The organism is Nocardiopsis sp. L17-MgMaSL7 (assembly GCF_003182025.1).
Taxonomy (GTDB): domain Bacteria; phylum Actinomycetota; class Actinomycetes; order Streptosporangiales; family Streptosporangiaceae; genus Nocardiopsis; species Nocardiopsis prasina.
This window is the reverse complement of record NZ_QGTF01000026.1, coordinates 1-49844: the sequence shown is the minus strand read 5'-3', so window position 1 is coordinate 49844 and position 49844 is coordinate 1. Positions and strand designations below refer to the sequence as shown.

44 protein-coding genes and 1 pseudogene are annotated in these 49844 nt (G+C 71.3%); 23 read left to right on the top strand and 22 right to left on the bottom strand.

Features of this window, described 5'->3' with window-relative positions; genetic code table 11:
* Positions 1-91 precede the first annotated feature (91 nt).
* The 6 genes and pseudogenes from BDW27_RS26665 to BDW27_RS26635 all read right to left on the bottom strand — a co-directional run.
* Positions 92-1222 (bottom strand): DNA alkylation repair protein, encoded by a 1131-nt coding sequence (locus tag BDW27_RS26665; protein ID WP_110052450.1) that lies wholly within the window; start codon positions 1220-1222, stop codon positions 92-94.
* Positions 1223-1670: 448 nt separating this feature from the next.
* Positions 1671-2459 (bottom strand): succinate dehydrogenase/fumarate reductase iron-sulfur subunit, encoded by a 789-nt coding sequence (locus BDW27_RS26660; protein WP_110052449.1) that lies wholly within the window; start codon positions 2457-2459, stop codon positions 1671-1673.
* Complete coding sequence (locus BDW27_RS27955; protein ID WP_255421523.1) at positions 2456-4816, bottom strand: fumarate reductase/succinate dehydrogenase flavoprotein subunit; 2361 nt, start codon at positions 4814-4816, stop codon at positions 2456-2458. Before BDW27_RS27955 ends, BDW27_RS26660 begins: the two co-directional genes overlap by 4 nt.
* A 298-nt stretch (positions 4817-5114) precedes the next feature.
* Positions 5115-5927 carry a hypothetical protein gene (locus tag BDW27_RS26645; protein WP_040692653.1) on the bottom strand — a complete coding sequence of 271 codons (813 nt, stop codon included), beginning with the start codon at positions 5925-5927 and terminating at the stop codon, positions 5115-5117.
* Positions 5928-6605: 678 nt separating this feature from the next.
* Positions 6606-8498 carry a glycosyltransferase family 1 protein gene (locus BDW27_RS26640; RefSeq protein ID WP_110052447.1) on the bottom strand — a complete coding sequence of 631 codons (1893 nt, stop codon included), beginning with the start codon at positions 8496-8498 and terminating at the stop codon, positions 6606-6608.
* Positions 8499-8923: 425 nt separating this feature from the next.
* A pseudogene (locus BDW27_RS26635) lies at positions 8924-9871 on the bottom strand (LysR family transcriptional regulator); the annotation flags it as partial.
* 131 nt (positions 9872-10002) lie between these two features.
* Here BDW27_RS26635 and BDW27_RS26630 point away from each other — a divergent pair.
* The 3 genes from BDW27_RS26630 to BDW27_RS26620 are packed head-to-tail and all read left to right on the top strand — an operon-like array spanning position 10003 to position 13343.
* On the top strand, positions 10003-10653 hold the full coding sequence (locus BDW27_RS26630) for a succinate dehydrogenase cytochrome b subunit (RefSeq protein ID WP_083927415.1): 651 nt from the start codon (positions 10003-10005) through the stop codon (positions 10651-10653).
* Positions 10654-12600 (top strand): fumarate reductase/succinate dehydrogenase flavoprotein subunit, encoded by a 1947-nt coding sequence (locus BDW27_RS26625; protein ID WP_049579567.1) that lies wholly within the window; start codon positions 10654-10656, stop codon positions 12598-12600. It abuts the gene before it with no gap.
* Positions 12597-13343 (top strand): succinate dehydrogenase/fumarate reductase iron-sulfur subunit, encoded by a 747-nt coding sequence (locus BDW27_RS26620; protein ID WP_017542195.1) that lies wholly within the window; start codon positions 12597-12599, stop codon positions 13341-13343. Before BDW27_RS26625 ends, BDW27_RS26620 begins: the two co-directional genes overlap by 4 nt.
* 218 nt (positions 13344-13561) lie before the next feature.
* Here the strand turns inward: BDW27_RS26620 and BDW27_RS26615 are convergent, their stop codons facing one another.
* From BDW27_RS26615 to BDW27_RS26595, 5 genes are all read right to left on the bottom strand, one after another.
* On the bottom strand, positions 13562-14203 hold the full coding sequence (locus tag BDW27_RS26615) for an N-acetyltransferase (protein WP_110052444.1): 642 nt from the start codon (positions 14201-14203) through the stop codon (positions 13562-13564).
* 106 nt (positions 14204-14309) lie between these two features.
* Positions 14310-14945 carry an N-acetyltransferase gene (locus tag BDW27_RS26610; protein WP_017542193.1) on the bottom strand — a complete coding sequence of 212 codons (636 nt, stop codon included), beginning with the start codon at positions 14943-14945 and terminating at the stop codon, positions 14310-14312.
* 52 nt (positions 14946-14997) lie between these two features.
* Complete coding sequence (locus BDW27_RS26605; RefSeq protein ID WP_017542192.1) at positions 14998-15705, bottom strand: TrmH family RNA methyltransferase; 708 nt, start codon at positions 15703-15705, stop codon at positions 14998-15000.
* Between the two features lie 61 nt (positions 15706-15766).
* Positions 15767-16165 carry a hypothetical protein gene (locus tag BDW27_RS26600; RefSeq protein WP_110052442.1) on the bottom strand — a complete coding sequence of 133 codons (399 nt, stop codon included), beginning with the start codon at positions 16163-16165 and terminating at the stop codon, positions 15767-15769.
* Between the two features lie 52 nt (positions 16166-16217).
* Positions 16218-16595 (bottom strand): DUF3054 domain-containing protein, encoded by a 378-nt coding sequence (locus BDW27_RS26595; protein WP_110052441.1) that lies wholly within the window; start codon positions 16593-16595, stop codon positions 16218-16220.
* 464 nt (positions 16596-17059) lie between these two features.
* Here BDW27_RS26595 and BDW27_RS26590 point away from each other — a divergent pair, with 464 nt between their 5' ends.
* Positions 17060-19201: a serine/threonine-protein kinase gene (locus BDW27_RS26590; RefSeq protein ID WP_110052439.1), complete on the top strand. Its 2142-nt coding sequence runs from the start codon at positions 17060-17062 to the stop codon at positions 19199-19201.
* Positions 19202-19266: 65 nt separating this feature from the next.
* Here BDW27_RS26590 and BDW27_RS26585 read toward each other — a convergent pair whose 3' ends face one another.
* The gene (locus tag BDW27_RS26585) at positions 19267-21456 is read right to left on the bottom strand and encodes a S9 family peptidase (RefSeq protein ID WP_017542187.1); all 2190 of its coding nucleotides are present in this window, start codon (positions 21454-21456) and stop codon (positions 19267-19269) included.
* 130 nt (positions 21457-21586) lie between these two features.
* Here BDW27_RS26585 and mshB point away from each other — a divergent pair, with 130 nt between their 5' ends.
* A complete protein-coding gene (gene mshB, locus BDW27_RS26580; RefSeq protein WP_193374195.1) occupies positions 21587-22453 on the top strand; it encodes an N-acetyl-1-D-myo-inositol-2-amino-2-deoxy-alpha-D-glucopyranoside deacetylase in 867 nt (288 codons plus the stop codon).
* Between the two features lie 61 nt (positions 22454-22514).
* A complete protein-coding gene (locus BDW27_RS26575) occupies positions 22515-22997 on the top strand; it encodes a hypothetical protein (RefSeq protein ID WP_233515949.1) in 483 nt (160 codons plus the stop codon).
* A gap of 14 nt (positions 22998-23011) precedes the next feature.
* Here BDW27_RS26575 and BDW27_RS26570 read toward each other — a convergent pair whose 3' ends face one another.
* The 4 genes from BDW27_RS26570 to BDW27_RS26555 all read right to left on the bottom strand — a co-directional run bounded on the left by BDW27_RS26570 (position 23012) and on the right by BDW27_RS26555 (position 26797).
* Complete coding sequence (locus tag BDW27_RS26570) at positions 23012-24094, bottom strand: site-2 protease family protein (protein WP_110052436.1); 1083 nt, start codon at positions 24092-24094, stop codon at positions 23012-23014.
* A gap of 104 nt (positions 24095-24198) precedes the next feature.
* Positions 24199-24936, bottom strand: a complete 738-nt coding sequence (locus BDW27_RS26565; RefSeq protein ID WP_110052434.1) for an SDR family NAD(P)-dependent oxidoreductase — start codon at positions 24934-24936, stop codon at positions 24199-24201.
* Positions 24937-25027: 91 nt separating this feature from the next.
* Positions 25028-26389 (bottom strand): hypothetical protein, encoded by a 1362-nt coding sequence (locus tag BDW27_RS26560; protein ID WP_026128838.1) that lies wholly within the window; start codon positions 26387-26389, stop codon positions 25028-25030.
* Between the two features lie 123 nt (positions 26390-26512).
* Entirely contained in the window at positions 26513-26797 is a 285-nt protein-coding gene (locus BDW27_RS26555; RefSeq protein ID WP_040692621.1) for a hypothetical protein, read from the bottom strand.
* A 183-nt stretch (positions 26798-26980) separates the two neighbouring features.
* Between BDW27_RS26555 and fdxA the strand changes: the two genes are divergently transcribed.
* Both fdxA and dapC read left to right on the top strand, forming a co-directional pair.
* Positions 26981-27301 (top strand): ferredoxin, encoded by a 321-nt coding sequence (gene fdxA, locus BDW27_RS26550; protein WP_014908468.1) that lies wholly within the window; start codon positions 26981-26983, stop codon positions 27299-27301.
* Between the two features lie 141 nt (positions 27302-27442).
* The gene (gene dapC, locus BDW27_RS26545; protein ID WP_110052433.1) at positions 27443-28549 is read left to right on the top strand and encodes a succinyldiaminopimelate transaminase; all 1107 of its coding nucleotides are present in this window, start codon (positions 27443-27445) and stop codon (positions 28547-28549) included.
* A gap of 258 nt (positions 28550-28807) precedes the next feature.
* Here the strand turns inward: dapC and BDW27_RS26540 are convergent, their stop codons facing one another.
* Entirely contained in the window at positions 28808-29695 is an 888-nt protein-coding gene (locus tag BDW27_RS26540; protein ID WP_017542179.1) for a hypothetical protein, read from the bottom strand.
* A gap of 320 nt (positions 29696-30015) precedes the next feature.
* Here BDW27_RS26540 and BDW27_RS26535 point away from each other — a divergent pair, with 320 nt between their 5' ends.
* From BDW27_RS26535 to BDW27_RS26525, 3 genes are all read left to right on the top strand, one after another.
* Positions 30016-30852 (top strand): 2,3,4,5-tetrahydropyridine-2,6-dicarboxylate N-succinyltransferase, encoded by an 837-nt coding sequence (locus tag BDW27_RS26535; protein ID WP_017542178.1) that lies wholly within the window; start codon positions 30016-30018, stop codon positions 30850-30852.
* A 142-nt stretch (positions 30853-30994) separates the two neighbouring features.
* Positions 30995-32059 carry a succinyl-diaminopimelate desuccinylase gene (dapE, locus tag BDW27_RS26530; RefSeq protein WP_026128837.1) on the top strand — a complete coding sequence of 355 codons (1065 nt, stop codon included), beginning with the start codon at positions 30995-30997 and terminating at the stop codon, positions 32057-32059.
* A 145-nt stretch (positions 32060-32204) separates the two neighbouring features.
* Positions 32205-32981 (top strand): TIGR00730 family Rossman fold protein, encoded by a 777-nt coding sequence (locus BDW27_RS26525; RefSeq protein WP_193374193.1) that lies wholly within the window; start codon positions 32205-32207, stop codon positions 32979-32981.
* A gap of 55 nt (positions 32982-33036) precedes the next feature.
* Here BDW27_RS26525 and BDW27_RS26520 read toward each other — a convergent pair whose 3' ends face one another.
* A complete protein-coding gene (locus BDW27_RS26520) occupies positions 33037-33480 on the bottom strand; it encodes a hypothetical protein (RefSeq protein ID WP_110052431.1) in 444 nt (147 codons plus the stop codon).
* Between the two features lie 62 nt (positions 33481-33542).
* On the opposite strand from BDW27_RS26520, the gene BDW27_RS26515 reads away from it, so the two are divergent.
* The 4 genes from BDW27_RS26515 (at position 33543) to BDW27_RS26500 (ending at position 37028) form a co-directional block, all read left to right on the top strand.
* Entirely contained in the window at positions 33543-34145 is a 603-nt protein-coding gene (locus tag BDW27_RS26515) for a hypothetical protein (RefSeq protein ID WP_199560777.1), read from the top strand.
* A gap of 175 nt (positions 34146-34320) precedes the next feature.
* A complete protein-coding gene (locus BDW27_RS26510) occupies positions 34321-34905 on the top strand; it encodes a hypothetical protein (protein WP_110052428.1) in 585 nt (194 codons plus the stop codon).
* Positions 34906-35259: 354 nt separating this feature from the next.
* On the top strand, positions 35260-35427 hold the full coding sequence (locus BDW27_RS26505) for a DUF3117 domain-containing protein (RefSeq protein WP_017542172.1): 168 nt from the start codon (positions 35260-35262) through the stop codon (positions 35425-35427).
* A 110-nt stretch (positions 35428-35537) separates the two neighbouring features.
* Complete coding sequence (locus BDW27_RS26500) at positions 35538-37028, top strand: leucyl aminopeptidase (RefSeq protein WP_110052426.1); 1491 nt, start codon at positions 35538-35540, stop codon at positions 37026-37028.
* A gap of 121 nt (positions 37029-37149) precedes the next feature.
* Here BDW27_RS26500 and BDW27_RS26495 read toward each other — a convergent pair whose 3' ends face one another.
* The gene (locus tag BDW27_RS26495) at positions 37150-37740 is read right to left on the bottom strand and encodes an O-methyltransferase (protein WP_017542170.1); all 591 of its coding nucleotides are present in this window, start codon (positions 37738-37740) and stop codon (positions 37150-37152) included.
* A 318-nt stretch (positions 37741-38058) separates the two neighbouring features.
* On the opposite strand from BDW27_RS26495, the gene sigE reads away from it, so the two are divergent.
* The 4 genes from sigE (at position 38059) to BDW27_RS26475 (ending at position 42223) form a co-directional block, all read left to right on the top strand.
* A complete protein-coding gene (gene sigE, locus BDW27_RS26490; protein WP_049578218.1) occupies positions 38059-38697 on the top strand; it encodes an RNA polymerase sigma factor SigE in 639 nt (212 codons plus the stop codon).
* Positions 38694-39497: an anti-sigma factor gene (locus BDW27_RS26485; protein WP_233515948.1), complete on the top strand. Its 804-nt coding sequence runs from the start codon at positions 38694-38696 to the stop codon at positions 39495-39497. Before sigE ends, BDW27_RS26485 begins: the two co-directional genes overlap by 4 nt.
* Complete coding sequence (locus tag BDW27_RS26480; RefSeq protein WP_026128835.1) at positions 39494-40567, top strand: sigma-E factor regulatory protein RseB domain-containing protein; 1074 nt, start codon at positions 39494-39496, stop codon at positions 40565-40567. The genes BDW27_RS26485 and BDW27_RS26480 overlap by 4 nt, the downstream gene beginning before the upstream one ends.
* Before the next feature lie 297 nt (positions 40568-40864).
* Entirely contained in the window at positions 40865-42223 is a 1359-nt protein-coding gene (locus tag BDW27_RS26475) for a S1C family serine protease (protein ID WP_233515947.1), read from the top strand.
* Between the two features lie 108 nt (positions 42224-42331).
* On the opposite strand, the gene BDW27_RS26470 is transcribed toward BDW27_RS26475, so the two are convergent.
* Complete coding sequence (locus BDW27_RS26470) at positions 42332-43471, bottom strand: Mrp/NBP35 family ATP-binding protein (protein WP_017542166.1); 1140 nt, start codon at positions 43469-43471, stop codon at positions 42332-42334.
* Positions 43472-43876: 405 nt separating this feature from the next.
* On the opposite strand from BDW27_RS26470, the gene BDW27_RS26465 reads away from it, so the two are divergent.
* Positions 43877-44878 carry a CPBP family intramembrane glutamic endopeptidase gene (locus tag BDW27_RS26465; RefSeq protein WP_110052425.1) on the top strand — a complete coding sequence of 334 codons (1002 nt, stop codon included), beginning with the start codon at positions 43877-43879 and terminating at the stop codon, positions 44876-44878.
* Here BDW27_RS26465 and BDW27_RS26460 read toward each other — a convergent pair.
* The gene (locus BDW27_RS26460) at positions 44869-45345 is read right to left on the bottom strand and encodes a GtrA family protein (RefSeq protein WP_017542165.1); all 477 of its coding nucleotides are present in this window, start codon (positions 45343-45345) and stop codon (positions 44869-44871) included. The two genes, BDW27_RS26465 and BDW27_RS26460, sit on opposite strands and share 10 nt — an antisense overlap.
* Positions 45346-45538: 193 nt before the next feature.
* Between BDW27_RS26460 and BDW27_RS26455 the strand changes: the two genes are divergently transcribed.
* Together BDW27_RS26455 and purE are read left to right on the top strand one after the other, a co-directional pair.
* Complete coding sequence (locus BDW27_RS26455; RefSeq protein ID WP_110052423.1) at positions 45539-46696, top strand: 5-(carboxyamino)imidazole ribonucleotide synthase; 1158 nt, start codon at positions 45539-45541, stop codon at positions 46694-46696.
* The gene (purE, locus tag BDW27_RS26450; protein WP_017542163.1) at positions 46693-47226 is read left to right on the top strand and encodes a 5-(carboxyamino)imidazole ribonucleotide mutase; all 534 of its coding nucleotides are present in this window, start codon (positions 46693-46695) and stop codon (positions 47224-47226) included. Before BDW27_RS26455 ends, purE begins: the two co-directional genes overlap by 4 nt.
* 33 nt (positions 47227-47259) lie before the next feature.
* On the opposite strand, the gene BDW27_RS26445 is transcribed toward purE, so the two are convergent.
* Positions 47260-47829, bottom strand: coding sequence for a TetR/AcrR family transcriptional regulator (locus BDW27_RS26445; protein WP_110052421.1), 570 nt, complete (start codon positions 47827-47829; stop codon positions 47260-47262).
* Between the two features lie 69 nt (positions 47830-47898).
* Here BDW27_RS26445 and BDW27_RS26440 point away from each other — a divergent pair, with 69 nt between their 5' ends.
* A complete protein-coding gene (locus BDW27_RS26440; RefSeq protein ID WP_110052420.1) occupies positions 47899-49419 on the top strand; it encodes an MFS transporter in 1521 nt (506 codons plus the stop codon).
* Positions 49420-49844: the final 425 nt, after the last annotated feature.

Genomic DNA, 49844 nt, shown 5'->3' with positions numbered 1-49844 from the left:
ACCCACCCCCCCCCCCACCCCCCCCCCACCCCCCCACCCCCCCCCCCCCCCCCCCCCCCCCCCCTCAAGCCCCTCAAGCCCCTCAAGCCCCTCACCCCACACCCCTCAACTCGAACCCGACCTCCGCCTTCACCAACCCGTTCACCTGAACCTCCACCAGGTGTTTCCCCGGGTAGTAAGTCCTCGTCGTGATGGGGCGCACCGGATGCTTCTTCTCCAGACGCTTCCGCTCCCCGGCACCCAGCTCCAACGTCGTCCACTTGAACACTTTGGGACTGCGCCCTCCGTTGGCCCGAACATGGTGCACCACGTAATCCACAATCACCGTGTGGGGCCGGTCGTCCCTGTTCACGAGATCCACCCGCACCAGCAGCACCCCACCCAGTTCCAGCACCTCAGGGCTCAGGCCCAACCCCTCCACCCCCACCAGCTCACCGCCCGTGGCTCCGAGCAGCGCCAGAGCCCTCTGCTCCCCCTTCTTCACCAGGGTGCGCAGCGCGTGCCGGACGATCCATGCCGTCTCAGGGGTCGGGCTCTCCCGGGTCCACCGCTCGGCCACGTCCAGGACCAGCTCAGGGTGTTCCCTCGACATGTCGTTCAGGTTGTTGGCGACGGAGGTGCGCACGAACTTCGACGGGTCCGACCTCAACGCCTCCAGGACCTCCAGCACCGGCCCCGGGTCCTCGACGAACCTCGTCAACCTGCGGGCCCACGGCAACCGGGGACGGATCCCCTCACTGGCGAACCGGCGCACGTTGGAGTCAGGGTCGAGCGCGCAGGCCCGCATCAACTCCATGGTGGTCTCGTAGTGCCGCAGCACGAACGGCCGCACGGCGAACTCACTCGTGTGGCGCTTGGTGATCTCGACCAGGGCAGGCAGGGAGACCTCCGGGTGCTCCAGCCCGTACTCCTCCACGAACCGGGCCACCGCCATCAGGTGGAAGCCCTCGTTGAACATGCCCTCACCCTCACCCAGGGCTTCCGCCTCCAGAGAGGAGACCAGCACGCCGACGGCGCCCGGGTAGTCCTCGGGCAGACGGTCGCGCAGGCCCTTCGCCATCACCAGGACCCGTTCCTTGAGCTCCAGCGGCCCGACAAGCCCCGCGACCTCCACCGCGTACCCGTCGACGTCGAACCCCGGGTACACCCTGCGAATCGACTCGCCCAAGGCCCGTGCGCTCGCCCCGTCGAAATGGTTCTTGAGGCTGTACTCCCCGGCCATGGCACGTCTCCCGCCCGCACCCCGATCCGGTCGTCGTCCGTCCAACCGGGGCTCGGGGAGAGGCGACACCGGTGTCGGAACGGTCAAGCTATACCCGTGGTGCGACCGAAGTCGAGAATTCTGCATTCCAGTCCAAACACCCCAGACCTCTCAGGGCGACGGGTCACATTCCCCGCCGCCCTGGCGGCTTCAGCCTTTCAACTGCTTCAGGACTAGGAGCGAGTCTCACCCCTCCACCCTCGCTCCTAGTCCCTCCACCCCCGCCTCTTCACCCCGCCCCTGCACCTTTGTCCCGCGCCCGGGCACCCTCGTCCTTCGCCTCTCCACCTCCGCCCTTGCACCCTTGTTCCTCGCCCGGGCACCCTCGCCCCCTCACCCTCATCCCTGCGCTCTCCACCACTGGCCTCGGCCCTCAACCTTCCCCATCTCCTCCTACTCCTCTACTCCTCTACTCCTCCTTCGGGTGCCGGATGTTCGGAGCGATCGGGGTGTCCTTCGGCCGTCTGCCGATCTTCGACCCCAACCACACCAGCGGGTCGTACTTCCGGTCCACCACGCGCTCCTTCAGCGGGATCAGAGCGTTGTCCGTGATGTGAATCCCCTCGGGGCACACCTCCGTGCAGCACTTGGTGATGTTGCAGTAGCCGAGCCCGAACTCCTCCTGGGCCGTCTGGCGCCGATCCGCCGTGTCCTCGGGGTGCATCTCCAGCTCAGCGACCCGCATGAGGAACCTCGGCCCAGAGAAGTGCCCCTTGTTCTCTTCGTGGTCGCGGATCACGTGGCACACGTTGTTGCACAGGAAGCACTCAATGCACTTGCGGAACTCCTGCGAACGCTCCACGTCCGTCTGCCGCATTCGAAAGTCGCCCGGTTCCGTGTCCGCCGCCGGGGTGAACGACGGGATCTCCCGGGCCTTCGCGTAGTTGAAGGAGACGTCGCAGACCAGGTCCCGCACCACGGGGAAGGTGCGCATGGGGGTCACGGTGACGACCTCGTCGTCCTCGAACACACTCATCCTGGTCATGCAGGACAGGCGTGGTCGTCCGTTGATCTCCACCGAGCAGGAACCACACTTGCCCGCCTTGCAGTTCCACCGCACCGCCATGTCCGGTGTCTGGGTTGCCTGGAGCCGGTGCAGCACGTCCAGGACGACCTCGCCCTCGTTCACCTCCACCTGGTACTCCGTGAGCTCTCCCTCCGGTCCGCCGCGCCACACCCGGAACGTCCGTTCGCTCATGACGTGCCCTCCTCGCTCGTCCGTGCCCCTGGGTCACCGTCCGCACTGCCTGGGTCGTTCGCCCCGTCTGGGCCACCCGCACCCTCCGAGCTGCCCGCGCCGCCCCCGCCGCCCGAGCCACCCGCACCCTCCGAGCTGCCCGCGCCACCCGAGCCACTCGCACCTCCCGAGCCCTCCGCGCCCTCGGACTTGCTCGTCCCACCACCCGCACCGGCCGGATCGTCGTCGGGTAGCTCCTCCTTGGTCAGGTACTTGGCCAGCTCATCCCGATCGAAGAGTTCGAGAAGCTCACCGGGGATGTCCGCGATCGGAACCCGTTCCAGCTCCACACGCTGGTCAACCGCCCGGACCGACAGGTTCACCCGTCGCCACTCGGCCGACATCTCCGGATGGTCGTCTCGTGTGTGCCCGCCCCGGGACTCGGTGCGCTCCAGCGCCGCCCGGGCCACGGCCTCCGACACCAGGAGCATGTTGGGCAGGGCCAGCGCCAGGTGCCAGCCGGGGTTGTACACCCGATCTCCGGGTGCGCTGAGCATGTCCACCCGCTCGGCCAACCGCGCCAGCCGCTCCAGGGCCTCTTCCACCTCAGGGCCCTTGCGGATGATCCCGACCAGGTCGTTCATGGTGTCCTGGAGTTCGGAGTGGATCGCGTACGGGTTCTCCCCGGCACCCTGCTTGAGCGGGGCCAGCGACGAGGTGACCGCCTCAGCGGTCGCCCCAGCCAACACACTGCTCCCGAACCCCGCGCTGCTCGCGGACCCGCCATCGCTCCCGGACCCCGCGCTGCTCGCGGACCCGGCACTGCTCCCGAACCCCGCGCTTCTCCCGGATCCGACACCGCTCCCGAACCCCGCGCTGCTCGCGGACGCCGCGCTGCTCGCGGACCCGCCATCGCTCCCGGCCCTCACACTGCCCTGAGACCCCTCACCACCACCCTCCTCCTCCCCTTCCTCCCTCTTCTCTCTCTCCTCCCTCTCGTCCCTCTCGTCCCTCTCCAACTCCTCCTCCAACTCGTCCACATACGCGGCCGCACCCAGCCCCGCCCGGCGCCCGAACACCAACAAGTCGGACAGCGAGTTCCCGCCCAGCCGGTTGGAGCCGTGCATCCCGCCCGCCACCTCCCCGGCGGCGAACAGCCCGGGTACGTCAGAAGCGGCGGTGTCGGCGTCCACCCGCACCCCACCCATCACGTAGTGGCAGGTGGGGCCCACCTCCATGGGTTCAGCGGTGATATCCACGTCCGCCAGCTCCTTGAACTGGTGGTGCATCGAAGGCAACCGCCCTCGGATCTCCTCGGCGGGCAGCCGCGAGGACACGTCCAGGAACACGCCCCCGTGCGGGGAGCCTCGACCCGCCTTCACCTCGCTGTTGATGGCACGGGCCACCTCGTCCCGGGGCAGCAGCTCCGGCGGCCTGCGGTGCCTGGTCGGGTCGTCGTACCAGCCGTCCGCCTCCTCCTCGGTCTCCGCGTACTGCGACCGGAAGACGTCGGGCACGTAGTCGAACATGAACCGCTCGCCCCGGGAGTTGCGCAGTACGCCACCGTCGCCCCGCACGGACTCGGTGACGAGGATGCCCTTGACCGACGGGGGCCAGACCATCCCGGTGGGGTGGAACTGGACGAACTCCATGTTGATCAGCGAGGCCCCGGCGCGCAGCGCCAGGGCGTGCCCGTCCCCCGTGTACTCCCAGGAGTTGGACGTGGTGCGGAAGGCCTTGCCGATGCCGCCGGTGGCGAGGATGACGGTGGGGGCCTCGAACAGCACGAACCCGCCATCCACCCTCCGGTAGCCGAAGGCTCCGACGATCCGGCCGTCTTCGCCGCCCTCCCTGATCAGACTGGTCACGGCGGTCTCGGCGAACACCGTCAGGCGCTCATCCGGATTCCCGAACTCCGCTGCGTCGGCCTGCTGGAGTGCCACGATCCGTTGCTGGAGGGTGCGGATGAGTTCCAGCCCGGTGCGGTCGCCCACGTGAGCGAGCCGAGGGTACTCGTGCCCGCCGAAGTTGCGCTGGCTGATCCGTCCGTCCTCCGTGCGGTCGAACAGCGCACCCCAGTACTCCAGTTCCAGGATTCGTTCGGGGGCCTCTCTGGCGTGGAGTTCGGCCATACGCGGGTCGTTGAGGAACTTGCCGCCGCGCAGGGTGTCGCGGAAGTGCACCTTCCAGTTGTCGGCGGCGTTGGTGTTGCCGAGGGCCGCCGCGGCCCCGCCCTCCGCCATCACCGTGTGGGCCTTCCCGAAGAGCGACTTCGAGACGATCGCGGTGCGTTTGCCCTGTTCCCGGGCGGCGATGGCGGCGCGGAGCCCGGCACCGCCCGCCCCGATCACGACGACGTCGTATCGGTGCCTGGTGATCCCGTTCTCCTCCCCGTGCTTCGACCGGGGAGAGGGAGAGACGGAAGAAGTGGAGGAGGAAGAGGCGGACCGCGCGGAGGGGGTGTGTTCCGACGGCGCGGTGGCGAACGAAGCCCGTCCGGGACGCGTTGCGGGCTCGGAGCCGGAGCCGGAGCCGGAGCCGGAGTGCATCGCGGCCTTGGGGGGATCGGAGGCTTTGGGGGGTGTGGAGGCCGTAGGGGGTGTGGAGGCCTTGGGGGGCTCGATGGGCATGGGGACGTGTACTCCTTCACCACTCAGATGAGGATGTGTTCACCGCTCAGTTGAGGATGCGCAGGTCCGTGATGGTGCCGCTGGCGACCAGCGCGATGTAGGCGTCGGTGGCCATCAGCGACGCGATGCTCAACCAGCCGAACAACATGTGCCGGTTGTTCAGCGCGGAGGCCCGGGACCAGAGCCAGTAGCGGACCGGGCGCCCGCCGAAGCTGCGCAGTCGGCCGCCCATGATGTGCCGACACGAGTGGCACCCGAACGTGTAGCCCCACAGCAGCACCACGTTGGTGAGCATGATGAGGTTGCCGACCCCGATCCCGAACCCGCCCTCCGTGCCATGGAAGAACGGGACGAGCATGTCCCAGGTGTTGACCAGGACGACGGCCCCGGCGAAGTAGAAGAAGTACCGGTGCCCGTTCTGGGGGAGCATCAGCGGACGGGTCTCGCCCGTGTAGGTCCGGTGCGGCTCGCGCACCGCGCACGCGGTGGGTGCCTGCCAGACCGAGCGGTAGTAGGCCTTGCGGTAGTAGTAGCAGGTCACCCGGAACAGCAGCAGGATCGGCAGGCTGAGCAGGGCGTAGGGGAGGAACGGGGGGAACTCCCACGGCACGCGGCCGAACAGTGAGGCGTCGGGGACGCACTGTTGGGCGAGGCAGGGGGAGTAGAAGGGAGTCAGGTAGTGGTGTTCCTGGACCCAGTAGTGGTCCTGTTGGAACACCCGGGCCGCCCCGTAGACGAGAAAGGTGGCCAGGCCCAACGTCGTCAGTGTCGGGCTCAGCCACCATCGGTCGGTGCGCAGTGTTCGTTGGCTCAGGCGTGCCCGGCCGCCGCCGGGGCGCGCGTCGTGAGTGGGGGTCACCGTGGTCTCCACCTCCTGTGGAGAGCGGTCGGACCCGAAGACGGGGCGCGGACCCGTGCCTCCGGTGGCCGTGACCGCTCCCGGATGCTGGATCGCTGTGGGCGAGCAGTGCTGCGGGGGAAGCAGTAGCGAACCGGTCTGTTACGCAACGCTAGGCCGTTGTGATCACGGTCACGTTCCAGGTTAAGGAAAAGCGCCCAGATTTCATGTGATGTGCACCACTATTGAATTGTCATTTGTGCCTGTTCATGGTCGTAAATCCTTTATGTCGTCAAACTTCCTTTCGATAAACAGGATTCCTGTGTTATTGGAGTGGGCGCAGTTTTCCGAGTGCGACACCGCGCGGCTGCGCCCACCGGGGCTGCGCCCACCGGGGCTGCGCCCACCGGGGCTGCGCCCACCGGGGCCGTGCCCCAACTCCCATCACTCACCGGCTCACCGGCTCATTGCCCCATCGACCCACTCAGGCCGTCCCACGGCCCAGCGCCCTTGGGGGAAGTGCGATGGATGCCCTCACCGGGCACTCCGGCTGAGCCGATTCCACCAGGGCCCGCATCGCCCCCCCCGGGGGGTACACGGACCGACTCCACCGGTGTCCACCCGACCGCCCGCCACCCCCGTCACCCCTCTGTGCCCGAGCCTGGCCCCCGAGTCAGGGCCCCGAGCCTGGGCCCCTGGTCAGGGGACCAGCAGCGGGCTCGGCGCCTCCAGGAACTCCGCCGGAACCCGTACCCCCAGCTCGAACAGCCTGCGCAGGTGCGCCTGGTGACTGAACCGCTCACGCAGCACCTCGTGACCGATCCGCACCTGCCGGGCGTACCGTTCCTCGTCGCCCATCAGCGCCTCGATCTCCGCCCGGACACCCTCCGGCTCCGTGTAGAGCGCGGCGTCCCCGAACACCGGGGCGAAGGAGGGCGGGAGCAGCGTCGGCAGACCGACCGCGATCGCCTCCAACGGCGCCCGACCGAACGGCTCCAGGTGCCCCTGACCGGTGAAGTACACGTACGCGTCCAGCTCGTGCAGGAACTCGCGCGCGTCCACCGAGTCGAACGGGTGCGCGGTCCAGTGCGGGGGCAGTCCGCCCAGTGTCTGTTCGGCGAACCTCGTGCCGCCCAGCACGTGTGTCTCCCAACCGGGCAGCGCCGGGTAGGCGGCGGCCAGCGCCGCAGGGTCCCCCGGCCACTTGTCCCGGTCATCCCGCGAGTGGCGGCCGAGCAGCACCCGACCGTCCGGGTTCCGGCGCCCTCCCCGCCGCCACGCGTCGACGTCGATGACGTTGGTCCAGTCCTCGTCCGCCAGCGGAACCCCCGCCATCTCCGAGGAGTGGTGCAGGACCATCGCTTCGCGCACCCGCGGGCTGATCGGGTGCCAGCTGTGCTCGCCGAGCATGCTCGTGAAGCCCTTCACACAGCGGGCGACGTTCCACGCCTCGTTCGGGGCCTCCGCCTCGTGCGCGCCTTCCTCCATCCCGTACCGACGGTTCGGGGTCTGGTTGAGGACCACGATCCGTCGCGCCGCGTCCACCGTCGGCAGGACGTCCATCGGGCGCTGGCCGATCAGCGGGAAACGCACCACCAACAGGTCGCAGGTGACGCGTTCGTCCGGGGCGACGAAGCGCACCCGGTCGTTGTCGACGGCGGCCAGGATCTTGGGGTTGACCCCACGGGACTGGTCGGCGCGCAGCACCGGGTGGTGGACCAGACCGGTGGTCAGCCCCGCGTCACGCTGCGCGGTGATCTCCTGGAGGTTGCTGCCGGTGCTGCCGCCGGGCAGGCGGAAGTCCGACATCAGCACCACGTCGAAGTGCCGGGCCGCACGCGGCGCCCGGATACGGGCGGTCAGCAGCGAGGGAACGCCGGACGATCCCCGGGCCGCACGCGGGGCGGAGAGATCGGCCAGGTGAGCGTGGTCGCGGGCGCTCTCGGGCTGGCCCGTCGCACGGTGCCAGTTGGAGAGCGTCTTGTGGGCTTCGGCGCGTACGGCCGGGCTGGCCTCGGAGTCCGCGCCCAGCCCGCGCAGCCGTGCCAGCCCCAGGGAGCTGTAGCCGTTCCAGAGCAGGTCCTGTGCGGTGGCCAGGTTCCGTTCAGCCGGGGTCCGCGCCTCCTCCCGCTCCGTTCCCTCACTCGAACGCCCACCTGAGTGTCCACCCGAGTCTCCGGCCGAGTGCGCGCCGGAACGCCCCCCCGAATCCTCACCCGAGCGTCCCTCCGGGCTTCCACCCGACCCCACGGCCTGGTCCAGGGGCGCGGACACCCTGGCCTGCTGACGTTCGTGCCGGGCCCAGCCCTCCACGGTCCGGTCCGCGCAGGCGTCGGCGGCCTCCTGGATGGTCTGGCGCACCCGCACGTCCCGATCGCGGGCGAGGCTGACCTCGTCGTGGCGGTCGCGCGCCATCTCGTCGAGTTGAACGCGAACCTCCTCCATCTTCTCGGCGAGGGTTCTGCGTTCTCGGTCCACGGCGAAGACCACGCCCAGCGCGAGAACGGCGAGTCCCGCGAAGACCAGAGCCAGAGCCAGCCTGGGTGGGCTGAAGGCGACGGCCGCGGTGACCGCCACGACGGCGACAGACACGACCTGCGTACGGGAAATCGAACTGAGACTCATGACGCGACCACGTTCCGCATAGGGGATTACTGCCTCCCGCGCGGATCCGGTGGGGGACGACCGGCGGCGGGTGCCACCAAGGGTCGCCCAGAGGTGCGTCGTGGCGAAGGAACTCCGGTTCGGAGGAGCGTCGGTGACAGAGCAGCGCGAAGCGTCCGATACCGGATCTGTCCGGGCCGCTGATCACCGACCACAGACCGGGTGGGCCGGGAGACTCAGTTCGAAGGGGAGCCGCCTCCGTCAGCGGACTCCGGCCGCCCGTCAGCCGTGGGTCCACCCCCGCCCCCAGGCCCTTCCCCGCCCCTCTCCGGTCCCTCCCGCCGGTGGTCCTGTCCCAGCCCTTCCCACCGGCGGTCCTGTTCCCGTCCCTCCCACCGGCGTTCCTGCTCGGGGTCGCCCGCGTCGGCGGCGGCGATCAACACCTCCAGGTCCGGCCCCAGGTCCTCCGGCGACATCGCCAACAGGTACTCGTTGAGGTGGCGGCGGAAGGCCTCCGCCGAGTGGGACGGTTCCACGTCCTTGCGCCTGGCCAACGCCACTGTGCGCAGCAGCCTCGGCCGGGCCAGCGGTGTCCCCCTCAACCCCGGGCGGTTGCGCAGCACCATGCTCGGCACCACGGCCAGGCCCAGCCCCGCCTCCACGAACCGCAGCACGGCGTCCATCTCACCGCCCTCCACCGCCAGGTCCGGCTCGAAACCGGACGCGCGGCACGCACGCAACGTCGCCTCGCGGACGTCGTAACCGCGCCGGAACATCACCAGCGGGCGGTGCTCCAGCTCGGTGATGCGGATCGACGCCCGCCCGTTGGGGGACGGGCGGGAGGTCGGGCTGGCCACCACCAGGTTCTCCCTGAGGATCGGGGTGGTCGAGAAGTCCGGGTCGCTGCTCTGTAGTGGCAGGATGATGAGGGCCAGGTCCAGTTCCCCCCTCCCCAGATCCCGGATGAGGTCGCGGGAGCCGCTCTCCTCCACGTGGAGTTCGATCCCGGGGAAGCGCGTGTGGAAGTCCGAGAGCACGTCGGCCAGCAGTCCCGCGCACAGCGACGGGGTCGCTCCCAGGCGCACCCGTCCCCGCCGCACTCCAGCCAGCTCGGCCACCTCCCGGCGGGCCGTCTCAAGGTCGGTGAGGATGCGCTGGGCCAGCGGAAGGAGCGCCTCACCAGCGGGAGTGAGTGTGATGTTTCCCCGAGCACGACTGAATAACGGCGCGCCCAACTCGCGCTCAAGGCTCCGGATCTGTTTGCTCAAACTCGGCTGGGCGACGCGAGAAAGCTCTGCTGCGCGGGTGAAATGGCGCGTGCGGGCGACAGCGACGAAGTAGGCCAGCTGTTGGAACTGCATGGTCCATAGCCTACGGCTATCGACACCAGGGTCCCGATGACTTGGACGTCAGACTTAACTCGAATTTAAAGTGGCAGGCTGTGGCGAACAGTACCTTGACCAAGAAGCGGTCTACGGCCTACGGGTCCACGGTGGCGCTCAAGTCAGCAATGGCGGCCTCCGGTGCGATCCTTGTGCTGTATTTGATCGCGCACATGTACGGCAACCTGAAGGTCTTCGCGGGCCAGGAGGCCTTCGACGGCTACGCGCACGCACTGCGTGAGATCGGGTACCCGCTCCTTCCCGAGAGCGGTTTCCTCTGGATCTTCCGGATCGTGCTCCTCGCGAGCATCCTGATCCACATCTACTCCGCCGCGGTTCTGACGATCCGCGCGCGCAACGCCCGTGAGCAGCGCTACGTGGTGAAGAAGCGGGTCCAGCGGACCTACGCCTCCTACACCATGCGCTGGGGCGGTGTGCTGATCGCGCTCTTCGTGATCTTCCACATCCTCCACCTCACGGTCAACGTCGTCGCACCCGGCGGCAAGTCCGACAGTCCCTTCGAACGACTGGTGAACGGGTTCCAGCCCGAGTTCTGGTTCGTGACCCTGTTCTACGTCCTGGCCGTCATCGCCGTGGGATTCCACCTGCGGCACGGCATCTGGAGTGGCATGGCCACCCTCGGCGTCAACAAGGCCAGCCGCCAGAGCAAGATCAACGCCGTCGCCGTGGCGATCGCGCTGGTCGTGACGGTCGGCTTCCTGCTTCCGCCCCTGGCGGTCACCTTTGGACTGGTGAAGTAAATGCCTGAGAACGACCTCTACATCGAGGGCGCCCCGATCCGCGACGAGAAGGCGCCCGAGGGTCCGATCAACGAGCGCTGGGACCAGCGCCGTTTCTCGGCCAAGCTGGTCAACCCCGCGAACCGGCGCAAGCTCTCCGTCATCATCGTCGGCACCGGTCTGGCCGGTGCGGCCGCCGCGGCCACGATGGGCGAGGCGGGCTACAACGTCATCTCGTTCTGTTACCAGGACAGCCCGCGCCGCGCGCACTCCATCGCCGCGCAGGGTGGCATCAACGCCGCGAAGAACTACCGCAACGACGGCGACAGCATCCACCGCCTGTTCTACGACACGGTCAAGGGCGGCGACTTCCGCTCCCGTGAGTCGAACGTCTACCGCCTGGCCCAGACCAGCGTCGAGATCATCGACCAGTGTGTGGCCCAGGGCGTGCCGTTCGCCCGTGAGTACGGCGGTCTGCTCGACAACCGATCCTTCGGTGGCGTGCAGGTGTCCCGCACGTTCTACGCGCGCGGCCAGACGGGTCAGCAGCTGCTGATCGGCGCCTACCAGGCGCAGGAACGGCAGATCGCGGCGGGCACCGTTCAGATGAACACCCGCCACGAGATGCTCGAGGTCATCGTCGCGGACGGCAAGGCGCGCGGCATCATCGCCCGCGACATGGTCACCGGCGAGATCGAGACGCACTTCGCCGACGCCGTGGTCCTGGCCACCGGCGGCTACGGCAACGTGTTCTTCCTGTCGACCAACGCCATGGGCTCGAACGTCACCGCCGCGTGGCGTGCCCACCGCAAGGGCGCGCACTTCGCGAACCCCTGCTACACGCAGATCCACCCGACCTGCATCCCGGTCAGCGGCGACTACCAGTCCAAGCTGACCCTGATGAGCGAGTCGCTGCGCAACGACGGCCGGATCTGGGTGCCCAAGGAGGGCGGCGACGCCCGGGACCCGCGCCAGATCCCCGAGGACGAGCGCGACTACTACCTGGAGCGCATCTACCCGGCGTTCGGCAACCTGGTGCCGCGTGACATCGCGTCCCGCGCCGCCAAGAACGTCTGCGACGAGGGCCGCGGCGTCGGTCCCGGCGGCCTGGGCGTCTACCTGGACTTCGCCGACGCGATCGCCCGTCTGGGCAGGGACGCCGTCGAGGCCAAGTACGGCAACCTGTTCGACATGTACCAGCGCATCACCGGCGAGAACCCGTACGAGGTTCCGATGCGCATCTACCCGGCGGTGCACTACACCATGGGTGGTCTGTGGGTCGACTACGACCTCCAGAGCAGCATCCCGGGCCTGTTCGTGACCGGTGAGGCCAACTTCTCCGACCACGGTGCCAACCGCCTGGGTGCCAGCGCGCTGATGCAGGGTCTGGCGGACGGCTACTTCGTCCTGCCGAACACCATCAACGACTACCTGGCCGCGGGCCCGTTCGAGAAGCTGGACGAGAGCCACCCCGACGCCGTCAAGGCGAAGGAGGAGGTCACCTCCCGCATCGACAAGCTGCTCTCCATCAACGGTTCCCGCACCGTCGACTCCTTCCACAAGGAGCTCGGCCACATCATGTGGGACTACTGCGGCATGGAGCGCAACGAGGAGGGCCTGCGCAAGGCGATCGAGCTCATCCGTGAGCTGCGCGCCGAGTTCTGGCGCGACGTCAAGGTGCTGGGCACGAACGAGGAGCTCAACCAGGCTCTGGAGAAGGCCAACCGCGTGGCCGACTTCCTGGAGCTGGGCGAGCTCATGTGCATCGACGCCCTGCACCGCCGCGAGTCCTGCGGCGGCCACTTCCGCGCCGAGAGCCAGACCGAGGACGGCGAGGCCCTGCGCCACGACGACGAGTTCGCCTACGTCGCCGCGTGGGAGTTCGGTGGCGTTGACAGCAAGCCCGTGCTCCACAAGGAAGCCCTGGAGTACGAGTACGTCGAGATGAAGCAGCGGAGCTACAAGTGAACATCACCCTGCGCGTTTGGCGCCAGAAGGGCCGTGACGACGAAGGCCGGATGGTCACGTACAAGCTCACGGACGTCTCGCCGGACATGTCCTTCCTGGAGATGCTCGACGTCCTCAACGAGAAGCTCACTCTCGAGAACGAGGACCCGGTCGCCTTCGACCACGACTGCCGTGAGGGCATCTGTGGTGCCTGTGGCGTCGTGATCGACGGCGAGGCCCACGGCCCGGAGGTCACCACCACCTGCCAGCTGCACATGCGCAGCTTCAACGACGGCGACACCATCACGGTGGAGCCGTGGCGGGCCAAGGCCTTCCCGGTCGTGAAGGACCTGGTCGTGGACCGCGGGTCGTTCGACCGCATCATCCAGGCGGGCGGCTTCATCAGCGCCCCCACGGGTACCGCGCCGGACGCCCACGCCAACCCGATCCCGAAGCCGGACGCCGACCGCGCGTTCGACGCCGCGACCTGCATCGGCTGCGGCGCCTGCGTGGCGGCCTGCCCGAACGCCTCCGGCATGCTGTTCACCGCCGCGAAGGTCACCCACCTCGGCATGCTCCCGCAGGGGCAGCCGGAGCGGGCCTCGCGCGTGGTGAAGATGATCAACCAGCACGACCACGAGGACTTCGGCGGCTGCACCAACATCGGTGAGTGCGCGGCGGTCTGCCCCAAGGGCATTCCGCTGGACACGATCTCGCAGCTCAACCGCGACCTGCTGGGTTCGCTCAGCAAGGGCGTCGGCTAGTCCGACCCCTTCTCGCCGCACGGGCCGTACCCCTCGGGGTGCGGCCCGTCCGCGTTGGCCCACCACCGCTGGGACGGCCGGGGAGCCGAGCCGCCATGAGGCCAGGAGGCCACGAGGACTGCGGGAAGCTGCCAGGAGGACGGTGCGCCGGTCACAGAACCCCCGACCGACACCGCGAAGGGCCGGAGTGCTCGGACGGCGGGTCACTCGACCGGGGCTCAGACGGAGGGACGGAGCATGCAGTAGGTGGAGGGGAACGACGGGTCGTTGATCGCGCGGATCACCCGGAAGCCGTACTTCTCGTAGTAGCCGATGTTGGCCGAGTTCATGGTCTCCAGGTAGACCGGGACCCCGTCGGCGTCGGCCTGGGCCAGGCCCGCCCGCAGCAGTCGTGAACCCACACCGGTCCCGCGCGCCACGGGTGCGGTGCCGAGCACCGACAGGTACCAGTGCGCCTCCTCGGGCGCCGAGGCCCTGAGTTCGCCCAGGTACCGGACGATCTCCGGCACGCGGGCCAGACCGACCAGCGCGAGCCAGTGCGGCAGTGAGCGCAGCACCACGGGCAGCCGTTCACCGGACGCCTCCGGCGGGGTCCACAGGGCGGCCCCGCGCACCACCGGGGGGTGGCCCCGGTCCTCCTTGACCTCGTACACCGTGGTGTGGCCGTCCGGGATGCTCCCGAACCCGGCGATCAGCGCGAAGGCCCGGGCGCTCTGGGCCATCCGGCGGTTGTCGTCCGGGAAGAGCCAGCGGAAGAAGGGGTCGTTGTGGAAGGCCCGGCTCAGGACCCGGGCCACCCCGGGGACGTCGTTGATGGTGGCGGTGCGGACCGACTCGACCGTGGCGGCCTTCGGGGTCATCTGCGCAGTCTCCCTCTTCCCGGGGTCGTCACCGCCCATGCTAGATCACGGAAACATCACGGGTGGGCCGTTTTCCGGGAAGGGCCCCACAGACGTCGCCGCACGGTCAGGAAGCGGGCCGGAGCAGGAAGTAGCTGGTGCCGACGCCCTCGTGGGGGACCTCGTGCACGCACCGGAAACCGAAGTGCTCGTAGAAGCCGACGCTCTTGTCGTTGAGGGTCTGGGTGAAGACCGGCAGCCCCTGGGAGTCGGCCTGGTCCAGCCCGGCCGTGAGCAGCCCGCCAGCCAGCCCCGTGCCCGCCGAACTCGGGTCGACGCCCAGCGCGGCCAGGTACAGGTGGGGCTCCTGGGGAGCGGACATCTTCCACTCGGCGAAGATCCGGACGAAGGCGGCGAGCCGGGCGCGGCCGATGAGCGGGCCCCAGTGCGGCCAGGTGCGCACCGACACCATGGGGCCCTCGGGGTTGCTGGTGGGCAGGGCCCACAGCGCGGCGGCGCGGGTGACCGGTGCGGCTCCGGGTTCCTCGGCGATCTCGGTGACCCGGGTGTCGCCCGCCGGGACGTAGCCGAACCCGGTGGTCAGAGCGAAGAACCGACGGACCTTGGCCATCCGCTGCTCGTCGTCGGGGAACAACCAGCGGAAGAGGGGATCGTCGTGCAGCGAGCGGCTGAGTACCCGGGCCACCCCGGGCACGTCGTCGATGGTGGCGGGTCGGGCGGTGGAGGTGACGATCGGACTCATCCTGGCTACTTCCTGGTAGGGGGCGATCCGCACATGCTAGATCACAAGAAAATCACGAACGCGGGGTGGTCGCGCGGTCGGTCACCCGCTGGTCGAACACGTGCGCCCGCACCCAGGCGTGCATGGCCACGGCGGCGGCCGCGCCGGCGTTGATGGAGCGGGTCGACCCGAACTGGGCGATCGACAGCACGGCCGCACACACCTCGCGGACCTCCTCGGACAGACCCGGGCCCTCCTGCCCGAACACCAGCACGGCGTTGCGAGGCAGCGGGTGGGTCTCCAGGGGGACCGCGCCGGGCAGGTTGTCCACCCCGACCAGCACGAGGTCGTGATCTGCCGCCCAGGCCACCAGCGACTCCGTGTCCGGGTGGTGGTGGACGTGCTGGTACCGGTCGGTCACCATCGCCCCCCGGCGGTTCCAGCGCCGCTTGCCGACGATGTGCACGGCCGCGCAGCCGAAGGCGTTGGCGGTGCGCACCACCGAACCGATGTTGAAGTCGTGCGACCAGTTCTCCACCGCCACGTGGAACTCGTGCCGCACCGTGTCGAGGTCGGCCACGATCGCCTCGCGCCGCCAGTAGCGGTACTGGTCCACCACGTTGCGCCGGTCGCCGTTGGCCAGCAGTTCCGGGTCGTAGTGGTCGCCCTCGGGCCAGGGGCCCTCCCACGGGCCCACGCCCACCTCCCGCGCCTCGTCCTCCCCGGAGGACTGCTCGACGGGGATCACGGTGGTGGCCTCGGTGGCGGGGTGCTCGTTCATCGCCTCCAGCTTACGAACCGCCCACGGCCACCCGAGCCGGTCACGGTGGACGCTCACGCCCCTACAGGTGGATGCCCCCGTGGAAGTCGCGGCCCTGGATCACCCTGGCCGACCCGCTCACGTCACCGTGGATCTGGTTGACGACCGAGCCCTCGCCCTCCTGGTTGATCCCGGCGACGTCCGAGCGGAGCTGCGCCAGGAGCCGCCCGATCTCCTGGTCCTCACGCGCGGCCCGCTCCAGGTGCACGGAGACGGTCTCCACGGCCTTGGTGTCGGACTGCTCCAACCGGAGGTCGTCCAGCGCCTCCTGGGCGTCCGGCTCGGAACGGAACCGCTTGGTGACGGCCCGGTAGAAGGACTTGAAGGTCGTGACCACGCCCTCCCCGAGACCCTCGCCGAGTTTGGTGGCTGAGGCTGCGGCGAGGGCGGCGACGATGGTGGCGGTGACGGGATCGGCCATGGAGGGCTCCTGGAGGGTGCGGGAGGCGGGCGTACGCCTCCAGTCTTCCCCCTCAGACCGACGCCTGTCGCTTCCTCCGGGACACCAGGAGGGCCAAGGCGCGCCAGCCGAGCATGGTCGCGGCCAGGAACAGCGAGGTCACCAGCACGAAGGACAGGGGAGCCCCCTCGCCGCTGAGCAGGCGCAACGGCATGGCGCCCACGACGGTCACCGCCCACACCAGGACCCCGGTCGGCCAGATCCGGCCAGCGGAGCGCCAAGCCAGGGTGACGACCCACCCGAGGGCCAGAGCGGCCAGGAACGGCCACGCGGTCGCGGCGACGTCGGCCGGGCCCAGGCCGGTCGCGTGGTCGGTCTTGCCCACCACGACGAACACGAGCACACAGAGCAGGTCGGCCAGCAAAGCCAGCAGCGGGGTGTACGAGCGCATACCCCCAGGCTAGACCCGCATCGGGAACCCCGTCAGCCGGGGCTCACGCGCCTGCCGGAAACCGAGGGTGACGGAACGAGCCACCCCCGCACCGACCGCGTCAGACCTCCCGGACCCATACTGGTCCCGCCCTCCTGGCTCACTTCTCCGAGGCGCGGTACCTGGTCCGGTTCCACCCGGTGGGCCTGCCGGGGGCGGATCCCGAGATTCCTCCACCCCGAACACCCCCAGCTCGCTTCTTCGCCTGATCCACCGCGCCCGCACCTGACCCCGAGGCCGTCCCCTGCGAGCCTTCCCCCGAACACCGGCACCACCGGAACCGGGCCGACTCGTTCCGGCTGCCCCTTCACCCCGTTCCCGTCCCTTCGTGGTCCTTCGACACTGGGGGAGAACCTCCGTGGTGACGTCGGGATCACACGGGGCGATCGCATCGCGTGAACGGCCCGTCATCGTGAAAGGAAACGATGAGCACTTCCCCCACCCCCGCCGAGGGCCCCAACCCTCAGCCCCACCCCACCCCCACCGGAGGGCCGGGCCTTCCGGCTGAGCCGCCCCCCGGTCTCGATCCCCTGACCGAGACCGACCCCCGCCAGATCGGCCCCTGCCGTCTGGTGGGCCGGATCGGGGCCGGGGGGATGGGCGTGGTGTACGCGGGGATGGACCACCTCGGCCGCTGCGTGGCGCTCAAGACCGTCCACGCGAAGTACGCGGACCGGCCCGGACACCGGGAGGCGTTCGCCCGCGAGGTCCAGATGCTGCGGCGCGCCAACGGGATCAGCACCGCCCACGTCCACGGCGCCGATCCGTCGGCGCCGGTCCCGTGGCTGGCCTTCGACTATGTTCCCGGCCGGGACCTGCGCCGTCACGTCCGCGAGTTCGGTCCCCTGACCGGAGACATGCTGCGCACGTTCGCCCTGGGTATGGCCGAAGGCCTGGCCAGCCTCCACTCGGCGGGGATCGCGCACCGCGACATCAAGCCGGGCAACGTGATCCTGGCCCCGGACGGGCCCAGGATCGTGGACTTCGGGATCGCGGTCGACATCGGCACCGACCCGGAGCAGGACGCGTCCGCCTCCTACGGCACCCCCGGCTGGTCCGCGCCCGAACGCTACACCGGAGCCGTGGCCGATCCCGCGGCGGACGTGTTCGCGTGGGGCGGTCTGGTGACCCTGGCCGCCACCGGCCGCAACCCCTTCGGTACCGGGAGTCCGGCGGAGCTGGCTGCCCGCGTCAAGGAGGGCGCCCACGACATCGCGGGGGTCCCCGAGGACCTGCTGCCCCTGGTGGAGCGGGCCCTGTCGGTGGCCGCTCCCGAGCGGCCGACCGCGGTCGACCTCCTGGTCGGGCTGCTGCCGCCCGCCACGGTGGAGGAGAACGACCGGGGGTCGAGCCCGGACCGTGCTCGCACGCAGAGGGTGCTGCGCGGAATGCTGGCCAACTACTGGCGCGGTGTCGACGCGGCGGGTCACGACCCGGCCCGCTGGGCGGCCGTGCTGGGAACCGCCTCGGCGGTGGGCCTGGGCGTGGTCGGCGCGGGGACGCTGGGCTCGGGCGTCGGAGGTGCGGCCGGTGCCGGGACCGCTGGTGCCGGAGCGGGTGCCGCTGGAGGAACGGCCTCCGCGGGAGCCATGGGTACGGCTGGCGGCGCCGCGGGCGCGGCTGGTGGCGCCGCAGGCGGCGGCGGGATCATCGGCGCCCTGTCCGGGGTCAAGGGGGTCGTGGCCGTTCTGGGAACCCTGACGCTGATCGGCGGCGCGGTGGTGACCGGAGCCTGGCTCCTCCAGGACGACACCCCGGCCGAGGAGACGGTGGCCGCCGAGGACACCGAGGAGGAGGACGGTACCCCCGCCATCGAGGAGGACCCCTCCGACGGGGCGGCGGTCCTGGCCGACGCCGTCGCGCTGGCGATGGACGCCGACAGTTTCACCACGTTCGACTTTCCCAACGTCAACGACGTGAGCGCCGAGACGACGGCTCGCTACAGGTACACACGGGAGCCCGAACCCCGGATGACGCACGCCACTCACCTGGGACAGCTCGCAACCGGCATCCTCGCCAGTGGTGCGGGCCTCGACGAGTACGTGTACTTCGCGGACAGCATGGGGCTCACGTTCGACGATCCGACCGAACGCGGGTACTACCAGGAGCCCAGGCCCGACCAGGTCGGCGTCGACCCCAGGGCCGAATGGGAGAGCCTGTTCGACGTCTTCGAGCAGATACGGGAACAGGGTGTGGAGATCGAGTACGCCGGCCGGTCCACCACGGACGACCAGTACGTCCCCGACGAGTTGCTGGACGACGAGCTTCTGGAGCAACTGAACCAGGGAGTCTCCGAGATCGGTCGGGAGGCGCACCTCTACACGGGCACGGTGGTCCACGAGTTCCGCTACTTCGCCGACCCCATGACACTGGAGACGCAGTTCCAGGTCTGGATCTCCGACGAGGGGTACCCGCTCGCCTACTACCTGGAGGCGGGGACGGACGAACCCACGGAGAACCCGGACGAGACGCTGACATTCATGCACACGGTGAGCTTCTACCGTTTCAACGACGCGGTCGAGATCGAGGTCCCGGAACAGCAGGAGATCGCCCCGGGCACGGGCTGATCCTCACGCACACGGGTCCCGGCGCCCTCCTCGGCACCGGGACCCGCGACGAACGCCCCAAGGGCCTACGCGCCCTTCAGGTTCTGCTTCAGGAAGTCCACCTGCAACAGCAGCAGGTTCTCCGCCGTCACCGGGTCCGCCGGGCTGTGGGTCACGCCCGCGAGCGGCAGCACCGTGTGCGGTCGGCCCGCGGCCAGCAGCGCCTCGGACATCCTCTGCGTGTGCGCGAACACCACGTTGTCGTCGATCAGCCCGTGGACCAGCATCAGCGGCCGCTCCAGCTTGGCGGCGTCCGCCATCAGCGACGTCCTCGCGTACACCTCCGCCTGCTCCTGCGGGGTGCCCAGGTACCTCTCGGTGTAGTGCGTGTCGTACAGGGCCCAGTCGATCACCGGGGCGCCCGCCACGGCCGCGTGGAACACGTCCGGGCGGCGCAGCACGGCCAGCGCCGCCAGGTACCCGCCGAACGACCACCCGTGGATGCCCACCCGGGTCGTGTCCAGGCAGTCGAACCGCTCCGCCGCCTCCGCCAGCGCCGTCACCTGGTCCTCCAGGACCGGCTCGGCGAGGTCGTGGTGGACCGCCTGCTCGTAGTCCAGCCCCAACCCGGGGGTGCCGCGACCGTCCGCGATGAGGACGGCGAAGCCCTGCTCCGCGAACCACTGCGAGGCCAGGAACGCGCCGCGGGCGTTGAGCACCCGCTGGGCGTGCGGGCCGCCGTACGGGGCGACCAGCACCGGCAGCGGCTCCTCGCCCTCGCGGTACCAGGACGGCAGGACCAGCGCGGTGGGGATCCCGCGCTCCCCGGCCAGCCAGGTGTGCACGCGCACGTCCGGCAGGTCGGGGGTCTCGGCGAGGCTCTCGATCTCACCGTGGGAGCGGCGCGTCTCGCGGCTGGCGTCGCGCACCACCAGGGTCCGCACCCCGGTGAAGTCCATCGAACGGTGCTGCACCACGAGGGTGTCGCCGCGCAGCCTGCCGGAGCGCACCCCGCCGTGCCCGTCGTCGGAACCGCCCGGCAGCTCCAGCGGTGCGCATGTGCCCAGCCGGGTGTCGGCCAGCCACAGCGACACGTCACCGGGACGCCCGTCGGGGGAACCGGTGAAGAGCACGCGGTCGCCGTCCACGTCCACCACGCCGCGCACGTACACGCCGTCGGCGCTGACCGCGCCCTCGCCCACGTACACCCGGCGCTCGCCCCGGGTGCCGTCGCGGCCGATCCACACCAGCTCACCGGAGGCGGTGAACGCCGGCACACCCGGCATGATCTCCACCCACACGTCGTCGCTCTCGGTGCGGACGGCCGAGACCAGACCGGTGGCGGGGTCGGAGCTGAACAGGGTGAGGGTGCGCTGGTCACGGCTCTGCGCGGTGAACACCAGCACGGGGTTGCCGTCCGGTCCGGTGGTCCACCCCACGGTGGGCAGGTACGGCAGCGCCTCACGGTCCCACTCGATCGGCGTGGGCTCGGGGAGCCCGTCCCGTCGGTACGCGGTCGCGGACGGCACCGCGAGCACCGCCAGCCGCACGTCCGGGTTGGCGGTTCCGGCCGCCGGGTACCGGAGCGGCTGCGGCTCCTGGCCGGGCTGGTTCGGGTCGCCGACGAACCAGCGGTTCACCTCGGCCTCGTCCACCCGGCTGACCGCCAGCGAGTGCCCGTCCGGGGACCACCAGAAGCCGCGCACCCGGCTCATCTCCTCGGCGGAGACGAGGTCGGCCAGACCCCAGGTGACGTGCTCGCCGTCCGGCTCCACGAGGACGCGGTCCCGGTCCGGGTCGCCGTCGTCGGCGATGTCGACCACGCGGACCGCGCCCTGGTGCACGTAGGCCACCCGGTCACCCGCGGGGGCGATCCGGGGGTCGACGGCCGGGCTGGCCACCGGGAGCTCACGCGGGGCGGCGTCGTCCCCGACGAGGTCGACGTAGAACACCCGGCCGGACAGCGTGAACACCGCGCGCGTGAAGGCGTCGTCCACCGTGTACGACACGATGCCGCCGCCGTGCTCGCGCATCCGCTCGCGGCGGGCCCGCTCCTCCGGGGGGAGGTTCTCGTCGTCGGCGCCGAGTTCCCGGGGGTCGGCGAGCAGCGACACGGTCCCGGTCTCCACGGAGTACGACCACAGGCAGGTCGCCCGGTCGGTACCGTCGCGTCCGCGCAGGAAGGTGACGCGTTCCCCGTCCGGGGAGATCTGGAACGCGCGCGGGACCCCGATCGTGAAGCGCTGGGTTCTGGCCTGTTGGCGAGGAAAGCTCATACGCCGATTGTGTCCCATGGCACGGCCCGGTCGTTCCCGCACCCGCACCCGTCGTGCGAGGTCCGCCACCTTCGGCCCCACAGTGGCGTTTGGGAGGAGAAGCACGCATCCGCCCGGTATTGTTCGCTCCGTGATGGACAGGCGACTGATGATGGTGCACGCGCACCCGGACGACGAGAGCATCGTCACCGGTGCCACGCTGGCGAAGTACGCGGCCGAGGGGGCCGGGGTCACCCTGGTGACCTGCACGCTGGGCGAGGAGGGCGAGGTCATCCCCGCCGGTCTGGCCCACCTGACCGCGGACCGCGAGGACACCTTGGGCGAGTACCGGATCGGGGAGCTCGACAAGGCCTGCCTGGCCCTGGGCGTGCGCGACCACCGCTTCCTCGGCGGCCCCGGCCACTACCGGGACTCCGGGATGATGGGCGGCCCCACCAACGACCACCCGAAGGCCTTCTGGGGCGCCGACGTCGAGGAGGCGGCCCGCCGTCTGGCCGAGGTCATCCGCGAGGTCCGCCCGCACGTGCTGGTCAGCTACGACGAACACGGCGGCTACGGTCACCCGGACCACGTCCAGGCCCACCGGGTCACCCGCCGCGCCTGCGCCAAGGCCAACGAGCGGGCCATGCCCGGCACCCCGTGGCAGGTCGGCAAGCTGTACGCGATCGCCCAGCCGGTGTCCCGTATCGAGGCGTCCATCGCGCGGCTCAACGAGGAGGCGGGACCGTTCACCCCGCCCAAGCAGGTGTCGGACATCGCCCGGGGCACCCCCGACGCGATCGTGACCACACGGATCGACGCCTCCGACCACTGGGCGGCCAAGGCGCTGGCCATGCGGGCGCACGCCACCCAGATCACCGTGGACGGGGAACGGTTCGCGCTGTCCAACGACATCGCTCAGGAGATCGACGCCGTCGAGCACTTCACCCTGCTGATGGGGCCGCCCCCCAGGGCCGGTGCGGACGGCTACGAGACGGACCTGTTCGCCGGACTGTGAAGCGGCGGAGTGCCGGGGATCGTGCCACCTTCCCGCCCGGGAGCACCTACCCTCGTCTTCCGTGACCACTCCTGAGACTCCCGAGAACCCCGAGACGCCCCCGGCACCGCGGGGCGGACCGCCCCCGTTCCTGTCGTCGGCGGTGACCGTGCTCTCCTTCGCGGTCCTGCTCGTCGCGGGCCTGGCCGTGGGGGTGCTCTCCGGCTTCGCGATGGGCTGGGTCTCCCATTTCTGGGACCTCGGCCTCTCCCAACAGGTCGGGGGAGCGGCGGGTGTGGTCGCCTTCCTGGTGGCGCTGTACGCGCTGTGCCGCCTGGCCGGGTGGGGGAGCCGCCGCCAGTCCGGCGCCGTGGGCTTCGCGGTCGGCTACGTCGCGGTCATGCTGGTCATGCTCGGCTACCTGACCGGCGGGAACATCGTGTTCTCCGCCAAGCTGGTCAACTACGTCTTCCTGTTCGGTTCGATGATCGCCCTGGCCGTCGGGGTGATGCGCAGCTTCGTCCTGCCGCCGCGCCCCACCCCCGTGGTCACTCGTTCGGCGTAGCCGCCGGGGGCGGCCTACGCCCAGAACTGGAGCAGCAGCTTCCCGTGGAACATCATCCCGGGGATGGTCGGGTTGGGCAGGAGCAGGTCGAACAGCGCGTAGGCCGACTTCTCGAACACGTCCCGCACCACCGGCAGCCACAGGACGGCGAACACCGCGATCGAGCAGAACAGCCCGTTGACGCGGACGAACTCCGTCCAGCGGGCGCCTCGGAAGGCGGCCAGGACGTGGTAACCGTCCAACCCGGGGACCGGCAGCAGGTTCACCACCGCGCTGGTGAGGTTGGCCAGGGACAGGAACGCGATCGAGGAGATCGCCCAGTTCGTGGTGTCCTGGCCGACCGGGACCAGCAGTGAGACGGTGAGGGCCAGCAGGGCCGACAGCACCAGGCTGGCGAGCGGACCGGCCAGCGCCACCATGATCCGGCGGCCCCGGCTCGGCACGCGCTCCCAGTCCACGTAGGTGGGCGGCCCGTTCAGACCGAACCCGCCCAGCCCCAGGTACACCACCGGCAAGACCAGGCCGCCGAAGGCCTCCCGGTAGGCGAACGGGTTGAACCGCAGGTAGGCGCTGCCGCGCAGGGAGCGGTCACCGGCGAGGTAGGCGGCCAGGGCGTGCGCGAACTCGTGCACGGCCACCGAGACGATCCACCCGAGCAGGATCAGCAGCGGCGGGATGAGCGGGGTGACGGACGTCCCCTCGGCGGCCCAGTCCAGCTCGGCGTGGGTCCAGGACAGCCAGCCCGCGAACCCGGCCAGGCCCAGCACCAGCAGGAACACCGGGCTCGGCAGGAAGTCCGCCCAGCTCTCCGCGCGCTCGGTCGTGGCCCCCTCCGAGCGGGCGCCCCTGACGCCCTTGACGGCCCCCTCCTCGGCGCCCTCGCGACCCTGGGCAGAAGACGCGTCGTCCGAACCCTCGTCCGAACCCTCGTCCGGGCCGTCCGAGCGGTCGGCGCCGACCCCCGAGGCGTTCAGGGCGTCGTCGGGCATCTGGGTCCACGGGTCGGCGGCGCGCGTCCGCTCGCCGTGGTCCGCCTCGCTGTCGGGGACGTTCACGGCGTCGGGGTCCGTCGACTGCGGCGGCTCGGGCGTGGGCATGATGCTCCTGCTGGTCGCGGGTGGTTCGCGCTCCAGATTAGGCCCTGGTGCGCACCTCCTCGCAGCGGGTGCCCCACCCGCCGGGCTCTCGCCCTGACCTCGCCCTACATTCCTCCGGCGACCCTCAGGACGGTACCGGTCGTGTACGAGGCGTCCGCGGACAGGAGCCAGGCGATCGCCCCGGAGATCTCCTCGGGACGCCCCGCACGGCCGAGCGGGATGCGCGACGCCGCCTGGACGGGGCGGTCGGGAGCGCCCATCGCGGCGTGCATGTCGGTCTCGGTGACGCCGGGGGAGACCGCGTTGACCCGCACGCCGACCGGTCCCAGCTCCTTGGCCAGCCCCACCGTGAGGGTGTCGACGGCGGCCTTGGTCGCGGCGTAGTGCACGTACTCGCCGGGGCTGCCCAGGGTGGCCGCGGCGGAGGAGACGTTCACGATCGCACCCCCGCCCGCGCTCATCTCCCGCACGGCGCGTCGGCAGCACAACAGGTAGCCCAGCAGGTTCACGTCGACCACGCGGCGCAGATCCTCGGTGGACACGTCCGCGAACGCGCCGAGCGGCCCGGTCACGCCCGCGTTGTTGACCAGCCCGTCCACCCGGCCGAACTCCGCGACGGCGGTGTCGAAGATCCGCTCCACCCCCGCCTCCTCCGAGGTGTCGGCGCGCACGGTCGCGCACCGGCCTCCGGCGGAGCGCACACGCTCGGCGGTCCGCAGCGCGGCGGCCTCGTCCCGGGCGTACCCGAGGACCACGTCGTGGCCGTCCCGTGCCAGCCGGACACAGGTGGCCGCGCCGATGCCCCGGCTCCCGCCCGTGACGACGGTGACCTGACGTGACATGGGAGCCTCCCCGGTTCGACGGCCGCACCCGTCCTCGGGGCGCTGGCTGGGGAGAAGTATGGCATCGGGTGTTCGGGGCGCGGACGCCGCCTCAGACCACCGCTCGGGGGGCCACCGCCGACTTGTGCAGGGACGCCACCGCGAACGCCCGCCCCGCGGGGGTCAGCTCCCGGAGGCCCTCGCTGTCGTCCCCGGTGACCAGCCCGAGCGCCTCCAGCAGCCAGCCCACCGCCATCACCATGGCGCGCACCCGGTCCGAGGCGGTCTCGGCGGCGCGGCGGTGGGCGGCGGCGTGCCGTCCGGCGGCCACGGGCGGGTCGACCGGGCGCCACCCGGATTCGGTCAGGGCCCGCTCGGCCGCCTCCGCGTCCGAGGTGCCGGGTCTGGCGTGCGACCCCAGGCCCTGGGGTGAACGGCCCAGCAGCATCCCGAGCAGGGTCTCGGCGGCGGCCTGCTGGATGCCGCCGGTCCGGCACAGCGTCGCCGTGGCGGCTCGCCACAGCGCCTCGGGGTCCTCGCGCAGCTGCTGGCCGCGCCGGGTGAGTTCGAGCCGGCGCCCGGACCGGCGCACGGCGCGCATCGTGCGCAGCACCTGGTGCAGGGCGATGATCTGGGTGGCGTCGGTCTCGCTGCGCGGCGGTTCCGGGGAGGTGGACCAGCCGAAGTCCTCACACAGCTGCCGCACCACGCCGGGGGAGATGTACCCGATCTGCGTGAGCGCGATCCCCTCCGAGGCCAGGTCCAGCATCCGTTGCAGCGGCGCCATCGCGGCCGTCGAACCGCGTGGGACGTCCGCTCCCGCGATGATCTGTCCCACCAGCGGCCACAGCCGCTGCCGGTGCGGGTGCGCCGAAGAGGAGATCCACGCCCGGACCCGCTCCTCGCGGACCCGGTACAGGTGGCTGAGCCCCCGGTGGTCGGGCTGCGTGAGGAAGGACCGCGCGAACCGTTCCTGGGCGGGCCGCCAGCCGCTCTTGCCGGGGCGGATGTCGCCCAGGGTGATCGCGAGTTCGAGGGCGGCGGCGGTCTCCCGGCGGGCGTGCATCTCCACGTCGCCCACACTGGTGCCCCAGGTGAGTTCGGGCAGATCGGGCGGTTCCACCCCGGACTCCCACATGAGCCGCTCGTACATGGCCAGCCCCGCCGTGTGGTCGACGTCGTACAGTGTCAGCAGGGTGGTGGTCTCGGGGGCCCGGCACACGTCCGCGTACCGGTTCAGCTTCAGGAGCTGGAACAGGTGGCTCAGGGAACGCACCGCGAACAGCCGGTCGTCGGCGGAGTCCTGGAAGCGCATGGGCAGCTCGTACCAGCAGAAACGCTGCACCGCGTGCTGGTTGAGCCGTTGGATCTCCTGGTCGGGGGCGAGCGTGTCAAGAGCCAGTCGTGCCAGGTCGGCCGCCCGCTCGTCCCGCCGGGCCAGCTCGGCGAGTGCGGACGCGACTGCCTCCCTCATGATGGGCGCCACCTCCCCGCGTACCTCGTGCCCGGTCCGTCAGGGGGTGGGACGGCCGGGTCGGTGCTTCGTTGTCCGCCCGGGGTCACGGCTGGGGGTTCGCTGCGCCGGGCTGAGCCTGTCCTACCCCGGAAAGTCCGAAGAATTCCAGCTTGTGGGCGCCTGGGGCCTCGGCCGGTTCCGACGCGGGGGAACCGGGGGAACGACCCGGCTCGCGACGACGTCGGTCTCGGCGACCTCCACCGTGGACTCGTCCCTCCTGCGCAGTGTGAGCACGCCGTCGGTCCAGGACTCCACCACGCCGACGATATCGGTGAAGCCGCCCTCGGCGCGGGTGATTCGCACGGAGACCCTGGAGCCCAGGTCCTCCGGCGTGATCCTGTGTACGAGCCGTCCGCCCAAGTGCAAGGTTTCCAACCCCCCGAGTGTGCGATGGGTGCTCTCCGACGCCATACTAGGAGTACGACATCTGTGCCAATCGCTTTACAGAGCCCGGACAAGGCCGACGCCCGCACGTCGGAACCGGTGCCGGTGCCCTCTGAAGGTCCCCGCCTCCCCGCGGGTTAGCGGGGGTGAGACAAGGAGTACGACGTGACCTACGTCATCGCGCAGCCCTGTGTTGATGTGCTGGACAAGGCGTGCATTGACGAGTGCCCCGTGGACTGCATCTACGAGGGTGACCGCATGCTCTACATCCACCCGGACGAGTGTGTGGACTGCGGCGCGTGCGAGCCGGTCTGCCCGGTGGAGGCCATCTACTACGAGGACGACCTGCCCGAGCAGTGGTCCGAGTTCTACAAGGCCAACGTCGACTTCTTCGACGACCTGGGCTCCCCGGGCGGCGCCTCCAAGGTCGGCAAGATCGACCGCGACCACCCGATCGTCGCCAAGCTGCCTCCGCAGGCCGAGTGAGCCGCGCGCGACCCCTTGGCGCAGAGGTCGCGTCGCCGACGTGACGTGTCGCGCCGACCCCACCCGGGGTCGGCGCGACGCTGTTGTGTGGGGGCCCGACCGAGACCTGAACGGCCCGAGAACCGAATGGAGAGTGCACCGATGGGTGAACGTCGACCGGTGACCGATCGGCTTCCGACCTTCCCGTGGGACCGGCTGACGCCGTACAAGAGAACGGCCGCCGCCCACCCGGACGGGATCGTCGACCTCTCGGTCGGCACGCCCGTGGACCCGGTGCCCGCGAACCTGCGCGCGGCCCTCGCCGACGCCTCCGACTCGCCCGGCTACCCGCTGACCTGGGGCACGCCCGAGCTGCGCGCGTCCATCCAGGGTTGGTTGGAGCGCCGCCACGACGTGCGGGTCGCCGACGGCGCGGTCCTGCCCACGGTCGGCTCCAAGGAACTGGTGGCCTGGCTGCCCACGCTGCTCGGCCTGGGCCCCGGTGACACCGTCGTCCTCCCCGAGCTGGCGTACCCGACCTACGACGCGGGCGTGCGCATCGCCGGGGCCACCCCGGTCGCCTCGGACAGCCTCACCGCCCTCGGCCCGGCCGAGGTCAAGCTGCTGTGGGTCAACTCGCCCGCCAACCCCACCGGTCGCGTGCTCGGCGCCGACCACCTGCGCAAGGTGGTCGAGTGGGCGCGTGAGCGGGGCACGATCGTCGCCTCCGACGAGTGCTACCTGGACCTCGGCTGGGACGCGGAGCCGGTCTCGATCCTGCACCCGGACGTGTGCGGCGGCTCCCACGAGAACCTCCTCGCGGTCCACTCGCTGTCCAAGCGCTCCAACCTCGCGGGGTACCGCGGAGCCTTCGTCGCGGGCGACCCCGACCTGGTCGCCGAACTCCTCTCCCTGCGCAAGCACGCGGGCATGATCGTCCCCGCTCCCGTCCAGGCGGCCATGAGGGCCGCGCTGGACGACGACGCGCACGCCGCCGAGCAGAAGGAGCGCTACCGGGCCCGACGCACGCGCCTCCGTGCGGCCTTCGAGGGCGCCGGGTGGAGCGTCGAGCACTCGAACGCGGGTCTGTACCTGTGGGCCAGCCACCCCGACCACGACTCGTGGGGCGCGGTCCGGACACTGGCCGAGCGCGGTGTGCTGGTGGCCCCCGGTGCCTTCTACGGGCCGACCGGCGAGCGCCACGTCCGCGTGGCCTTCACCGCCACCGACGAGCGGGTGGAGGCGGCGGCCAAGCGCCTGGCCGAGTGAGCGTCGGCGGTGTGGTCCGGGGCCGTCGCCTCCGGACCGCGCCGCCGCGCCGCGTCCGTGTGGGGTTCACGGCCGGTACCGCAGGACCACCCGGTGTCTTCGCGGTCGCCGTCCAGCGAGGCTGGATGGGCCTGGAGCGGCTCGGGGACCGGCGTTCCGCGGCTTGGCTCAGTGCCCACCCGGTCGCCGTTTCGAGGAGGCCCGGACCGGGCTCGGACCGGCCCCGTGCCTCCTACGGGACCGCTCCGCGCCGACCGCCTACCTCAGGACGACGCGGCCGCCCGTGTCCTGGCTGGCGTCCTCGATCTCCGTCCAGTCCTGCGCCCCGTCCATGCCGTCCGAGGCCCGCCACCGCTGGTCCCCGTACGACACCGACGTGATCCCGTACTCCTCGGCGTGCACGACGGCCCACAGGGACATCGCCCACCCCAGGTCACCGGTCTGCCCCTCGCCGCCCTCCGGGACGGGGAGCTCCGCCGGGTCGGTACCGAACACCCGGGCCATCTCGTCCTCGGCCCCGGCGATGTCGGCGTCCCCCGCCCGCATCGAGTCCAGGGTCTCCTCGTCGAACCAGCAGGTCACCGTGGCCCCACGGGCTCCGGTGAGGGAATCGGCCATGTCGGCGGACAGGTCCTCGTGCTGGTCGTAGGCGAACCCGTGCGCGCTGCGCTGCACCCGCTGGGCGGCCTCGTAGACGGGCAGGTCCTCCCACCCGTTCACCTCCACCAGCTCGTCGTAGAACGACCGGCTGGAGAACACCGGGTCCAGGATCTCCTCCGGGTCGCCCCACTCCTGTGACGGCCGCTGCTGGAACAGGCCCAGCGAGTCCCGGTCCCCGTACTCCACGTTGTAGAACGTGGACTCCTGCCACACCGTCGCGAACGCCACCGTGACCGCCTCCTCGGGCAGGTCGCGGCTGAAGGCCACGCCGCCCACGGTCGCCGCGTTCATGGCCTGGGTGATCTCCATGTCGTAGCGTCCCTCGGCGAGTGCCAGACGGCATCCCGGGTCGGGCCGTTCGCGCGTGTCCAGCGGCTCGAAGTTGGTCATCACGTAGTAACCCCCGGCCACGAACAGTCCGCAGACGAAGGTGAGGATGAGGAGGATCTTGGCGAACGCGGAGAACGTCCTGCGTTTACTGGGCACGGGCGAACCAAGGGTCGGCGACGGGTGGAGCGCACCGGTCGCGGACCCGGGGGAGGGGCCGAGGCGGTGTGCTGGGCGCGCCGGGCACCTGTCGGAGGCGGGCCCCGGACGGGCCTCGGCGAAATTGTAGTCGGCGCCGGGAACAGTCAACGGGAACTCTCGCGGGGCGGGTGTTCCGTCCTCGCGGCCCCGGCCCGGTCCTCCCGCGCCACCCGCCGGACCCGTCCGCGCGGCGTCCGTGAGACGAGTGGCCAAGGGCTCATCCCGAGCGGGCGGGGCGCAGACCACCCACCCCGGACGAGCGGCTAACGTGGGTTCACATGACCAGCTCGTACACCAGTCCGCTGCCCGACCAGATCGACGAACTCTGGGAGCGGCGCTCCGAACTGACCCCCGACCACTCCGAGGCGCGCCGCGTCATCACCGGCGCCATCGACCTGATCGACGAGGGCAAGGCCCGTGTGGCCTTCGTCGACCCCGCCACGGACGACGTGGTGGTCGACGAGCGCGCCAAGCGCTCCATCCTCCTCGGCTTCAAGGTCCTGGACATGAAGGAGTCGCACGTCGGCGACTTCTACCACCACGACCGCATGCCGCTGAAGACCCGCTTCGACGGGGTCCGCGTCGTCGCGGGCGCCATCGCCCGCTGGGGTTCCTTCCTCGCCCCGGGCGTCGTGCTCATGCCGTCCTTCACCAACATCGGCGCCTACGTCGGCTCCGGCACCATGGTCGACACCTGGGCCACGGTCGGCTCCTGCGCGCAGATCGGTGAGAACGTCCACCTCTCCGGCGGCGTGGGCGTCGGCGGCGTCCTGGAGCCGCCGCAGGCCTCCCCGGTGATCATCGAGGACGACGCCTTCCTGGGCTCGCGCAGCATGGTCGTCGAGGGCGCCCGCGTCCGCAAGGGCGCCAAGCTCGGAGCGGGCACCATCCTCACCTCCTCCACGCGCGTCTTCGACGCCGAGACGGGCGAGGAACTGGCCCGCGGCGAGGCCCCGGCCTGGTCGGTGTGCGTCACCGCCAACCGGACCAAGAGCTTCCCCGGCGGCGACTTCGGCATGCCGGTCCTGCTGGTGCTCAAGCGTCTGGAGGAGGGGCAGGAGCACGACAAGCTCGCCCTGAACGACCTCCTGCGCGAGCACGGCGTCAACGCCTAGGCTCCCGCGCCGGGGCGCGCGTCGCCGCGCCCGCGCACCCACGTCCGGGGCGTCCTCCCAACCGGGGAGGGCGCCCCGCCGTTGTTCTAGGGTGGCCATGCGCGCGACCCACCCACTCACCTCACCGAAACGGGGCGACACCATGCTGGACCTGACCTCGGACGTGGCGGACCTGACCGCCGCCCTCGTGGACATCCGTTCCGAGAGCGGGGACGAGAGGGTCCTCGCCGACGCGGTCGAGAACGCCCTGTCGGACCTGGCCCATCTCACCGTGACCAGGGACGGCGACGCCGTCGTGGCCCGCACGGACCTGGGCCGGGACCGCCGCGTCGTGGTCGCCGGTCACCTCGACACCGTGCCGATCGTGGACAACGTCCCCTCGCACGTGGACGGCGACCGCCTCTACGGCTGCGGCACCACCGACATGAAGTCCGGCGTGGCCGTCCAGCTCAAGCTGGCCGCGCTGGTCACCGAGCCGGTCCACGACGTCACCTACGTCTTCTACGACAACGAGGAGGTGGACGCGGTCCGCAACGGCCTCCTCCGCCTCAGCCGGAACCACCCGGAGTGGCTGGCCGGAGACTTCGCGATCCTCATGGAGCCCACCGACGGCGTCATCGAGGGCGGCTGCCAGGGCACCATGCGCGTGGACGTCGCGGCCTACGGCAAGCGGGCGCACAGCGCGCGTTCCTGGAAGGGCGAGAACGCCATCCACAAGGCGGGCGCGATCCTGGACGTGCTGCGCGCCTACACCCCCCGCCAGCCCGAGGTGGAGGGCCTGACCTTCCACGAGGGCCTGAACGCGGTGTTCGTCGAGGGCGGCGTGGCCGGGAACGTCATCCCGGACGAGTGCGTGGTCCGGGTGAACTACCGGTACGCCCCGGACCGCTCCCCGGCCGACGCCGAGGCCCACCTGCGCGAGGTGTTCGAGGGCTTCGACGTGACGGTCACCGACTCCTCCGCCCCGGCCCGCCCCGGCCTGGACGACCCCTCGGCCGCGGCCTTCGTCACCGCCGTGGGCGAGGGACAGGCCCGGGCCAAGCTGGGCTGGACCGACGTCTCCCGCTTCTCCGAGCTCGGCGTGCCCGCGGTCAACTACGGCCCCGGCGACCCGATGCTCGCCCACACGCGCGACGAGTACGCCAGCATCGCGCAGATCCGCGAGGCCGAGGAGCGCATGGTCGCCTGGCTCACCGGTCGGCGCTGACCCCTCCCGGGCCCCGTCCCGCTCGCCCCGAAGCCGCCCGTCAGGCGCTCCCGTCCTGGTGGGCGGCCTCGTGTCCGCTACCGGTCACCGGAGCGACATGCGTCGTTCGGGTGTGGGCTGGCCACGGATGGATAGCTTTACGGGCATGACGGAAGAAGAGAACGTGAGGCGTGCCGGACCGCTCACCTACCGCGGCCGCGCTATCCCCGACACCACCACCGACCAACGGCTCCTCGACAGGCGCGGCCCCACGGACTGGGTGCACACCGACCCCTGGCGCGTGCTGCGCATCCAGTCGGAGTTCGTGGAGGGCTTCGGCCTGCTGTCCGAGCTGCCCTCCGCGGTGAGTGTCTTCGGTTCGGCGCGGATCAAGCCCGGGACCGAGTTCTACGATCTCGGGGTCGAGGTCGGGGCCAAGCTCGCCGAGGCCGGGTACGCCACGATCACCGGCGGCGGCCCCGGCATGATGGAGGCGGCCAACAAGGGCGCCCAGCGGGCGGGCGGGCTCTCCGTGGGCCTGGGCATCGAGCTCCCGTTCGAGCAGTCGCTCAACCCCTACATCGACATGGGGATGACCTTCCGGTACTTCTTCGTCCGTAAGACGATGTTCGTGAAGTACTCGCAGGCCTTCGTGGTGCTGCCCGGCGGGTTCGGGACGCTCGACGAGCTGTTCGAGGCGATCACCCTCGTCCAGACCAAGAAGATCACCCGGTTCCCCGTGGTGCTGGTCGGCACCGAGTTCTGGGGCGGTCTGCGCGGCTGGGTGGAGGACAGCCTGCTCAAGCACGGGCTGATCAGGGACAAGGACATGGAGCTCCTGCACGTGACCGACGACCCGGACGAGGCCGTGCGGATCGTCCAGCACGCGCACCTGTACCTGGAGAACAAGTTCGAACGCGGTGAGGCGGGCCCGGCGAGCTAGGCCGCCCCGCCGGGGCTCCGGGGGTCGGTCGCGGCCCGGTGCTCCCGGGCCCGGTTCAGGCGAGTCCCCTGCGCACGGCTGCGGGCGTACGCTCGCCGCGCACCGAGGCGACCATGTCCAGGGCCCGCCCCACCCGCTCCGGGTGGTCGGTCACGAACACGCGTGCCCCCGCCCAGGCGTACACGGTCGCCAGGGCCACCTCCTCGGCCGCCGCGACCGGGACCGCGCCAGCGATCCCGGGCGGGGCCGGGGGCAGGTCCGTGCGCGGCCCCTCGCCGTCCGGCCGCGTGCAGCGGACCAGGACCGCGTGCCCCTCCGCGACGAGCGCCGCGACCCGGGCGGCGGACGGCCGGTGACCGGCGTCCACCGTCCAGGGGGCGTCGCCGCCCACCGCCGCGCCGCCCACCGCCGCGCCGCCCTCGGCGGAGGCTGCGGGGACCCCCGTCACGGCGCCGGGTGCGGTCTGCGTGGTCAGGACTCGGAAAGGTGCGTTCGACACCCGCCGAGTCTCCCATGCCCGGCGTTCCCTGGGGGGTACGGCGGTGTGGCACGATCGGTCCCGTGCCTTTCTTCATCTTGATCCTGGTCGCCGCCGCCGCGCTCGCCGTCCTCGTGGGCGTGGTCTTCGTCGTGCTCGGCAAGGGCGGGCAGCTCGCCCGGTTCGAGGCCGACTTCCCCCCGCTGGACCTGCCGGAGGGGCGCCCGGTGGGCTCCCGTGACCTGGCCGGTCTCCTCGTCCCCCTGTCCATGTGGGGTTACCACGTGCGCGCGGTCGACGAACTGCTGGTGCGGCTCACGGGCACTCTTCGCGAGCGTGAGGAGCGGATCGAGGACCTGGAGTGGCGGCTGGCCCGTCTGGACCCGTCCTACGTCCCCCGGGGCACCGGACCGCGACCGGGCGCGTACCTGCCCGGCCAGGACGAACTCGACGGGTACGCGGACCAGGACAGGGATCCGATCGAGAGAGTGACCCTCGTCCCGGCGCCCGACGCGACGGTCGAGACCGACACCCGCGCGGACGACGCGCCCGCGGACCCCGCTCCGGAGACCGTCTCGGGTTCCACCCCCGAACCGACCCCCGAAACCTCCCCCGATTCAGTGACCGAAACCGTCCCCGAGGGCGACGACGCGTCGGTCGGCGGGCGAGGCGACGACCGAGGCTGACCCCACCTGGACGCCCGGCGGGGCCCCGGCGCGCCCGGGCCGTCTATGCCGTGCATCACATCCGTCTTGTCGTTCTTGGTCGGATGTGGTGGGTTCGGGTGATCTATTCTCGGTCGCTGTACATGCGTACCCCCTGCTCCGCCGGAGCGGGCGGACCGTCGTGAGGATGGCGAGGATGGACACAGCACCCGAACTCCGGGCGGGCTCCGAGGACGGACCCGGGAACTCCGCGACCCCGGTGCGCCAGATGTCCCTCTGGCCGCCGCCCCGTTCGACCAGGCACACCGGCAGGCGCCGCCGCCAGTTCGCCAGGACGGCCGTGACCCTGGCCGCGCTCCTCCTGGTCGGTGGCGGGGGCTTCGTGGCCTGGTCCCACCTGGACGGGGCCCGCGAGGACACCGTCACCACCATGTCCGACCCCGACGAGTTCGTGGGGGCCTGGTCAGGGCGCATGAGCCAGGTCGACACGGACGGGCGGCCCGTCGCCGAGTGGGACGCCGAGGTGCGGATCGAGGAGGGCGCCGAGCGCGGCAGCACCGCCTGGACCACCTTCTTCTGCTCCGGGACCCTCGAGCTGTCGGCACGCGACGGCGACCGGCTCGTGTACGCGTACACCGAGACCTCCGACCCCGACGACCGCTGCGTCGACGAGTCGGAGCTGACCCTCTGGCCCGCCTCCGAGGGCGGCCGCCTCAACGCCGAGTGGTCCTCCGTCACCCGGGAGGGGACGCGGATGCTCTCCACCGGCCTGCTGGACTGACGGGTCCGGACGGGGCCCGGACGGGCCCGTGCCGCGGCCCGGAACGCCCGGTGTGGAGGCGGCTCGGCCCCTCGCGGACCGCGCGGGTTTCGGTCGAGACCGATATAACCTTACTGACCAACGATTCCTCGCCGGTGGGCGCTCACGGAGGTGCCCCGGCTGTCGCCTGGCGCACACCCAGGGGTCAACCTCCGAGATAATGGTCGAAGAGTGATTCCCGACCCCTAAGCCACACGGGCGCGAGTCACACGGAACCGGCCGACGGCTCCGGAGCCGACACGTCCCAGCGGACCGGCGTCGGTGCTGTGGGTCGGCCCCGGCCACCTGCGAGGAACACCTAGAAAGGGGAATGGCATGGCGGCGATGAAGCCGAGGACCAGCGACGGGCCGATGGAGGTCACCAAGGAGGGTCGCGGCATCATCATGCGGGTCCCGCTTGAGGGCGGCGGCCGTCTGGTCGTGGAGCTCACGCCGGACGAGGCGACGGAGCTCCGGGACGCGCTTCGGGGTGTCGTCGGCTGACCGGACAAGAATCGTCCCCCACCTGGGCCGGAACGCCCTGATGACCCCCGAGGTTCCACACCTCCCACCTGCGTGAACCTCCCCACAGAGTGAACGATTGTGAGCGGCCTGTGCCATTCGCCACGGAGATCCACCCCGTACCGGGGACCCTCGCCGAATCCACCGCGGACCTGCTGGTCCTCCCCGTACTCGCGGGCGAGGAAGGCCCCGAGGCGGTCGAAGGGGTCACCGACGGTGGACTGACACAGGTCCTTCCCTCGCCGCTCGCGGACCTGTTCGCGCACTACGCGCTCACCGGCAAGCCCGGTGAGCTCTCCCAGTTCCCGGTGTCCCGGGACGGGGGCCTGGTCCGCCTGGCCCTTCTCGGAGTCGGATCGGGTGGCCCCGCCGACCTCCGGAAGGCCGGCGCCGCCCTCTCCCGGGCCGCACGGGGCAACGAGCGCGTCGCCCTGGCCTGGCCCGGCGCCGACGACGAGGCCGCCACGGCCTTCGCCGAGGGTGCCCTGCTCGCCTCCTACACCTTCACGTACAAGACCGCCGAACCCCCGAGGTCCCAGCGCCCCGCGCCGGTGATCAACGTGGTCGGAGACGTCACCACCCTGGACGGTCCCCTGGCCCTGGGAACCACCCTGGCCACGGCGACCGCCCTGGCCCGGGACCTGATCAACACCCCCTCGTTGGCCAAGGACCCGGAGTGGATGGCCACCCGCGCACGCGAGACGGCCGACGGGGCCGGGCTCGGTGTGCGGGTGTGGAACGAGAAGGAGCTGGGGGACGAGGGGTTCGGCGCCATCCTCGGTGTCGGCCAGGGCTCCTCCCGCCCGCCCCGGCTGGTCCAGCTGTCCTACACGCCGGAGAACCCCACCGAGCACGTGGTGCTGGTCGGCAAGGGCATCACGTTCGACACCGGCGGGCTCTCGCTCAAGCCCAACGACAACATGAAGCTCATGAAGACCGACATGAGCGGTGCGGCGATCGTGCTGGCCGTCCTGTCGGCGCTGGCGTCCGTGGGCGCGGGTGTCCGGGTCACCGGTCTGCTCGCCCTGGCGGAGAACGCCTTCTCGGGTGACGCCACCCGCATCGGAGACGTGCTGACCACCTACACGGGCCGGACCGTCGAGGTGCTCAACTCCGACGCCGAGGGCCGTCTGGTCCTGGCGGATGCCATGGGCTACGCCAGCACCAACCTCGAACCGGACGTGCTGGTGGACGTCGCCACCCTGACCGGTGCCGCCAAGCTGGCGCTGGGCACCGGTATCGGGGCGCTCTACAGCACCGACGACACGGTCGCCGCGCAGATCGAGGCCGCCGGCGGCGAGTCGGGCGAGCCGCTGTGGCGGATGCCGCTCACCGAGGACTACGTCCCCACCACCGGTTCCCGGGTGGCGGACCTGGCCAACATCGGCACCCGGGGCGGTGACTTCGGTCCGGCCGGTGCCACCGACGCCGCCCTGTTCCTGCGCGAGTTCACCGGCGGCCTGCCCTGGGCCCACCTGGACATCGCCGGTCCGGGCCGGTCCATGCAGGAGAGCGGACTGCTCACCAAGGGCGGCACGGCCTTCGCCACCCGGACCCTGCTCCGCTGGCTCGCCGCCAGGTAGTGACCCGGCCGGTACCGAAACGGCCACGGGCCCGGGCGGAACACCCCCTCCGTCCGGGCCCGGCGCGCGTGCGCGCTCGGGCGACCGCCCGAACGCGGCTCCGCCTCCCACGGTCCGCCCCCTAGGGGCGGATGGCGGCGAGCAGCCCCTCGCCGACCGGGACCAGCAGGGGGATGAACGCCTCGTCCTCGCGCATCCGCTGCATCACCTCGCGGACCGCGGTCTCCCCGGGGTCCGGGACCCGCAGCGGGCTGTCCGGTTCGGAGGGGGCCGTCAGCACGTTGTTGAACACCACCACCCCGCCCGGACGCAGCAGCCGAAGCGCCTCCTCCAGGTACGCGGGGTAGGAGGCCTGGTCGGCGTCGACCGACACCATGTCGTACCCGCCGTCGGTCAGCCGCGGCAGCACGTCCAGCGCCGTCCCCCGGATCAGTCGGGCCCGGCCCGCGCCGAACCCCGAGCGGGAGAAGGCGGAGCGCGCGTAGTCCTGGTAGGCGGCGTTGACGTCCACGGTCGTCAGGATGCCCTCCCGGGCCATCCCCCGCAGCAGCCAGATCCCCGACGTCCCGCATCCCGTGCCGATCTCCACCACCGAACGGGCGCCGATGGCGGCGGTGAGGAACCGCAGCGCGGCCCCCGTCGCGGCGTCCACGGGCGAGGCCGAGGCCCGTACGCCCGCGTCGTAGGCGTCCGCCAGAGGTCCGTCCCCCATGGCGGACTCCTCGAACCGAGCCTGCTCGGTCCGGACCCACGCGGTCCGGGCGACGCTCTCTTCTGCGCTGATGACGGCCTCCCAAGCACTGCTGAATGTCGTGGCCAGGCGCTCTGACCGGGGGATCGTCACCCACCGTAGAATGGTGGTCGCGGCCAGGTATGTCCCTGGGCAAAAGACTAGCCTGAACCGGCCGGAACTCCGAGTGTGGCGGCGGGAACTTAATCGGCTCCCTCCGGCGTTGAATCGGGATGAACGCACGTTGATCGCCACGAAGTGAACACCCCCTACCTGTCCTCGCGTGGTGGACTCAGCGGGATGAAGGGAGCAGCGGTGCCAGAGACCGGCCCTGCCGTCGAGTTCGAGGCATGGGAACCCCCGAGCTGGGAAGAGGTCGTGCGCGTCCACTCGCCGCGCGTCTACCGGCTGGCCTATCGCCTCACCGGGAACAAGCACGACGCCGAGGACCTCACCCAGGAGGTCTTCATCCGTGTGTTCCGCTCCCTCGCCAACTACACCCCCGGCACCTTCGAGGGGTGGCTGCACCGCATCACCACCAACCTCTTCCTGGACATGGCCCGGCGCAAGGCCCGCATCCGCTTCGAGGGGCTGGCCGACAACGCCGACGAGCGTCTGGAGGGCCGCGAGCCCTCGCCGGCCCAGCGCTACGACGACCGGCACTTCGACGCCGACGTCCAGAGCGCCCTGGACGCCCTGCCCGCCGAGTTCCGCGCCCCCGTCGTGCTCTGTGACATCGAGGGGCTCTCCTACGAGGAGATCGCCGCCACGCTCGACGTCAAGCTGGGCACCGTCCGCAGCCGGATCCACCGGGGCCGCGCCCAGCTGCGCCGCGCCCTGGAGCACCGCAGGTCCCTGGCGGCCGCGAACGGGGCCCAGGGGGGCACCGAGGGGTCCGACGGCGCCACTGCCAACGTGATGCACGGGGAGGCGGAATGAGCATGGACCACCTCGGGGAGCGCCTCTCGGCGCTCATCGACGGGGAGCTGGGCGCCGCCGACCACGAGCGCGCCCTCATCCACCTGGCCAAGTGCGAGTCGTGCCGTTTCGAGGCCGACATGATGCGCAGACTCAAGCGCAGGCTCACCGGGCTCGGCGAACCCGAACCCGACATGGACTTCATGGGGCGCCTGTTGTCCCAGCCGGGCCTGGGCCGTCCCGGCGGCCCCGGCACGGGGTCACGTGATCGGGGTGATCGCGGCCCCTTGGACCCGCCGCCGACCGGCCCTTTCGGGTCCAGCCCCCCGCTGGGGCACTCCCGACCCCTGGGTGGCTTTCCCACGGGCGGACCCCTGATGGCGGGCGCGGGCCGACCGGCCTACCCGAGCGAACCGCTGCGCCGGGGCGAGGGATCGCGCACCGCACCGGAGACCGCGTCGCCCGCCCAGCAGAGGACCCCACCGCGCACCCAGCCGGAGCGGTACGTCCCGCCCCGCCCCGAACCCCGGGGCGGCGACCGGTTCTCCGGCCTGCTGCCGCACTTCTCCGGCGGACGCTACGCGGTCGCGGGGCTGGCGGTGGCGACGGCGCTCCTGGGGAGCGCGTTCGTCGCGGGCGGTGAGGGCGAGGACACCCCGGTGGTGGAGCCCCACCTGGCCGACTTCGCGGTCGAGCACGCCGTGACCAGCCGCCAGATACCGGTGGTGGAGCCGCTGCCCGCGGAACAGCCGCCGTTCGAGCCCCTGCCCGTCGCGGCCGAGGGACAGCCGCCCTCGACCTCGACCGAAACGACCCGGTGAGGTCTGGCGGACCCTCCTCTGGACCGAACTCCGCTCCCGCCTCCGTCGCCGCCGCGCTGATGTGCGCCCTCGTGCTCACCGGTGCGGTGCACCCGGACGCCACCTCGGTCCCGGCCGAGGGTGAGGACGACGGCATGGCGGTGCTGCACCGCGCCTCCGACGCGCACGGCAGGGTGGCCTACACCGGCGTGCGCGAGGTGCGCGGACCGGAGGGCGAGGACCGGGACGGGGTGGACCTTCGCGTGGTCAACCGCCCGAGCTCCGGACTGGCCATGTCCCCGCTGGGGGAGGAGGACGAGGAGTCGGCCTTCGTCGTGCTGGCCTCCTCCGCCCTGGAGTCCCTCGACGAACGCCTGCTGGTCGTGCTCGAGGACACCTACCAGGTGGTGGACGCGGGCAGGGAGAGCCTCGACGGCCGCCCGGCCCATCTGGTGGAGGCGCTGCGCGCGGACTCCACCGTGGCCGGACGGTTCTGGGTGGACACCGAGACCCATCTCCTCCTGGGGCACGCGGTGTACGACCGCTCCGGCGCGGAGGCGTTCAGCAGCCACCTCACCGATCTCAGCCTGGGGGAGGGCGCCTGGCCGGACGAGGCCCTCGGGGACTCTCCCTGGGGCGACGCCCTCGACGGCGGGGAACGGCGTGAGCTGCGTGAGGCGGGCTGGACGCTGCCCGAACACCTCACCTGGGACCTCAGGCTGGTCGACACCCGCTCCAAACGCTACGGGGAACGCCGGGTCGTGCACGCCGTCTACTCGGACGGACTCTCCCAGGTCTCGGTCTTCGTCCAGCGTGGCAAGCTGGGAACGGAACATCCCTCCACACTTGGTAACGGATACACCGGAACCGGAACGGGGGGTGGTGGCGTCACAACAGGGCACGACACGATCTTCGGCGGGGACGTGGGCCAGTACCAGAGCGTGTGGCAGGCGAACGGTTTCGTCTACACGGTCCTGGCCGACGCCCCCGCGGACCTGGCCTCCTCGGCGGTGGCCGCGTTGCCAGGCCCCGAGGACTCCGGCTTCTGGGCCAGGGTGCTGCGAGGTCTGTCCCGGCTGGGCCTGCTGTAGGGGCCCGGCCGACCGGCGCGGCGCGTGCCGGGACCGATAGCCGAGCGACAAACGGAGCAGGTCTTGAGCCAGGACAACGACCGTTCGGAACCCGCCGAGGGGTGGGCCCCGCCGAACGGTGGCGTACCCCAGCGGGGCGCGCCGGACGCACCAGCCCCGGGGCCAGCCGAACCCCCGCGGCCCCCCACCGGCGCGTGGATCGCCCCGCCCCATCCCCAGGGAGGCCAACCTCCCCAGCCCGATCGGCCCGTGAACCCGGGCGGCGCCCAGGGTTCGCCCCCCGGCACCGGAGACGCCATGCACCCCCAGCCCTCCCCGTCCGGAGACCACCCGGGCCAGGGCCCGGCCGCCCCGCAGGGGCAACCGCAGCAGCAGCCCCACGCGCCCCACCAGGGGCAGGGGCAACCGCAGCAGCAGCCCCAGCCCGCACAGGGGGCCCAGCCCTCGCAGGCCGCCCCCCAGGCGCAGGCCACCGGGCAGGGCCACCCGAACCACGGCCACTTCGCCGTGCCGCCCGGGCCCCCGGCCCAGTACGCCCAGCTCGCAGCCGACCCCGCGGCGGCCCCTCGCAGACGCGGCGTCCCGGCCTGGGCCGCGCTGAGCGGGATGCTGGTCGTCGCCCTCATCGCGGGCGGCGCGGGCGGTCTCGCTGGCGGCCTGCTCGGCTCCGGGCGACAGGCCGCGCCCGAGTCAGACCAGGGCCCCACCATCAACGAACCGCCGCCCGAGGCGCCCGACCGCGACCCCGACACCATCGCGGGCGTGGCCCAGCGAGTCAGCCCGAGCGTGGTCTCCCTGCGCAGCGCGGGCGGGCGCGTGGGGTCGGGCGGTTCCGGTTTCGTCATCGACGGCGACTACGTGGTCACCAACGACCACGTCTCCTCGCCGCTGGAGGAGGACGGGATCGTGATCGAGTACAGCGACGGCAGCAACAGCCTGGCCACCGTGGTCGGATCCGACCCCAGCTCCGACCTCGCCGTGCTGGAGCTGGAGGACCCCAACGACGTCGAGCCGCTGGAGTTCGGCGACTCGGACGTGGCGGTCGTCGGTGACGAGGTCATCGCGATCGGCGCCCCGCTGGGCCTGGACGGGACGGTCACTCAGGGCATCATCAGCGCCAAGGAACGGCCGGTCAGCTCCGACGAGGGCGAGAGCCAGTTCTTCGCCCTCCAGACCGACGCCGCCATCAACCCCGGCAACTCGGGCGGACCGCTCGTGGACGTCCAGGGGCGGGTCATCGGCGTCAACTCGATGATCGCCACCATGGGCGGCGGGTTCATGGGCGAGCAGACGGGCGGCAGCATCGGCCTCGGCTTCGCCATCCCCTCCACGGAGGCTGAGGAGGTCGTCAACCGGATGATCGACCACGGCGAGACCACCTACGCCGAACTCGGCGTCACCTTCGACCAGGGCAGCTCGGTGATCGGCGCGGTCATCGCCGACGGATCCGGCTCCGTCGAGAGCGGCGGCGCCGCCGACGAGGCAGGGTTGGAACCGGGCGACGTGATCGTCACCTTCGACGGCCGCAGGGTCAACTCCCACGGCGAACTCCAGGCCATGGTGCGCGACCGTGCCCCCGGGGACGAGGTCGAGCTGGAGTACGAGCGCGACGGCGAGCGGGAGACCGTCACCGTCACCCTCGGCCCCAGCGACTGACCGACCCGGCCCCGCGCCCGCCCCGAGCAACACGACGGCCCCCGAATCCCAGCGGATTCGGGGGCCGTACGCGTGTCTTCCAGCCGACCCGCGAGTGCGGTCGGGTCGTCAGCGTCCGGCGGGGGAGATGCCCAGCTGCATCCCGGCCAGCCCGCGCGGCTTGCCGACCAGCTTCTCGGCGATCGAGACGATCACCTTGCTGGCCTCGGTCTCGGGGTGGGTCAGGACCAGCGGCTGGCCCTCGTCGCCGCCCTCACGCAGACGGGTGTCCAGCGGCACCTGCCCCATGAGCGGGATCTCGGCGCCGAGGGTCTTCGTGAGCGCGTCGGCGACCGTCTGGCCACCGCCCTGGCCGAAGAGGTGGATCGGCTCGCCGCCGTCCTCCGGCTGGTAGTAGGACATGTTCTCGATGACACCGGCGATGCGCTGGTGCGTCTGGGCGGTGATCGCGCCCGCGCGCTCGGCGACCTCGGCGGCAGCCTGCTGCGGCGTGGTGACCACGATCAGCTCGGCGGCCGGGAGGAGCTGGGCGACGGAGATGGCGATGTCGCCGGTGCCCGGGGGCAGGTCCATCAGCAGGACGTCCAGGTCACCCCAGAAGACGTCGGAGAGGAACTGCTGGAGGGCGCGGTGCAGCATCGGGCCGCGCCACACCACCGGGGTGTTGCCCTCGGTGAACATGCCCACCGAGATGACCTTGATGTCGTGGGCGGTCGGCGGGAGGATCATGTCCTCGACCTTGGTCGGGAAGTCCGACGCACCGAGCATGCGCGGCACCGAGTGGCCGTAGATGTCGGCGTCGACGACGCCCACCTTGTGACCCTGGGCCGCGAGCGCGGCGGCGAGGTTCACGGTGACGGACGACTTGCCGACACCGCCCTTGCCCGAGGCGACCGCGTAGACCTTGGTGAGGGAGTTCGGCTTGGCGAAGGGGATCTCCTTCTCCGCCTGGCCGCCGCGGAGCTTGGTCTGGAGCTCCTTGCGCTGTTCCTCGTTCATGACGTCGAGCTCGACGGTGACCTTCGTGACGCCGGCGACCTTGGTCACCGCTCCCGTCACGTCCTTCTCGATGCGCCCCTTCATCGGGCACCCGGCCACCGTGAGGTAGATACCGACGTGCACGGCACCGTCGTCGTCGATCCCGACGCTCTTGACCATGCCGAGGTCGGTGATGGGACGGTGGATCTCCGGGTCTTGCACCGTGGCCAGGGCTTCGTGGACCTGCTCGGTGGTTGGTGTGGAGGACATGTACTCAATCGTAGGTCAGCGGGACGGGGTCTTGGCCTGAGGTGTCGCTCGCGTTGACCGCCCGCAGGACCACTTTCTCCAACAGGGGAGGGGTGGTCCGCTATTCCGTTTCCCCGGGGCTTCGCGGCTTCTGTCCCTCACTGTGACCAGGCGATAACGGCGTGGCCTTAACGCAGGCGATACATGCCCGGATAGTAGTCTCAGCGCACGATGGGAAATGTGCCGCCACCGCCTGGTTCGTCCTGGCCCGCCGCGCCTGAGGGGCCGGAGGGGCAGACTTCTGGTGGGCACACCCAGGAACAGACCTGGGCATGGCCGCCGGGCGGCGCGCGACAGACCCCGCCCGGGGGACACCCCGCCCTGACCCCGGACCCGTCGGTGTGGGCGTGGCCGCCACCGCGTCCCGTGCGGACGAACCTCTTCGCCTGCGCGGAGATCCCGGAGGGTGAGTCCTATCACAGGCTCGCCCGGACCCCGAGGTTCCGTTGGTGGGTGCCGCCGCTGGCGCTCCTGGTCTTCGCCGTCCTGTTGTTCTTCCTGTGGGTCGGTGTGGTGGTCGTGATGACCATCGTGGCGATCCTCGGCGGCAGCGGTCTGGCCCCCGACTCGGTCCGGGTGGGGGAGATCGCCGGACTGGCCTTCGGGCTGGCGGCGATCGCCCTGCTCGCACCCGTCACACTCTTCGTGGCGCGCGTCGTGCAGTGGCGCAGACCCGGCTCCCTGATCTCGGTCACCGGGCGCATGCGCTGGCGCTGGCTGGCCCGCTGCGTGCTGGTGGTCGCCGTCCCCGTCACCGCGGGCACGGCGCTGCTCCTGGCGCTCATGGGGGAGGGTCCCGCGGACCCGCCGATCACCGTCGACTACGGAACCGCCGAGGTCCTCGCGGCCGCGCTCCTCGTGATCGTGCTGCTGGTGCCGCTCCAGTCCGTGGCCGAGGAGATGACGCTGCGCGGGATGGTCATGCAGCTCGTCGGCTCGCTGGGATCGCCCGACGGCGACTCCGCGTTCTCCAGGGTGCTGCGCTCACCGTGGCCCGCCGTGCTGGCGGGCGGCACCCTGTTCGCCGCCCTGTACGCGGCCACCCACCCGGGGGACCTGTGGAACACGGCGGCGCTGGCCGTGCTCGGTCTGGGTATGGCCTGGGTGACCTGGCGCACCGGCGGCCTGGAGGCCGCGATCGGTCTGCACGTGGTCAACAGCCTCGTCCAGTTCGGCCTGTGCGCCGTGGAGGGCCGCCTGGCCGACGTGGGCACCGGCATGGTGCTCGGCGGGGGCCTGCCCCTGGGGACCAACACCCCGATGACCCTGGTCCTGGCCCTGGTGCAGGTGGGCCTCTACCTGCTCCTGGTCACCGCCATGGCCCGCCGCCACGGAGTCCGCCGCCGCAGCGTCACCACTCAGGTCTGAGCCCGCGCGACCCCGTCGTCCTCGGCGTCCGGAACCGGATCGGGCGGGAACACCCAGGTCCGGTAGGCGAAGAAGCGGAACAGCGTGCCCAGGCCCACGCCCACCACGTTGCCGGAGACGTTCTGCGCCAGGGTGCTGTCCAGACCGAGCACGTACAGCGAGAAGGCCTGGCACCCCACCTGGATGAGCATCCCCACGCCGTTCATCACCAGGAACAGGAAGGTCTCCCGGCCGAGGCCGGTACGGGCCCGGTCGTTGAAGGTCCAGAACCGGTTGCCCACGAAGGCCACCGCGATGGCGCACGAGGTGCCCGCCACCTGCCCCGTCATCGACCCCATGCCGCTCGCCCACAGCAGGTTCGTCGCGGCCAGCTGCACGACGTAGGCGATCGCGCCGACGGAGCCGAACTTGCCGACCTCGGAGGCCAGACGGGCCAGCCTGGGACGACGGGAGAGGAACTCGCGCATGGCCTGCGCCCTCCGGGTTGTGGGGGTCACTGCGGCGGGGGAGTGGGTCCTGGGGGCGGCACGCCCGCACGCCCTAGACTCTATCCGGGGCCTTCGGGACACCCCGGCCGCGGGTTCCGAGCCGAACGGCCAGGTTCCGCCGTGCGCGGGGCCGCCCCGCATCCGCGGTTGACGAGCATTGAGTTGAGGAACTGTGAGCGAGCGTAACCGCATCGTCCCCCGAGTGGGAATGGTGGGCGGAGGCCAACTCTCCCGGATGACCCACCAGGCGGGCATCGGACTGGGAGTGGACTTCTCCGTCCTGGCCGCCGGTCCCAAGGACAGCGCGGCCCTGGTCTGCGGCGACGTCACCCTGGGCGACGACCGTGGCCTCGACGACGTCCTGGCCTTCGCCAAGGCCAACGACGTGGTCACCTTCGACCACGAGCACGTGCCCGAACCCGTTCTGCGGGCCGTGGAGGAGGCGGGCGGGCTGCTGCGGCCGGGCCGCGACGCCCTCCGCTTCGCCCAGGACAAGCTGCGCATGCGTACCCGCATGGCCGAGCTGGACGCGCCCTCACCGCGCTGGCGGGCGGTGACCACCCTCGAACAGGTCACCGGGTTCGCCGTGGACACCGGATGGCCGGTCGTCCTCAAGGCCGCGCGCGGAGGCTACGACGGCAAGGGCGTGTGGGTCGTCGACGGCCCCGAGGAGGCCCGCGAGGTCGTCGACCGCGCCGCAGCAGAGGACGTCCCGCTGCTTGTGGAGGAGAAGGTGGACTTCTCCCGCGAACTCGCCGTCCAGGTGGCGCGTTCCCCGCACGGGCAGGTCGCCGTCTACCCCGTGGTGGAGACCGTCCAGCGCGGCGGGATCTGCCACGAGGTGATCGCCCCCGCGCCGGGCCTGCCCGAGGACAGGGCCCTGCGCGCCCAGAAGCTGGCCATCGAGATCGCGCACGCCCTGGACGTCACCGGGGTGCTCGCCGTGGAGCTGTTCGAGACCGCCGACGACGTGGTCGTCAACGAGCTGGCCATGCGTCCGCACAACTCGGGCCACTGGAGCATCGAGGGCGCCCGCACGTCCCAGTTCGAGCAGCACCTGCGCGCGGTCCTGAACCTGCCCCTGGGCTCACCGCGTACCAACGCCCCCTACACCGTCATGGCCAACCTGCTGGGCGGCGAGGACCCCGAGGTCTACCGCCGCTACCTGCACGTGATGGCCAAGGACCCCGAGGTGAAGGTGCACTTCTACGGCAAGGACGTGCGTCCGGGCCGCAAGATCGGGCACGTCACCGTGATGGGCGACGACTACCAGGACCTGCTGGAGCGCGCCCGCGACGCCGCTTCCTACCTGCGAGGAGACCAGAAGTGACCGACAGCAAGCCCGTGGTGGGCATCGTGATGGGGTCCGACTCCGACTGGCCGGTGATGCGCGACGCCGCCGAGGCGCTCACGGAGTTCGGGGTCCCCTTCGAGGCCGACGTGGTCTCCGCCCACCGCATGCCGCACGAGATGATCTCCTACGGTTCGGAGGCCGCCGGCCGGGGGCTGAAGGTGATCATCGCCGGCGCGGGCGGGGCCGCCCACCTGCCGGGGATGCTGGCCTCGGTGACCACGCTGCCCGTGATCGGCGTTCCGGTACCGCTCAAGTACCTTGACGGGATGGACTCGCTGCTGTCCATCGTGCAGATGCCCGCCGGGGTCCCGGTGGCCACCGTGGCGGTGGGCGCGGCCCGCAACGCCGGCCTGCTGGCCGTGCGCCAGCTCGCCGCGCACGACCCGGAGCTGGCCGAGCGCATGGCCGCCTTCCAGCAGGAGCTCAAGGAACAGGCGCACGCCAAGGGCGAGCGGCTGCGCCGAGAGGTGGCCGACGGCGGCCGGACTATGGGCTTCGGCCGATAGGAGGCCCGGGTCCCGGTGAGCCCCGGGACCCGGTCAGTCGTCCGCCAGGAGGGTGCCCAGACCCTCCATCGCCTGGTCCACGGTGGGCAGCATGTCGGGGTCGACGAGGTACTGGAGCACGTACCCGGTGACCATGTTGTGGATCATCGAACCCAGCCCCGCGACGGTACCGGCGCCCACCTGGTCGGAGGGCACGCCCAGGACCAGGGCGGCCAGCTCGCGGCGGCCCTCGCGCATGCCGTCCCGGAGCGCCGTACGCACGCCCTCGTCGAATTGGGCCTGCGCGTAGGCCTGGACGCTCGCCACCATGAGGTCGCGCTGCTCGGGAAGGGTGTCGAACAGTGCGGTGACCAGCAGTCGGGCCCGTTCCTCGGGGCTGTCGGTGGCGGCCGTGCGGACGGCCCTCTCGAAGGTGTCCCCCCACTCGCTCGTCGCCTCGATCACGGCGGTGTTCATCAGGTTGTCCTTGGACCCGAAGTGGTATCCGATGGACGCCAGGTGCGCGCCGGAGGCGGCCGCGATGTCCCGGGCGGTGGTCTTGGTGTAGCCCTTGTCGACCAGGCACTTCTTCGCGCCCGCCAGCAGATCCTCACGTTGGCTCATACCTCCAGCCTAACATTTTGACGTACGTACATATTGATCGCACTTTTGAACGGACGTACGATCAGAGTCATGCGTACCCCACCACGCGCCACCGGCCGCACCTGGCTCGGACTGGCGCTGCTCCTCATCCCCGCGCTGCTGGTCTCCATGGACCTCTCGGTGCTCTTCGTCGCCGCGCCCGCCATCTCCCGGGACCTCGACCCCACCGGCACCCAGTGGCTGTGGATGATGGACGTCTACGGTTTCGTCCTGGCCGGACTGCTGCTCACCATGGGCGCGCTCGGCGACCGGATCGGCCGTAAGCGGCTCCTGCTCGGCGGAGCCGTGGCCTTCGGCGCGGCCTCGGTCCTCCTCGCCCTCGCGCCCACCCCGGAACTGTTCATCGTGGGACGCGCCCTGCTCGGGGTAGGCGGGGCCACTCTGGCCCCGTCCACGTTCTCCCTGATCCGCGCGATGTTCACCGACCCCGGCCAGCGCCGCGCCGCGATCGGACTGTGGACCGTCGCCTTCACCGGGGGTGCCGTCATCGGCCCGATCATCGGCGGGGTCCTGCTGGAGTTCCTCCCGTGGGGGTCGGTCTTCCTGATCAACCTGCCGTTCATGCTCGTGCTGCTCCTGGTGGCACCCCTCCTGCTCCCCGAGTCCCGCAACCCGTCCGGGGCCGCCTTCGACCTGGTCGGCGCAGCCACCTCCCTGGTAGCGATCCTCGGCCTGGTCCACGCCGCCAAGCGCCTTGTCGGCCACGGCCCGGACGCCCCCGCCCTGACCGCCTTCGCCATCGGTACCGCCGCCCTCGTCGCCTTCGTGGTCTGCCAACGAGGTGCGCGGAACCCGCTCGTCGACCTCTCCCTGTTCATCCGGCCCGCCCTCACCGCGTCGGTGACCAGCAACGCCGTGGTGTCCTTCGCCGCCGCCGGACTGGGCCTGCTGACCTTCACGTTCCTCCAGGTCGTACACGGCCTCAGCCCCCTCGTGGCGGCCTTGTACGCCCTCCCCACGATTCTCGGGACCGCTCTGGGGGCCACACTCGCCGGAGTGCTTGCAGACAGGGTCCGCCCCGCCGTACTCATGGCCCTGGGCCTGGCCACCGGGGCGACCGGCTTCACCGTCGTCGGTCTCAGCGACGGCGTTCTGCCCTTCCTGGCCGGGTACGTCGTGGTCACCCTGGGCATCGGCGCGGTGGCCACCCTGGCGAACACGCTGATCCTGGCCACCGCGCCGCCCGAACGCGCCGGGGCCGCCGCCGGTCTCTCCGAGACCAGCACCGAACTGGGCGCCGCCCTGGGAATCGCCACTCTGGGCACCATCGCCACGTCCGTCTACCGCAGCGGCATGCGGGAGCTCCCCGAGGCGGGCGAGGCCGCCCGGGAGACCGTCGCGGGGGCCGCGACGACCGCAGCCCACCTCCCCGCAGCCGAGGCCCGCACCCTCCTGGACACCGCCTTCGTTGCCTACTCCACGGGTGTCACCGCCGCGGCCCTGAGTGGTGCCGCGGTCCTCGCGGCGGTCACCCTCCTGGCCCTGGTCGCGCTCAGGAACCTCCCCGCCGGAAGCGAGGCGCCCGAGCGAGGTGAGCCCGTCCGTCCGTGAGCCCGCGATGCCCGCACGGTTGTCAGGTAGGTCATGTGGCCGGTTTCGGCCAGCCCGACGTTCGGGCTCCCCTCGGGTTCCTTCATGCCGTTGACCTCCTGTGATCCTTGGTAAGGGTCTGCGAGGCCCGGGACGCGGTTCCGTGGAGTGTCACCGGGTTCCGGGAGTATCGGAACCGTGGGTGTTCGCGGTGCGACTCACCCAACGGAGCCAGCAGCAGACGTGCGCGGCCGGATGTGGAGAGGCAGGACCGTGAAGTTCGAGTTCACCCCCGATCAGGACTCATCCCCTGAACCGAACCCCGACCAGAAAGGCGTCCTTGACGTCCCGCGTCCGACGGTGCGTATCGCGGCGGCCGCTGAGCAGATGCACACCCGTGCCCGCTTCGATTTCCACCGGCTCAACACGGCCCTGAACCGGATGCA

Excerpts from the sequence above, each read along its gene's own strand:
- BDW27_RS26525 (WP_193374193.1), top strand. The coding sequence starts at position 32,205 with ATGACGGAAGAAGAGAACGTGAGGCGTGCCGGACCGCTCACCTACCGC.
- BDW27_RS26460 (WP_017542165.1), bottom strand. The coding sequence starts at position 45,345 with ATGCGCGAGTTCCTCTCCCGTCGTCCCAGGCTGGCCCGTCTGGCCTCC.
- BDW27_RS26560 (WP_026128838.1), bottom strand. The coding sequence starts at position 26,389 with ATGAGGGAGGCAGTCGCGTCCGCACTCGCCGAGCTGGCCCGGCGGGAC.
- BDW27_RS26510 (WP_110052428.1), top strand. The coding sequence starts at position 34,321 with ATGGACACAGCACCCGAACTCCGGGCGGGCTCCGAGGACGGACCCGGG.
- BDW27_RS26605 (WP_017542192.1), bottom strand. The coding sequence starts at position 15,705 with ATGAACGAGCACCCCGCCACCGAGGCCACCACCGTGATCCCCGTCGAG.
- BDW27_RS26595 (WP_110052441.1), bottom strand. The coding sequence starts at position 16,595 with ATGCGCTCGTACACCCCGCTGCTGGCTTTGCTGGCCGACCTGCTCTGT.
- dapC (WP_110052433.1), top strand. The coding sequence starts at position 27,443 with ATGGGTGAACGTCGACCGGTGACCGATCGGCTTCCGACCTTCCCGTGG.
- BDW27_RS26585 (WP_017542187.1), bottom strand. The coding sequence starts at position 21,456 with ATGAGCTTTCCTCGCCAACAGGCCAGAACCCAGCGCTTCACGATCGGG.
- BDW27_RS26440 (WP_110052420.1), top strand. The coding sequence starts at position 47,899 with ATGCGTACCCCACCACGCGCCACCGGCCGCACCTGGCTCGGACTGGCG.
- BDW27_RS26610 (WP_017542193.1), bottom strand. The coding sequence starts at position 14,945 with ATGAGTCCGATCGTCACCTCCACCGCCCGACCCGCCACCATCGACGAC.
- BDW27_RS26660 (WP_110052449.1), bottom strand. The coding sequence starts at position 2,459 with ATGAGCGAACGGACGTTCCGGGTGTGGCGCGGCGGACCGGAGGGAGAG.
- BDW27_RS26445 (WP_110052421.1), bottom strand. The coding sequence starts at position 47,829 with ATGAGCCAACGTGAGGATCTGCTGGCGGGCGCGAAGAAGTGCCTGGTC.
- BDW27_RS26665 (WP_110052450.1), bottom strand. The coding sequence starts at position 1,222 with ATGGCCGGGGAGTACAGCCTCAAGAACCATTTCGACGGGGCGAGCGCA.
- BDW27_RS26475 (WP_233515947.1), top strand. The coding sequence starts at position 40,865 with ATGCACCCCCAGCCCTCCCCGTCCGGAGACCACCCGGGCCAGGGCCCG.
- BDW27_RS26495 (WP_017542170.1), bottom strand. The coding sequence starts at position 37,740 with ATGGGGGACGGACCTCTGGCGGACGCCTACGACGCGGGCGTACGGGCC.
- BDW27_RS26470 (WP_017542166.1), bottom strand. The coding sequence starts at position 43,471 with ATGTCCTCCACACCAACCACCGAGCAGGTCCACGAAGCCCTGGCCACG.
- BDW27_RS26625 (WP_049579567.1), top strand. The coding sequence starts at position 10,654 with ATGCCTGAGAACGACCTCTACATCGAGGGCGCCCCGATCCGCGACGAG.
- BDW27_RS26505 (WP_017542172.1), top strand. The coding sequence starts at position 35,260 with ATGGCGGCGATGAAGCCGAGGACCAGCGACGGGCCGATGGAGGTCACC.
- dapE (WP_026128837.1), top strand. The coding sequence starts at position 30,995 with ATGCTGGACCTGACCTCGGACGTGGCGGACCTGACCGCCGCCCTCGTG.
- BDW27_RS26535 (WP_017542178.1), top strand. The coding sequence starts at position 30,016 with ATGACCAGCTCGTACACCAGTCCGCTGCCCGACCAGATCGACGAACTC.
- sigE (WP_049578218.1), top strand. The coding sequence starts at position 38,059 with ATGAAGGGAGCAGCGGTGCCAGAGACCGGCCCTGCCGTCGAGTTCGAG.
- BDW27_RS26570 (WP_110052436.1), bottom strand. The coding sequence starts at position 24,094 with ATGCCCACGCCCGAGCCGCCGCAGTCGACGGACCCCGACGCCGTGAAC.
- BDW27_RS26590 (WP_110052439.1), top strand. The coding sequence starts at position 17,060 with ATGAGCACTTCCCCCACCCCCGCCGAGGGCCCCAACCCTCAGCCCCAC.
- BDW27_RS26485 (WP_233515948.1), top strand. The coding sequence starts at position 38,694 with ATGAGCATGGACCACCTCGGGGAGCGCCTCTCGGCGCTCATCGACGGG.
- BDW27_RS26600 (WP_110052442.1), bottom strand. The coding sequence starts at position 16,165 with ATGGCCGATCCCGTCACCGCCACCATCGTCGCCGCCCTCGCCGCAGCC.
- BDW27_RS26615 (WP_110052444.1), bottom strand. The coding sequence starts at position 14,203 with ATGACCCCGAAGGCCGCCACGGTCGAGTCGGTCCGCACCGCCACCATC.
- BDW27_RS26565 (WP_110052434.1), bottom strand. The coding sequence starts at position 24,936 with ATGTCACGTCAGGTCACCGTCGTCACGGGCGGGAGCCGGGGCATCGGC.